Source organism: Brevundimonas sp. LPMIX5 (assembly GCF_003576505.1).
In the GTDB taxonomy this organism is placed as follows: Bacteria; Pseudomonadota; Alphaproteobacteria; order Caulobacterales; family Caulobacteraceae; genus Brevundimonas; species Brevundimonas naejangsanensis.
The window spans coordinates 1-46,889 of record NZ_QWTZ01000007.1 but is presented as its reverse complement, the minus strand read 5'-3'; the positions used below and the strand labels follow the sequence as shown (position 1 = coordinate 46,889).

Below are 46,889 nucleotides of genomic sequence, written 5' to 3'. Positions count from 1 at the left end.
GAATCTACTTCAGCACGAAATCCGCCACCGCCTCGACCACGCCGGGCGCCAGCGGCAGGGCGGGGTCCATATAGGTCGCGATATTGGCGGCGCGTTCGACGGGCGCGACCTTCAGGACGTGGTTCACGCCGTCCCAGATCGCCAGCTCGGCGCGCGGCTGGGCGGTCTTCAGCGCTTCGGCGTCGGCGAGCGTCACCTGAATGTCCGTCGTGCCCTGACCGATAAAGAGCGGGCCGTCGTAGGCGGCCGCCAGCTTCGCCGGGTCCAGCGTCAGCCAGGAGATGAGGTAGGGCTGGACCGAGGGGCGGAACAGCGCGGCCAGCGACGCGGGCGGATTGGCGACCGTGCGGCCTGCTTCCAGTTCGGCGACGGCGGCGTAGGCTTCGGTCTTCAGCGGTTCGGGGAGGGCGTTCAGCTGTTCACGCAGCACGACGCCCGCCGGGCGACCGGCGCCGGACAGCAGCACCAGGCCGCAGACCTTATCGCCCTCTCCGTCGGGTTTGGCGGCGACAGAGGCCAAGGCGACCAGCGCGCCCTCGCTGTGGCCAATCAGCCAGGCGCAGGGGCGGCCCGTCTTCGCCGCCGCCTCGGCCGCCCACGTGCGGGCGTCCTCGGCATAGGTTGAGAAGCGCAGGTCGGCTTCGGAGGGACCAGCGGCGGCGCTCTCGCCGATGCCGCGCTTGTCGATGCGGACAGTGGCGACGCCGCGCTCGGCCAGGCCTTCGGCCAGCAGGCGATAGGTCGCGGCCTGAATGCCGAACTGCGGGCTGTTCCCGTCGCGATCGGTCGGCCCCGAGCCGGGTATGATGACGGCGGCGGCGCGCGTCTGGCCTTCGGGCGACAGCAGGGTTCCGTGCAGCGGCGCGGGGCTGGATGGCAGCTCGACCGGCGTCGAAACCGGTGAGAGCAGCAAGGCGGCGGCGAGGGTCAGCATGCTTGTCTCCGTCGTCGGATGGGCAGGGGTCAGAAAGGTTGTCGGTCGGGATCGGCGCGCCACACGCGCCAGCTTTCAAACACCGACCAGGCGGCGGCGATCAGAGCGCCGGTGATCAGGGCGCTGAACCCCAGGGGCTGGGGCGCGATCGGCGCAGCGATCAGGCCGACCAGGCCGAGGCCGAACATCAGCCGTCCGGCCAGGCGGTTGGAGCGTTCCCACGCCAGCTTGCTCTTATAGTTCCACGGGGTGCGCACCCCGACAGCCACATTGGGGCCGACGCGGCCGAGGAAGGCGCCGACCGCCAGCAACAGCAGAGCCGTCACGGCCATATGCGCACCCTGACTTGGCGGGGCCTTGCTGAACAGAGGAAAGGCGATCAGGCCGATGCAGCCCGCGAAGGCCAGCAGGCTGACCAACTGGGCGCTCTTGAGGCTGCGTCGGCGCGCGGGATCGGCCTGAGCCAGCCGCGCGTAAAGGCTGCATCCGCCGACGGTTGCGGCGGCGGCGACGCCGAGGCCGCCGATCATCCATGCGACCTGGCCACGCGGCGCCCAGCCGTCGGCTTCTCCCGCCAGGTTGAAATGGATGGGGATCGGCGTCGTCGGGCCTGCGGTTCCGACCCAGATGGCGAGGGAGGCGACGGCGCCGATCAGAATGATCGAGGCCAGATCCAGGGCGTCCAGTTTCACTCTAGTCATGACGGTCCTCCTCCTTTGTTTCGCCCGTCCCGCTCAGGTCCATCAGGAAGGCCAGGGCCTCCTCGACGGCTGAAATCTCCAGCCGATAGCGGATCGACTGGCCGTCGCGCTCGGTGCTGACCAGTTCAGCCTCCTTCAGCGCATTCAGATGGCCGGTGATGGTCGGCCAACTCATGTCGAAAGCGGCGGCGATGTCGCCGGACGCAAGCGGCCCCTTGCGCAGCATGGCGAGGATGCGCCGTCGCACCGGATGGGACAGGGCCTTGAACAGGCTGTTCATAGGTAGGAAGCTAATTAGGAAACATGCTAAATGCAACCGCCGTTCTTCCGGGTCGGCTGGTCTTCATCACGGCCACGGCCTATGGCTGAGGTCGGTTCAGAAGCTGCGAGTGTTCTCATGGAAATCCGCGATCAGATCGTTCTCATCACCGGCGGCGCGCGCGGCGTGGGCGCGGCGGCGGCGCGGGCCTTTGCGGGGCAGGGCGCGCGGGTGGCGATCAACTGGCGCAACAGCGGCGAGCGGGCCGAGGCGCTGGCGGCTGAACTGGGCGAGCGGGCGCTGGCCGTTCAGGCCGATGTGACGGACCGCGCAGGCGTCGACGCCATGGTCGCGAAGGTTGAGGCGCATTTCGGCGGGGCGGTCAGCACCGTGGTCAACAATGCGCTGGACTACAGTTTCAACGGCGACGCCCGCGCCCAGATGGCGGACATTCCGTGGGAAGACATGGAGCGTCAGTTCGCCACCGTGATCCGGGGCGCCCTGAACGTCATTCAGGCGACGGCGCCCGGCATGGGGGCGCAAGGCTTTGGCCGGGTGGTCAACATCGGCACGAACCTGTTCCAGAATCCGGTGGTGCCCTATCACGACTACACCGCAGCCAAGGCCGCCCTGCTCAGCCTGACGCGGACGGCGGCGGGCGATATGGGACCGTCGGGGGTCACCGTCAACATGATCTCGGGCGGCCTGCTGCGGACGACCGACGCCAGCGCTGCGACGCCTGAAGCCGTGTTCGACCTGATCGCCAGCATGACGCCGCTGCGGTCGGTGACGACGCCGGAAGAGTTCGCCGATGCGGCCCTCTTCTTCGCCTCGCCGTGGAGCCGGGCGGTGACGGGACAGAATCTGGTGGTCGACGGTGGGCTGGTGCGGGATTAAATCGGCCCGACAGTAAAGCCTCAAGGACGGACATCATGAGCGGCGTCATTCTGATTACCGGAGCCACCTCGGGCATCGGCCGGGCGGCGGCGCGCCGTTTTGCGGGGGCGGGCTGGAAGGTGATCGCTACCGGGCGCCGTCAGGAGCGTCTGGACGAACTGGTCGCCGAACTGGGCGCGGATCGGGTCTATGCGGCCCCCTTCGACATGCGGGACGAGGCCGCCATCGACGCGGCGCTGGACGCCCTGCCTGAAGGCTTTCGCGATATCGACGTGCTGATCAACAACGCCGGTCTGGCGCTGGGCACGGCGACGGCGCAAGAGGCTGACCTGGCCCAGTGGCGCCAGATGATCGACACCAACATCACCGGCCTGGTGATGCTGACGCACCGCCTGCTGCCGCGCCTGATTGAGCGCAAGGGGGCGATCCTGAACATCAGTTCGGTGGCGGCGACCTATCCCTATAAGGGCGGCAACGCCTATGGCGGGACCAAGGCCTTCGTGCGCCAGTTCTCGCTGGGGCTGCGCTCGGACCTGCACGGGACGGGGGTGCGCGTCACCTCCATCGAGCCGGGCATGGCCGAAACGGAGTTCACCCTGGTCCGCACCGGCGGCGATCAGGCGGCGTCGGACGCCCTGTATGGCGGCGCCCAGCCTATGACCGGCGAGGACATCGCCGAGACCCTGTTCTGGGTCGCCACCCTGCCGGCGCATCTGAACATCAATGCGCTGGAGCTGATGCCGGTCAGCCAGTCCTTCGCCGGTTTTCAGGTGGCGCGCGCCTAAGCGCCTTTTCGCCTTGCGCCGGGCCGCCAAGGGGGCCTCTCCTGCCCGCGCGGCGGCGGCAGGAGAGGCCGCGCATCAGGCGCGCGCGGCCTGGCTGCGGGCGGACGGAAGCCGCAGATAGGCCTCCAGCGAGTCATCGAACGCCTTCATCCACGGCACATGGTGACGCGCCGCCAGCGTGCCGGTCAGGACCGAGCGATAGCATTTGTCGCGATAGCCCATGATGTCGGCCTTCTTGTCCTTCTTCCACTGCAGGAAGATCCTGTTGATGTTGTCGATATCAAGATCAGGATAGTCGGTCTGGGCGATCAGGCGCTTGATGTATTCGCCCTGATACTCAAAGGCCTCTTCATCCGTGCGGATGGCGACCTCCTTCTCGCGCCACTGGTCGTTGGCGGCCTCCATGTCCGCGCGTGACGGCAGCTGGATCCGGTCCATGATGATGTCGCGCGTCAGCCAGGCCTGGGCGTCGAACATGTTGAAGCTGTACCAGAGGTCCTGCATCCCCAGGTAGAAGAGCTTCGGGTTCGGCGTGAAGGCCACGCCCTCATACAGGTTCAGCGGCCACAGACGGTTGCTGGTCTTCAGGCGCAGATCGTCCGGCAGGAACGGGAAGTGGTGCTTGTAGCCGGTGCACAGGATGATGGCGTCGACGTCGCGGCGCGTACCGTCGCTGAAGTGGGCGGTCTTGCCGTCCACGCGCGTCAGACAGGGCTTCTCCTCCCAGCCCTTGGGCCAGTCATAGCCCATCGGCTGACTGCGATAGCTGGTCGTGACCGACCGCGCGCCGTATTTGTAGCACTGCGAACCGATGTCCTCGGCCGAGTAGCTGGAGCCGATCAGCAGCACGTCCTTGCCCTTGAACTCGGCCGCGTCGCGGAAGTCGTGCGCGTGCAGGATACGGCCGGGGAACAGGTCAAAGCCCGGATAGGACGGCGCGTTCGGCGTCGAGAAGTGGCCGGTGGCGACGATCACATGGTCGAAAGTCTCTGACGTGCGGCGACCGGCGGAATAGTCCTTGGCTGTCACGGTGAACTGCACGGACGCCTTGTCGAAGACCACGTCCTTCACGGCGGTATTGAAGCGGATGTACTGGCGAATGTTCGCCTTCTTCACCCGACCCTGGATGTAGTCCCACAGGACTTCGCGCGGGGGATAGGAGGAGATGGTCTTCTTGAAATGCTCGTCGAAGGTGTAGTCGGCGAACTCGAGACACTCCTTGGGGCCGTTCGACCACAGATAGCGGTACATGCTGCCGTGAACCGGCTCGCCGTTCTCGTCCATGCCGGTGCGCCAAGTGTAGTTCCACATGCCGCCCCAGTCCTTCTGCTTCTCGAAGCAGACGATTTCAGGGATGTCGGCGCCCTCGTCACGGGCGGACTGGAAGGCGCGGAGCAAGGCCAGGCCCGACGGGCCGGCGCCGATGATGGCGATACGTTTTTGCTTGGGCATATTCACTTTGGGCTGATGGGTGACAGGCCCCGTCGCAGGCGGCTCTGCGGCCGCAAAAAATCGGGGCGAAAGAGGGCCGATCGCCAACATTCCCAATATACGGAGTGCGGACATTAAATCGGCGCGCGGAAATATCGCTTAGTCCGAATATCTTAGAGTTTATGCTTGCGGGCTGGAATGATTGCCTCTCCAGTTCTTTATTCGGCAGGCAACACAAGAACAAAAAACGTCACGACGAATATGAACATATATTCGTCGCCGCAATCTTATGTTGTCTCTATAATCGATCGATTATGACGTAATGCTCGATGAATCGCAAATTTAGCCCGGATATATCCGGGTTCGGTCCATGTGCGAGAAACGGTTACAGCGCGCCTTCAGAAACGTCGGCGGCTGCGCTGCGCAAGGGGGCATGACGGTGTCTGCTGCTGCGCTAAATTGGTTTGGCCAGGGGAGCGGGATGGTCGCTGGCGCCCGAAGCCGTAGTATGGGCCGCCATGTCGCGCGTCATCGCATTTGATGAGGGTCTCGCCTATATAGCGACCCTTCCGCCTTTCTTGATGCCTCCCAATAACGCCGATGCACCCAGCGTACAGACTGTCCGTGGCTCCCATGATGGACTGGACCGACCGCAACTGTCGGGCGTTTCACCGCGCGCTGAGCACGCGGGCCCTTCTGTATACGGAGATGGTGACGGCGCCGGCGGTGATCCACGGGGATCGTGACCGTCTGCTGGGCTTCGACGCGGTCGAGCATCCGGTGGCGCTTCAGTTGGGCGGCTCGGATCCGGCTCAGTTGGCCGAGGCGGCGAAGATCGGCGAGGCCTATGGCTATGATGAGATCAATCTCAACGTCGGCTGCCCGTCGGACCGGGTGCAGTCGGGCCGGTTCGGCGCCTGTCTGATGCGCGAGCCGGAGCTGGTGGCCGACTGCATGGCGGCGATCAAGGAAGCCGTCACCGTGCCCGCCACCGTCAAATGCCGCATCGGCGTCGATGATCAGGACCCGCAGGAAAGCCTGTTCGCCACGGTCGACGCCTCGGCGGCGGTGGGGATCACCCACTTTGTCGTCCATGCCCGCAAGGCCTGGCTGAAAGGCCTTTCGCCCAAGGAGAACCGGGACGTGCCGCCGCTGGACTACGCACTGGTGCGTCGGCTGAAGCGCGAGCGGCCGCATCTGACCATCTGCATCAACGGCGGGATCGGCGATCTGGATCAGGCCGAGGCGCATCTGAAGGCTGACGACGGGGTGCAACTGGACGGCGTCATGCTGGGCCGCGCCGCCTATCATGAGCCGGCCCTGCTGGGGCAGGTGGATCGACGCATTTTCGGCGAGGCGACGCCGGACGTGGACGTGTTCGAGGCGCTGGAACGGTATCGACCCTATATGGCCGCGCGGCTGGTCGAAGGCGCCAATCTGGCGAGCATGACCCGCCATATGCTGGGGCTGATGCACGGTCGGGCAGGGGCGCGCGCCTTCCGCCGCATCCTGACCGTCGAGGGGGTGAAATCCGGTGCGGGGCTGGAGGTGGTCGATCGCGCGGTCGAGGCCGTACGTGAGGCCGAGGCGCGCAAGGCCCGTCTGGGCGAGAACGAAGAAGCGGCCTGATCCCTTAGGCGTCACCCTATTTCTTTCGTCATCCTTGGGCTTGACCGGAGGACCCAGCGGCGCCGAAGGCGATCTTTGCTGCAGGCGCGGCGCGTGGAGTTTCGCCCTCCGGGCGCCGCTGGGTCCCCCGGTCGCCCCACGGGCGCCGGAGGATGACGAAAGGTAGGGGAAGGTTGGCGCAACTTCCGGGATGACGCTGGCCAAGGCTGCGGCTATGCCCAAGCCATGAGCGCCCTTCCCCTTTCCGAACTCGCCCTAATGCTCGCCGCGCTTGCTGGGGCTGGCGCGATCGCCGGAGTGATCGGCGGCCTGTTCGGCGTTGGCGGCGGGACGGTGCTTGTCCCAGCACTGTTTTACGCTTTTTCGGTGCTGGGCGTCGGGGGCGAGAGCAATCTGCACGTCGCCATCGGCACCTCGCTTTTGACCATCGTCGCCACCTCGCTGAGGTCCCTGGCCACGCACCGGGCGCACGGGGCGGTGGATGAGACGGTGTTGAAGACCTGGACGCCGTGGGTGGCGTTCGGCGGACTGGTCGGGGCGGCGATTGCGGGCTTCACCTCGATGGAGGGGCTGGCGGTCGTCTACGGCGCCTGCCTGCTGCTGGTCGCGGCGCAGATGGGGCTGATGCCCGAGCGGTTCACGCTCAGAAAAGACCTGCCGACGGGCTGGGGCCGTCGCGGCGTGGGGACAGGCATCGGCCTGTTGTCCGCCATGATGGGCGTGGGCGGGGGTAGTCTGGGCGGCATGACTATGACCCTGTGCGGGCGGCCGATTCATCAGGCGGTGGCGACCGCCTCGGGCTTCGGTCTGGCCATCGGGGCGGCGGCGGCGCTGGGCTTCGCCTTCTTCGGCTGGGATGCGCCGGGGCGGCCGCCGCTGTCGCTGGGTTATGTCAATGTGCCGGCGGCGGTGATCATGGGACTGCTGACGGCGCTGACCGCGCCCTATGGGGCGCGGCTGGCGCACCGGCTGGACCGCAAGATCCTGCGCCGGGCCTTCGCCGTCTATCTGTTGCTGACGGCGTTTTCGGTGGTGCTGAAGGCGCTGTGATCGCGACTAAGTAGATGCCCGCAGGCGGGCGCTAACACTTTGTCGAACAACGGCGGGTTAGGAGCGAGGCTGAACCTCCCTCTGTCTGAGCCGTGAGTCATGCTGCATAACCTGTCCGTACCCAAGAAGCTGATCCTGTCCTTCATGGCCGTGATCGGGGCTTGCGGGGCGGCGACCTTGATCGTCCTGTGGTGCGTGGCGTCCCTGCAGCGCGCCGACGCGGCGGACCTGACCTCGCGCGAGGTGTTGAAGGCGTCCGACCGCCTGCTGGCCGCCGCTGTCGAGCAGCAGAACGCCATGCGCGGCTATGTCCTGACCGGAGATCCGGCCGTGCTGGAACAGTACGAAGCGGGACGGCGCGACTTGCCTGTTCGCCTGGCCGATCTGGCGGCTTCTGACATCAAGGGCGTCTATGGGCAGGAGCAGGCGCAGATTCGCGCCGCCGCCGCCGCCTTTCAGGAGCAGGCTCAGGCGACTATGGCTGAGGCTCGCGATCCGGCCGCTCGCGGCGCGGCTCTGGCCCAGGTCGGACAGGTGGCCAAGCTGACCGATATCCGTACGGCCGTCGCCGCCATCCGCGCCAAGGAAGCCGCAGAGGCAGAGGTCGTCGGCCGGGCCAAATCCGGCGCCTTTGTTCAGGCCTATGTCTCCTTCGCTATCGGCGGGGTGCTGGCTCTGGCCATCGCCGTGGGCGCCGCCCTGTGGCTCATCGGCGCCCTCAGCCGCCCGGTCGAGGCGATGACCCGCGCCATGAGCCGCCTGGCCGATGGCGATCTGAATGTCGCCATCCCGGCGGTGGGGCGCCGCGACGAGATCGGTCGGATGGCCGACGCCGTCCTGACCTTCAAACAGAACGCTGAGGAGAAGGTGCGGCTGGAAGCCGAGGCCGAAACAGCGCGCCTCGCGTCGGAGATTGAGCGTCAGGAGCAGGCCGCCCGCGACGCCGAGGCCGCCCGCCAGCAGGCCCAGGTCGTCGACGGCGTGGCCAGGGGGCTTGAGCGTCTGTCGGGCGGCCAGTTGGCCTTCCGTCTCAACGACCCGTTCGCGCCGGAATATGAAGGCCTGCGCGCCGACTTCAACGCGGCGATGGACAAGCTGCAAGGCGTGATGCGGGTCATCGTTGAACGCGCCGCCGCCATCGGCGCCAGCGCCCGCGAGATTTCGCAAGCCTCCGACGACCTGTCGCGTCGCACTGAACAGCAGGCCGCCAGCCTGGAAGAGACGGCGGCGGCCCTTGAGCAGATCACCGCCACCGTGGCCCGTTCGGCCGAGGGCGCGATCGAGGCGGGGGGCGTAGTGCGCGGCGCCCGGTCCGAAGCCGTCGAAGGACAGGCCGTGGTCGGCCGCGCCATCGCCGCCATGGGCGCCATCGAGCAGTCGTCCAACCAGATCAGCGCCATCATCGGCGTGATCGATGAGATCGCCTTCCAGACCAATCTGCTGGCGCTGAACGCCGGTGTGGAGGCGGCGCGGGCAGGCGACGCCGGGCGCGGCTTTGCGGTCGTGGCGTCCGAGGTGCGGGCGCTGGCCCAGCGCTCGGCCTCGGCGGCCAAGGAAATCAAGACGCTGATTTCGGAATCCGGCCGTCAGGTCGGGGCGGGGGTGGCTCTGGTCGGCGATACCGGCCAGGCGCTGGAGCGGATCGCCGGTCAGATCGAACGCCTGACCCTGATCGCTGAAGAGATCGCCGCCTCGTCGCAGGAACAGTCCAGCGGCCTGCAACAGGTCAATATCGCCGTGACCCAGATGGATCAGGTCACGCAGCAGAACGCGGCCATGGTCGAACAGTCGACCGCCGCCAGCCATGCTCTGGCCTCCGACGCGGTCGAGCTGGACCGGATGATGGGGCAGTTTGCGTTGGATGATGCGCGCGATCTGGACGCACGCGGGCGGATGGAGGCCCTGGCGCGGGCGGTGGCTTAAGCGCTGGATTCTCCCTCCCCATGAAGGGGAGGAGAATCGTGTGCCTGTATTACGCCGCCGCCTTCAGCGTCACCGTATCCAGCGCCTGAATCAGGTCAGCCAGGACGTCGTCCTGATGCTCCAGTCCGACCGACAGGCGCAACAGCCCGTCGGTGATGCCTGCCGTCACGCGGGCTTCGGGCGTCATGGCGGCGTGGGTCATGGTGGCCGGGTGGGCGATCAGGCTTTCGACGCCGCCCAGAGATTCGGCGAGGGTGAAGATTTCCAGCTGCTCGATCACCTGGCGCACGGCTTCGGTCCCGCCGGTCAGCTCGAAGCTGAGCATGGCGCCCGGCCCGGACTGCTGGCGCGACGCCAGTGCATGGCCGGGGTGGCTGGTCAGGCCCGGATAGTGGACCGCCTTGACCGCGGGGTGCTGCTGCAGCGCTGCGGCCACGGCGCCCGCCGTCGCCTGCTGGCGCTCGATGCGGGTGAACAGGGTCCGAAGGCCGCGCAGGGTCTGATAGGCGTCGAACGGCGAGCCGGTGACGCCAAGGCAGTTGGCCCACCAGGCCAACTGTTCATGATCGGCCGGATCGGCCGCGACCACGGCGCCGCCGACCACGTCGGAATGGCCGTTGATGTATTTGGTGGTCGAGTGGACCACAATGTCGGCGCCCAGCTCCAACGGCCGTTGCAGGGCGGGCGACAGGAAGGTGTTGTCGCACACCACCTTGGCCCCCACGGCGTGGGCGCGGCGACAGACCTCGGCGATGTCGGTGACGCGCAGCAGGGGGTTGGACGGCGTCTCGACCAGCACCAGCTTGCAGCCGTCGGCCAGCGCCGTATCCAGCGCCGCGCTGTCGTTCTGATCGACGAAGGCGACGCGGAAGTGGCCCTTTTTCGCGCGGGCGGTCAGCAGGCGGTGGGTGCCGCCGTAGCAGTCGTGCGGCGCGATCAGCAGGTCGCCGGGTTCCAGCAGGCTGAGCGGCAGGTCGACCGCCGCCATGCCGGTGGCGGTGATGACGGCCCCGGCGCCGCCTTCCAACTCGGCCAGCGTCTCGGCCAGCACGTCGCGGGTCGGATTGCCCGAGCGCGAATAGTCGTATTTGCGCGGTTGGCCGAAGGCGGCGAAGGAATAGTTGGACGACAGATACAGAGCCGGCATGACCGCGCCGTGGGCCGTGTCCGTATCGACGCCCGAGCGGGCGGCGATGGTGCGGGGATCAGCGGGACGGGCGCGGCTCATTGGTCGATATCCTTCAATACGGAAGTCAGAATTTCAGCGACCAGTCTGTCTTCCTTCAGGAAGGCGTCGTGGCCGTAGACGGAAGCGTGTTGTTCGAAGCGCCAGAGGTTGGGCAGACGGTCGGCCAGCTCCCTCATGTCGTCGATGGGGCACAGGCGATCGGTGGTGAAGCCGACCAGGGTGACGGGGGCGCTGATCGCCTCGGGCTCGACGCGGTGGCGGTCGATGGAGTCGGACAGGGTCAGCCAGCGGGCGGGGGTGGTGCGGTCGCGATAGGCCCGCCCGCGCGCCGTCAGATAGTCGCACACCGGATAGGCCTGGCCCGCATGGCTTGGGGCCTCCGAATCGAAGCGGTCGCCGAACTCTTCCTGGGTGCGATAGGTGGTCATGGCCAGTTCGCGCGCCAGGCCGACGGCCTGATCGATGCGACCGGTCTCAAGGCCCAGTTGCAGGATGCGGCGCTGAATGCCGCGCCAGGCGGTGGCCAGCGGATGAGGGCGGTGGGCGGCGGACACCACCACCAGTTGCTCGGCCCAGTCAGGGAACAGCTCGCCGAAGGCCAGGGCGATCATGCCGCCGTAGGAACAGCCGATGAAGGCGGCGACCTTGTCCACGCCCAGATGGTCCAGCAGATGGGCCAGCAGCCGCGCCTGATCCTGGGTGGTGATGGTCAGCGGCGTCTTCGGCTCCGTCACGCCGTCGCCGAATTCCGGTGCGAAATCAAAGGCCAGGACGCGAAATCGGGTCAGATCGATCGGCGCGCGCACGCCAACGGCGCCGGACCACCAGCCCAGTCCCTTGGTCTCGGTGCGATGGACGTAACGGTCGGCGGAAATCCCGCCCGCGACCACGATCAGGGGGGCGCCCGGCTTGCCGTGCAGGCGGCCGATGACCTGTTTCTGGGTCAGGGTTCCGCCGAAATCGAGCTCGAAACCGTCCGGGATCGGAACCACGACGTCATGGGCGCCCTCGCGTTGCAGCAGTTTGGACGGGCGGCGTGGGGAAGCCGCCCGACAGGCGGGCTCTTCGGCGGGGGCGGCGGGGTCGATCAGGGCCAGGGTCATTGGTCTCGGTCACTCAGCAGATACGGCTCGCCAAGGAACCCATGCAGTGACAGACCTGTGGCGCGTCGCCTCGTCGACGCTCCACCCATCTCTCGCGGTCCATTCAGGCAAGCCCGAAGAACCCCGCAGGAGTTGGCACCGTTTCGGGCGGAACCCGATGGTTGCCCCGGCGTCAAAGGGCCTAATCCCTCAGCCGGTCTTGATGAGTGAGCTTACGGTGCGGTTGCGAAGAGCGCCGGTCAAGCGAAAAATTTCACCCCGTTTGGGCGAAAGCGCCCCAAGGTGATGGCCAAATGGGCCTGTTGGGGCGATGTCGAGAAAAATTATTTCGATGCGGGGTTGACGCAACGCGGCGCCCTGGCTCACCCTAAGGCACGATTTTCAACCGGACGCCGCCTGTGCCTTACCGCCTCGCCAACATGAAGACGACCATGATCGCCGCCTCGGCGACGGGTCTCTTCGCGTCCATGATTACCACCACCGGTACCACCACCATGCCCTTGCGGGCGGGGACCGGATGATGCGCGCCATTTAGGGCGAGACACGCAGAAAACCGATCACCCGCCCGGACCCCCGGGCGGGTTTTTTATTGCCTCAAATCCACTCTGACCCCGCCGATCTCTCTTAAAAATCCTCCCAGACCCAGCCTTCAGGAAACGTCCATGTCCGCCTCTCTCGCCCTCGTCGCCGATCAGCCCAAACCGGTCGAAGCCCTCGCCCCGGCCGCCGAAGTGGTGGTGCTGAAGTTCGGTTCGTCCGTTCTGCGCGACGCCTCTCAGGCCCCCGCCGTCGCCAGCGAAATCTACAGCCACGTCCGCTCCGGCCGTAAGGTGGTCGCTGTCGTCTCCGCCCTGGCCGGCCAGACCGACAAGCTGCTGTCCGAGGCGCGCAGCCTGGGCCTCGACCACGAGAACGAGCTTCTGCCCGCCTATGTCGTGCTGGGCGAGGAAAAGGCCGCCGCCCTGGTCGCCGTCGCCTGCGACCGTGTGGGGCTGGACGCCATCGGCCTGTCGGTGCGGGAACTGGGCATCGTCGCCGAAGGGCCCAGCCAGCACGCTCGCCCCGTCTGCCTGAAGGGCGATCAACTCCAGCGCGCTCTGGAGGCGCATGAGGTGGTGGTCGTTCCGGGATTCGGCGCGGTCCGGCCCAACGGCCGCGTCGCCCTGCTGGGCCGGGGCGGGTCCGACCTGACGGCGGTGGTGCTTGCGGCCGAGCTGGGGTTGAACCGCGTGCGTCTGGTCAAGGATGTGGACGGCCTTTACGACCGCGATCCGGCGGTCAGCGCGGGGACGCCCCTGCGCTATCGCCGCGCCTCATGGGAGACGGCGCGCCAGGTGGGCGGGGCCCTGGTCCAGCATGACGCCATCGACCTGGCTCAGGCCCGCGCGGTCGAGATCGAAGTGGCCGCCCTGGGCCGCGCCGAGGGTACGGTGGTCGGCGATCGCGGCGCCCCTCCGGGGCCGGTGCAGGCGGCGGCGGCGCTGAAGGTAGCCGTGGCCGGGTGCGGGGTCGTCGGCGGCGGCCTGCTCAGCCGCCTTCTGCCCGACAGCCGTTTTGAAGTCGTCGGCGTCCTGGTTCGTGATCCCAAGAAGCCGCGCGACGTGGCCGCCCCGGCTGAACTGTTCACCAATGACGTGGACGCCCTGCTGGCCAAGAAACCGGACCTGTTGCTGGAAGCCCTGTCCGAGGGCGAGGCGGGTCACGCCCTGATCCGCCGCGCGCTGGAGGCGGGCTGCGACGTGGTCAGCGCCAACAAACAGGCCGTGGCCCGCGATCCCAAAGGGCTGCAGGCCCTGGCAGACGCCAACGCTTGTCGGGTCGCCTGGTCGGCTTCGGTCGGCGGGGGCTCGCCGATGATCGAAACGCTGCGCGCCGCCCGCGCCGCCGGTCCGGTGGTCGGTTTCGAGGCGGTGCTGAACGGCACGGTCAACTTCATGCTGCAGCGTCTGGGCGAGGGGGCGACCTTCTCCGACGCCCTGGCCGACGCCCGCGCCGCCGGTTTCGCCGAGGAGGACCCGTCCTCGGACCTGGAAGGCTTCGACGCCGAGGCCAAGGTCAAACTGCTGTCGTTCGAGGCCTTCGGCCGTTCGCCCGAGGCCCTGCCGCGCGACGTGCTGGCCGCCGAAACCCCGCTGGGCGACGCGCCGGTGCGCCAGATCGGCGCCTGTTTCGACCGCGACGGCGAACTGAACGCCTATGTCCGCCTTGACGGCGAACTTCAGGACGCGCTCTTCCTGTCGCTGAACGGAGAGCGCAACGCCTTGAAAGTCTATGGTCAGGACGGCCGGGTGTGGACGTGCAAGGGGCGCGGCGCCGGGCGCTGGGCCACGACCGAGAGCGTTCTGGCCGATGTGGCCGACGTCATGCGCGCCCGGCGCGCCGCTGCGGAGCTTGTCTAGTCATGGCCGTCTTCACGCCCGTCACGCCGCAACAGGCCGACGACTATCTCATGCGCTACCCTCTCGGCGGGTTGGTCGAACTGACCCCGATCGCCGAGGGGGTCGAGAACACCAACTATCGTCTGGTGACGGATCAGGGGGCCTACGTCCTGACCCTGTTCGAGGGGCGGACCGAGGCCTCGGCCCTGCCGTTCTGCCTCGGTCTGACCGGGCGGCTGGCGGCGCAGGGCTTTCCTACGCCCGCGCCGGTGGCGGATCGCGAGGGCTTGGTGATCGGCCGGCTGAACAATCGCGCCGCCGCCATCGTCGAATGGACGCTGGGCGCCTGGAAGCGTCAGCCGACGGACAAGGATCAGTATCGCGCCGGTCAGGTTCTGGCCCTGCTGCATCTGGACGCCGCCGACTATGACGGGGTGCGCGAGAACCCGGTCGGGCCGCGCGCCTGGGCCGATCTGGCCGCGCGCTGCGACACGGTCGCGGCGGGCGAGGATCGCCGGATGCTGGAGCAGATGCAGCGCCTGCTGCCCGATCTGGCCCGACCGTGGAGCGACCCGTCGCTGCCGCGCGGCCCGATCCATGCCGACTACTTCCCCGATAACGTCCTGTTCGCGACGAACGAGCATGGGGCGACCGACGTGGGCGGCGTGATCGACTTCTATTTCGCCTGCGTCGACGTGCTGGCCTATGACCTGGCCATCGCGCTCAGCGCCTGGGGGTTCGACGCCGAGGGGCGGCCCATGCCGTCGGCCCTGCGCGCCTTCCAGAAGGGCTATGAGTCGGTGCGGCCCCTGTCGGACGCCGAGCGTCAGGCCCTGCCGGAACTCGGTGCGGCGGCGGCGGTGCGCTTCACCCTGACGCGCCTGCATGACCGCCTGTTCCACGACCCGGCCAATCTGGTCACGCCCAAGGATCCGACACCCTTCTTCCGGCGGCTGGACTACTGGAAGGTGGCCGAACCGGCCTGAAACCTGAGCGATCAAGGCGGCCTCTTCATGCGAAGGGGCCGCTTTTTCATTCCCGCCTGTGAAGCAGGACAAGGCGCCGCAACCGGGAACAAGCTTGGCGGCCCATGCGCTCCCTCTACATCTCAGAATGGAGGACAGCATGACCGCAGCCGACAAGAACCGCGCCCTGGACCGTAATGAGACGGAGTGGGTCGAGATGAGCCGTGCGGCGGCGCACCTGACCGATGCTCAACTGACTGACCTTCTGCGACGACTGCGCGAGCGGCGCGACCGCGCCCAACGCATGATCCGCACCCGCACCCGTCAGGCCAGCCGCGAGGGACAGGCCAATATCGACACGGGCGCGCGTGAAAAGAAGGCGCAACTGGCCGAGGCGATCGAGCGCGCAGCTGAGGAACAGAAGCGTCGCCGGGCATCGACCTCAGCAACCCGCAATCTGAAGGCCGCCGTCGCGCGCAAGGCCGAACAGACGCATGACGGCATCCCTGACAACCGCACGGCCCACACCGACCCCGCCGACACCCCCAACGACAAGATCGCTCCATCCGGCGCTCTTCACGCCGAAGGGATGAGGGCCGCCATCAGCCGCTCGACCGGCGACCGTTGAGCCAGAGTCTTTAGAGAGGGAGCGTCAGCTCGCCTTCGCAAACCCCTTCACCGCCGTCAGCGCCGCCTCGGGCGTGTTCTCGATCACCGTCAGGCGTTCGGGGCGGTCGCCCAGTGCGCGGATGACGGGGGCCGGTTCCGGCTCGACGCCGATGACGTCAGAGACGAAGGCGCCGAACTTGGACGGATGGGCGGTGGACAGGGCGACGATCGGCGCGCCGTTGCGGTCCAGGCGGCGCGCGGCGGCCAGGGCGACCGCCGTGTGCGGACAGACGACGCGGTCCCAGGCGGCGTGGGCGTGGGCGATCTCGGCCTTGGTCGTAGCCTCATCGACCGAGATAGCCGACACCTCGGCGCGCAGGGCCGCCAGCAGGTCGGCGGGCAGGGTGACAGAGCCTTCGCGCGCAAAGGTTTCGAACACGGCGCGGGTCGCCTCGGCGTCGCGGCCGGAGGCTTCATAGACCAGACGTTCAAAGTTTGACGGCGCCTGCACGTCCATCGACACGCTGCCGCTCTCGACCGCCGGGCGGCGGGCGTAGACGCCGTCGTTGATGGCGCGGGCCAGGGCGTCGTTCTGGTTGACGGCGGCGACGAAACCGGCGGCGGGCAGGCCCATCTTCCTGGCGGCGATCCCGGCGAAGGCGTCGCCGAAATTGCCGGTCGGCACCACGAAGGTCGCCGCCTGGCCCAGCTGGGCCGTGGCCGAGACGTAATAGGGAATCTGGCCCGCCAGTCGGCCCCAGTTGATCGAGTTGACCGAGGACAGGCGGCCTTGTTCGCGTAAGCGTTCCTCGGCCAGCAGCCCCTTCACCAGACGCTGGCAGTCGTCGAAGTCGCCGCGCACGGCCAGGTTCAGGACGTTGTCGGCCTCGACTGTCGTCATCTGCTTGCGCTGCACCGGCGACACGCGGTCCAGCGGGTGCAGGACGATCAGCTTGATGCGTTCGGCGCCCGCGAAGGCGCGCACGGCGGCGGCGCCGGTGTCGCCGCTGGTGGCGGTCAGCAGGGTCAGGGTCTCGCCCGTCGCGGCCAGGGCCTCGTCCGACAGGGCGGCGACCAGCTGCATCGCCAGATCCTTGAACGCCGCCGTCGGGCCGTGGAACAGCTCAAGTACGAACAGGCCCGGCTCCAGCTCGACCAGCGGCGTCACCAGCGGATGGTCGAAGCCCTTGGTCAGACGGTCCAACGCACGATCCAGCGCGCCCGCAGGCAGGTCGTCGCCGATAAAGGGCGCCATCGCCGCCTTGGCGATCTCGGCGTAGCTGCGTCCCGGCCGGGTGGCGTCGACCGGCAGGGCGGGCCAGGCCTGCGGCATGTAGAGGCCGCCGTCCGGCGCGATTCCGCGCAGCAGGGCGTCCGAAAAACGGGTCGGAGCGGCGTCGCCGCGCGTCGAGATGTAGCGGTCAGCTGAATTCGTCATATCGGGGTCGTTTCTAGCCGCCGTTGGTCGCTTCGTCATGATTATTTTGCGTATGCGAAGGGAAAGTTCGCCAGATGACGCAACAACCTGGTTGCGACTAGGCGATCAGCGCGCCTTGCCCCGTCGCGATCGCTATCTCGAGGGAAAAGGGCTGGCGTCGGAGCCCCGCCCGGTTCATGTCAGGCCGATGAACCGCCGCTCCCTTTTCATTCGCGCCGGAGCCGCCGTCGCCGCCGTCGGCGGCGGATTGTGGCTCAAGGATCATGTGCTGTGGCGACGTCCCGGCGTGACCTTCGGCGCCGACGGAAGCAGCGGCTGGCTTCAGTTCGTCGCGCCCCGGACCCTGTTGCCGACCGTGCCGGTACAGCTGGCGGGGCGCGAACTGACGGCGCTGATCGACAGCGGCGCCCAGTATTCGGTGATCGACCGGCGGCTGGTGGCCGAGCTGGGGCTGGATCGTTTCTTCGACATGCCGCTGATCGCCTATGGGGTGGATGGGCGCGCCCAGATGGGCCGAGGCGTGACGCTGGATCTGACGTTCGGCGAGGCGCGCATCGACCGCCTGCGTGCAGGAATTCTGGACCTCGGGCCTCTGTCGGAAGAGGAGGGGCTGGGGGCGCCGCTGATCCTAGGGCAGGACCTGCTGATGCAGGCGGGGCTGGAGATGGACCTGCGACGACGGCGGTTGCGTCTGTTCCGCAAGGCGCAGACGGAGCTGTCGCCGGCCTATCGCGCCATGCCCGTGCGGCGGGCCGGTACGTCCCTGATCGCCGATACGGTCGTGGAGGGCGTCAGGGTGCAGGCCGTGCTTGATACCGGCTCTTCCGCCCTTCTGGCCGTGAGCGAAGGCGTCGCGCAGTCGGCGGGCCTGCTGGACGGCCGCCCGGAACGGGAAGGGTCAAGCATCGTTCTGGGCGGGGTGGCCAGGGCGCGTCTGGTTGAGGCGAAGAGCGTGGCTTTGGGGTCGGAAACCTGGCGCGACGTGACGATAGCGGTCTACGCCGATCGGGCGCTGCCCAACTACCCGGACGCCCTGTTGGGCATGGAGGCGTTCGCAGGGCGCGATATTATTCTCAACCTTGGCGACGGACAGCTGCACCTCGCGCCGTTGATGGATGTGACCATTGTTTAGCTTTGACGGGTTTGCGCAGGCAGAATCCGTTTCGTCCACGGCCTGAAGGGGGATAAGCGGCCCGCATGAGCGCCCCGCCGTCCATGATGTCCGTATCGCCAGGTCAAAGGCTGGAAAGCCTGGACCTGCTGCGCGGCTTCGCCCTGTGCGGCATCCTGCTGGTCAATATCATGATGATGGGCGGCGCCTGGGACCAGTATCATCCGGACCTGCCGCCGACGCTGGCCAATCCGGACTGGTCGGCGTGGATCATCCAGCATCTGTTCGTGCAGGGGTCGATGCGGGGTCTGTTCACCCTGCTGTTCGGCGCCGGCATGCTGCTGATCACCCTGCGCGGCGAAGACGGACGCGGGACGATTCAGGCGGCGGACGTGTACTTTCGACGTTGCATCGCCCTGCTGGCGCTGGGCGTGTTCAACGCCACGGCCCTGCTGTTTCCGGGGGACATTCTCTATGTCTATGGCCTGTCGGGATTTCTGCTGTTTGTTTTCCGCATGGCCCGCCCGCGCACTCTGATCGCCCTGTCGGCGGCGCTTCTGCTGCTGTTGACGGCTGAGTCGGCCGTGGTCGGCGCCTATCAGACGATTGAAGCGCGCCGCGGGGCCGAACTGGCGTTGCAGGTTGAGGCCGGAGCGTCCCTGTCGGCCGAAGACGCCGAGGCCCTGAAGGCGCATAGCCGCGCCCAGGAGGCGCAGAGCCTGTCGCCGGAGGCTGTCGCCGAAGAAGTCGCCGTGCGCACCGGCGGCGTCGCAGGCCTGCTGAAGTGGAGCGTGCGGACTTGGCTGGACTATGCGGCGTCCAGCTACACCATCACCCTGGTCATTGAATCGGTCGCCTTCATGCTGTTGGGCATGGCGCTGTTCAAGCTGGGCGTGCTGGGCGGGGCGCGTTCGCTGGGTTTCTATCTGGCGCTGACGGCTTGTGGTTATGGCGTGGGGCTGGCGGTCAACGGCGGGCAGGCGGTGGTGCTGTGGCTGAGCCAGTTTTCGTCCGAGTCCTGGGCGACGCAGAGCAGCTATGAACTGGGCCGATGCGCCATGACCCTGGGTCACGTCGGCCTGCTGCTCTCATTGTGGAAGATGAACGCCCTGGGGTTTGTCGGGCGGGCGTTGCGCAATCTGGGACGGATGGCCCTGACCAACTATCTGGGACAGTCGGCGATCGCGGCCCTGTTGTTCTATGGCCTGAACCTGTGGGGCAGGCTGGACTGGTGGGGCCTGTGGGGCGTCGCGCTCGGCATCTGGGTGGTTCAGATGACGTTCAGCGCGCTGTGGCTGCGCGCCTTCAACATGGGACCGCTGGAGTGGGCCCTGCGGTGGTTCGCCTATGGGCGGCCTTCGCAGCTGAAGCGCGCGAAGGCCGCCTGATCCGCTCGGTTTAAAGCTGGGAGAAGGTGTCGCAGGCGGCCGGATCGCCGGTCTGATAGCCGCGCTGCAGCCACTCGACCCGCTGGGCCGAGGAGCCGTGGGTGAAGCTTTCGGGCGAGACGCGCCCGCCGCCGCGCCGCTGCAGGGTATCGTCGCCGATGGCCTGGGCCGTCTTCATGCCCTCTTCCAGATCGCCCGGCTCCAGCGCCACCTCGCCGTTCGACACGGCGGCGGCGTTGCTGGCCCAGACCCCGGCGTAACAGTCGGCCTGAAGCTCCAGCGCGACGGAATAGCGGTTGCCCTCGGCCTGTGACCGCGCCGCCTGCTGGGCGCGCTGCACCTGCTGGCTGGCGCCGGTCAGGGTCTGGACGTGGTGGCCGAACTCATGCGCGATAACATAGGCCTTGGCGAAGTCGGCGCCGGACGCGCCCAGTTTGCTCTCCATCTCGCGCCAGAAGCTGAGGTCCAGATAGACCTTCTGATCCGCCGGACAGTAGAACGGCCCCATCGCCGCCTGGCCATAGCCGCAGCCGGTCTGGGTGCCCTGTTCGTAAAGGACGGTGGTGGGCGCGGTGTAGCCCTTCAGCTTGGTCTTCCACACGTCGTTGATGTTGGAGCCGACGACCTCGACGAACTGGCCGTCCTGATCCTCGGGGGAGCCCATCTGGCCCTGCTGTTCGGCCTGACCGGCGCCGCCGAATTGGCTGGCCAGCTGTTGGGTGGTGTTGGGGTCGATGCCGAAGACGAAATAGCCGATCGCCGCCAGCACCAGCACGCCGATGCCGCCGCCCGCGACCGCGCCGCCGCCCATGCCGCGCCGATCCTCAACCCCGCCGCCGCGCCGTCCGCCCTGCCAACGCATCTGCTGCTCTCCGCTGTGCTGTCTGTTCCGAAGCTAGGCTGAAACGCAGGGGCAGGTGAAGAGATGCAAATGTAACGCGTCGTGGGCTGCGACGGGCGTTAGTGCGGCGGTCGGTTCAGCCAGGCGTCGATCTCGGCCACGCCGGGAGCATTCTGATCGGCAGGAGCGGGCCGAGGCGTCGGTCGCGGCGCATAGGGCGTCGAAGGAGGCGCAGCGGGCGCAGGCGCGCGTGCGGCTTCAAGCTGGCGAACCGTGCGCTCCGTCTGCAGCCTCATGCGGGCGGCGTCGGCCTCGCGCTGGTCGGCCTGAAGACGCAGCCGCTCCATCGCCTGATTATGCTGTTCGGCGCGCGCGACGTTGGGATCGTATCCGGCAGGCGGCGGACCGGGCCAGCCCGGCCAGGTCTGGGCGCTAGCCGTCAGCGGAACGGCGACGAACAGCAGGATCAGGAACGCCAGACGCTTCATGTCGATAAAGATGGGCGCCCGACGCCCCGCCGCCAAGCGGGGCGGTTCTGCGATGTCAGATCGAGAAGCTGACGCCGCAGCCGCAGCTGGAGGCGGCGTTGGGGTTGCGAATCACAAACTGGGCGCCCGCCAGTTCGTCCACGAAGGCCACTTCGGAATCCTTCAGGAAGGGTACGGACACCGGGTCGATGACCACGGCCTGACCGTCGCGGCGCACCACCAGATCGTCCGCCTCGGGGCCGTCGACCAGCTCAAAGCGATACTGAAAGCCCGAGCAGCCCCCGCCGTCGACGGCGACACGCAGCAGCACCGGCTTGCCCTCAGCCTCGGACAGCCTGGCCAAGCGGCGCGCGCCGCTTTCAGACAAGGTGATGCCTTCGGGCGAACGGGGCGCGATCGACAGCGACAGGTCGCGGGCTGATTCTGTAGATTGGACGGTGCTCACAGCCCTCTATATGAGGGTCTGACAGGCGTTCGCAAAGGCCTGTCGCCATCACGAAGTCCTGCCGCCTCCCCAAAAGGCCTGACGATTTGAGCCAGACCCGCGCTTCCTACGCCGAAAACCACGCCGCCAGTCGCGGTCGTCATGTCTTCGAGCCCGCCAGCCGCACCCGCACCGCCTTCGCCCGCGACCGCGACCGCATCATCCACGCCACCGCCTTCCGACGCCTGAAGGAGAAGACGCAGGTCTTTGTGGCGCATGAGGGCGACCACTATCGCACCCGGCTGACGCACAGTCTTGAGGTGGCGCAGATCGCCCGATCGCTGGCCCACGCCCTGCGGTTGGACGACGATCTGGCCGAGACGGTCGCCCTGGCCCACGATCTGGGACACCCGCCGTTCAGCCATGCGGGCGAGGACGAACTGCACGAACAGATGAAGGCGTTCGGCGGCTTCGACCACAACGTCCAGAGCTTCCGCGTCGTGACCGAGCTGGAAACCCGCTATCCCGGCTTCACCGGCCTGAACCTGAGCTGGGAGACGGTCGAGGGCGTGGTCAAGCACAACGGTCCGGTGGCGCATCTGCTGTCGGACCCGGCGTGGAAGGCGGTCGCCGCCTATGCGCCGGGCGGGGCGGCCGACTGGGACCTGCGGCTTGGCACCTTCGCCTCGCTGGAGGCCCAGTGCGCGGCCATCGCCGATGACATCGCCTATAACAACCACGACGTGGACGACGGGGTGCAGGCGGGGCTGTTCAGCCTGTCCGACCTGTCCGACGTGCCCCTGATCGGACGCTGCATCGCCAGCGCGCGCGGCGACTGGCCCGATATCGACGAGCGGATGCTGCGACTGGAGGCCGTGCGCCGGATGATCGGCGTCATGGTCGATGACGTCCTGGTCGAGACCGAGGCCCGTCTGGCCAGACACAAGATCGAGACAGTCGAGGACGTGCGTAACGCGCCCGAGACTCTGGTGCAGTTCTCATCTGGCATGATGGCGGAGCTGGCCGTTCTGCGCCGCTTCCTGTTCGAGCGGATGTATCGCCATTATCGCGTCAACCGCACCCGCAGTCAGGCGCGCCGTGTGCTGGCCCAGCTGTTCCAGCTGTTCATGGCCGAGCCGGAGGTGATGCCGCCGGAATGGCAGGCATCGGCCCTGACCGATGACCAGAACGCACGGGCGCGGGCGGTGTGCGATTACATCGCCGGTATGACAGATCGTTACGCTATCGAGGTCCACAGGAAGCTGTTCAGCCTCGACCTCGCCCTCGATCTGTGATTCGAGAAGGGCTTCACGGCGCGTTAGACTGAGCGCCGACGCGCGCCGATTCGCGCGCGTGTCCCACGACCACCAAGGCGCGACCCATGTCCTACGACGACGATCACCGAGGCAATCCTAACGCGGGGCACAACGCTGGCCGCGACCGGGGCGCCTATACCCCGCCGACCGACGACGACCTGCCTTTCACGCGCGGCGGCTATGACCCTCGCCGGGCCCCGGCCGCCAAGTCGCCGCCCATCACCCTGATCATCAGCGCCATCGTCCTGCTGCTGCTGATCGTGGCCGTGGTGGTCTTCTATCGTTCGGGCGTGCGCTCCTCGACGGACGCGCCGCCCGCCGTCGGAACCCCGGTCGAGAGCATGAAGGTCGAGGCGCCGCTGGACGCCCAGCCGATAGACCCGGAAGCCGACATCCGCGTCTATCGCGACGGCGGCGAGCCGAGCGACGCCGCGCCGACCTTCACCCCCGGTCCGGAAGAAGTCCTGCCGCGCCCGGCGCCGACGGCCCCGGCTACGCCGGTCGAGTCCTCGACCCCGCCGCCCGCCGCGCCCGCCCCGGCGACCAAGGCTCCTGCCGCGCCTGCGCTCGTAACGCCCGCTCCGGCGACGAAGGCCCCGGCCCCCGCACCCGCTCCGGCCGCGACGGGCGGATCGTCCGGCGTGCAGATCGGCGCCTTCTCCTCGACCGCCATCGCCGACCGCGAATACGCCGCCGTCGCCGCCCGCTTCGGCCAGTACGCCTCGGGCGCCGAGAAGCGCGTTCAGGAAGTCACCGCCGCCAACGGCTCTACCCTGTACCGCACCACCTTCACCGGCATGAGCCGTGACCGCGCCGTCGCCTTCTGCAATGCGCTGAAGGCTGCGGGCCGCGACTGCATCGTCCGCTAAGGGGCGAGCGCACATGACCTCCGCCGCCATCTACGGCTGTTCCGGCCACAGGCTGACGGCGGAGGAACGCGCGTTCTACGCCGAGGCCAAGCCCTGGGGCTTCATCCTGTTCCGCCGCAATGTTGACAGCCTCGAGCAGGTCAAGGCGCTGGTCTCCGAACTGCGCGACAGCGTGGGCCGAGACGACGCCCCGGTTCTGATCGATCAGGAGGGCGGCCGGGTGCAGCGCCTCGGCCCGCCGCATTGGCCGAAGTATCCGCCCGGCGCCGCCTATCTGAAGGCGACCAACGACCCGGCGGCGGCGCGTGAACTGGTGCGTCTGGGCGCGCGGCTGATCGCTCATGACCTGCGCGAACTGGGCATCACGGTCGACTGCGTGCCGGTGCTGGACGTGCCGGTGCCGGGCGCCCACGACATTATCGGCGACCGCGCCTATGCGCAGGACCCGGCGACCGTGACCCAGCTGGGCCGGGCCGCTGCCGAGGGCCTGCTGGCGGGCGGCGTCCTGCCGATCATCAAGCATATCCCTGGCCACGGCCGCGCCTTCTCGGATAGCCACCACGACCTGCCGGTGGTCGAGACGGCGATCGAGGAACTGGACGCCTGGGACTTCGCCCCGTTCAAGGCGCTGTCGGACATGCCGATGGCGATGACGGCGCACGTGGTCTTCACCGCCGTCGACGCCAAACGCCCGGCCACCACCTCGAAGAAGGCGATCCGCCTGATGCGCGAGCGGCTGGGCTTCTCCGGCCTGATCCTGTCCGACGACCTGTCGATGCAGGCCCTGTCGGGAACCCTGACCGAGCGGGCGGAACAGTCGCTGAAGGCGGGCTGCGACGTGGTGCTCCACTGCAACGGCGACCTGAAGGAGATGGCCGCCGTCGCCGACGGAACGAAGAAGCTGAAAGGCGAGGCCAAGCGCCGCGCCGAGGCCGCGCTGAACCGCATCGTCCGCGCGCCCGAGCCGCTGGATGTCGCCGAGGGCCGGGCCCGGCTGGAGGCGGCGCTGAACGGCCGCTTCGACGCCGCCAAGGGGCCGGACGTCGGCGAGGCGCAAGGGTGATCGCCGGGGAGGGCGCATGAGCGAGGCCTTCCAGCCGAATCTCGACTTCACCGCCGTCGAACAGGTCGAGGCGCAGGAGGCCTTCGTCGTCGATTTGGAGGGCTATGAAGGCCCGCTGCACGTCCTTCTGGCCCTGGCGCGGACGCAGAAGGTGGACCTGCTGAAGCTGTCCATCACCCGTCTGGCCGAACAGTATCTGGCCTTTGTGCATGAGGCGCGGCGGCGGAATTTCGCGCTGGCGGCCGACTATCTCGTGATGGCGTCGTGGCTGGCCTATCTGAAGTCGCGCCTGCTGATCCCGCGCAATGAAAAGGACAAGCCGGAGGAGCCTCCGGCCGAGGAGATCGCCGCCGCCCTGGCCTTCCGCCTGCAGAAGCTTGAGGCCATGCGCACAGCGGTGGAGGCCATCACCGGCCGCCCGCAGTTGAAGAGCGACATCTTCACGCGCGGCGACCCGCAGGCGACGGTCATCATCCCCTCTGATCGGGTGGACGCCAGCCTCTATGAGCTGATGAGCGCCTATGTCGCCCAGCGCCGCCGCGAGGAGCGCCGCAAATACGCCCCCGGCCAGCGGGTCGAGGCCTTCCAATTGGAGGCCGCGCGCGACTGGCTGCGCGAGATCATGCCGCGCCTGGCCGAGTGGACGCCGTTGGAGCGTGTGGCGCCGCAGAAGCCGGAGGGGCAGGAAGGCCCCAGTCAGGCCAGCTATACCGCCTCCACCCTGTCAGCCAGTCTGGAGCTGGTGAAGGAGGGCGGCATGGACATCCGGCAGGAGCGGCCTTTCGACGCGGTGTGGCTGAAGAGGCGCGGCTTGGGCCAGCCGCTGGAGCTGACGCCGTGACCCTCGACTTCACCCCCGACCACCTCGAGATCGAACGCCGGGTCGAGGCCCTGCTGTTCGCCGCCGCCGCGCCCTTGTCGCTGGCCGAGATCGCGCGCCGCTTGCCCGAGGACGCCGACGTCGGCGGGGCGCTGACCGCGCTTCAGGGGCGCTATCAGGGCCGGGGGGTCGAGCTGGACTGCGTGGCCGAGCGCTGGCGCTTCCGCACCGCCCCTGACCTCGGCTTCCTGATGACCGAGGAACGCGAGGAGCCGCGCCGGCTGTCCAAGGCCGCGCTCGAGACCCTGGCCATCATCGCCTATCACCAGCCCTGCACCCGCGCCGAGATCGAGAGCGTGCGCGGCGTCTCCCTGTCCAAAGGCACGCTGGACCTGTTGCTGGAGATGGACTTCGTGCGCCTGCGCGGCCGACGCCGTACGCCTGGACGGCCGGTGACCTACGCGACGACCGACCGCTTCCTGGAGCATTTCAGCCTGGCCAGTCTGTATGACCTGCCGGGCGTGCAGGAGATGAAGGCGGCGGGCCTGCTGGACCTGTCCATGCCGGTCGGTTTCGAGGTGCCGGACCCCTCGCGCGCAGGCGACGACGAGGGCGAGGATCTGCTGACCGGTCTGGACGACGCGGCGCCCGAATTCGCCCAGGATTTCATCAGCGAGGACGAAGAGTCGCAACCTTAGCCGGGACGGATCGTCGCGCTCGCAAGAAACCGCGCAAACTCATGGACTTAAGTCCAATGGAGGCCGCCTTGACCTGAAGGCCTCCCGCCTATAGGTTCCGCGCCGAAATTCAGACCCGATCCGGCCTTGCGCCGGGCGCTGACCCAACAGGCCCATGTCCCCGACGAAGGAATCGCGCGAAGAGGCGATCAAACGCCTCCACAGAAGCGCATCCGCGCTGGAGGCGAAGGTTCAGGCGGACAAGTCCGTCGAGGTCGCTGCGCAGAAGGTGGTCGGCCAGGCCTATCGCATCATCGCCGAACTGCTGGGCGGGGTGCTGATCGGTCTTGCACTTGGTTTTGGCGTCGACCGGCTGTTCGGGACGACGCCGATTGGCGTTGTAGGCGGGGTCCTTCTGGGCTTCGCCTTATCGGTTTATATGGCGCGCCGCACAGCCAACCGGCTGATGGCGCAAGCCAAGGCGGCGGGTTTGCCCCAACAGGGCGAACCTATCGTCGAGGCTGACGAAGAAAACAGGGAACGATAGGCTTAATGGCCGGTCCGATTGAACAATTTGAGGTCAAGCCGCTCGTAGAGTTCGGCACGGTCAATGTTCCCGTCCTGGGCGAACAGGTGATCGCGATCACCAATTCGCACGTGGCCATGACCATCGCCTTCGTCGGCGTGGTGGGCTTCCTGTCGCTGGCGACCTCGGGCGCCAAGGTAGTGCCGGGGCGGATGCAGGCGGCGGGCGAGAGCCTGTTCGGCATGGTCGACAACCTGGCCAACTCCATCATCGGTCACGAAGGCCGCAAATACTTCCCCTTCGCCTTCACCATGTTCCTGATGGTTCTGTCGATGAACCTGCTGGGCATGTTCCTGACCTTCACCGCCACCTCGCAACTGGCCGTGACCGTCACCCTGGGTCTGATCGCCTTCCTGACGGTTGTCGTGGTCGGTCTGGTCAAGAACGGCGTCGGCTTCCTCAAGCTGTTCTGGCCCGCCGGCGCGCCGCTGCTGCTGCGCCCGTTTGTGGGCCTGATCGAGCTGGTCTCCTTCCTGCTGCGTCCGATCACCCTGGCCCTGCGTCTGTTCGGCAACATGCTGGGCGGCCACGTGGCGCTGAAGATCTTCGCCCAGTTCGTCGTTCAGCTGGGCGCGGCGGCCATCGTCACCGGCGGTCTGGCCTATGCCCTCATTCCCGTCGCGGCCCTGTCGCTGGGCATGACGGTCGCGATGACGGCGCTCGAGTTCCTGGTGGCCTTCCTTCAGGCCTTCGTTTTCACCGTTCTGACCTGCATCTACCTCAACGATGTGGTCAACCTGGGCGATGGCCACTAAGGCTTGAGTTCAGTTCGTAACCCTACCCTCCAACGCTCCAAGAAATTAGGAAATCATCATGGACGCTGAAGCCGCTAAGTACATCGGCGCTGGTCTGGCCACCCTCGGCATGATCGGCTCGGCCCTGGCCGTCGGCAACATCTTCGGCAACTTCCTGGCCGGCGCTCTGCGCAACCCGGCTGCTGCCGCCTCGCAGGTCGGCAACCTGTTCGTCGGCGCGGCTCTGGCCGAAGCCCTGGGCATCCTGGCCTTCGTGCTGGGCGTCCTGATGATCTTCGGCTGATCCCAGCCCACGATCTCTCAGAATTGGCGGCGCGCGGGCCAGACCTGCGCGCCGCTGTCCTGATCTAGTGAAGACGGTTCATGGCCAGCACACCCACACTTGACGTTCAGACCCCGGCGCCGGGCGACCTCCATGCGGAGACGCAGGCGACGGCCGAGCATGCCTCGGGCGGTCTGCCCCAGTTCGAATTCCAGCACTGGGCCGGCCAGATCGGCTATCTGCTGATCCTGTTCGTCGTTCTGTACGTGCTGGTGGCCAAGGTCTTCGCCCCGCGCCTGCGCAAGGTGATGGACGAACGCGCCGACACGATCGACACCGCGATCGCCGCCGCCCGCTCGGTCCAGACCGAAGCGGCCGCTCAAGCCGAGGCCGCCCGCGCCGAGGTCGAGAAGGCCCGCGCCGACGCCCGCGCGACCGCTGTCGCCGCCAAGCAGCGCGTCACCGAAGAATTCAACGCCCGCCTGGCCGCCGATGAAGCCGTGGTCAACGCGCGCATCGCCGAGGCCGAAGGCGCCATCGCCAAGACCCGCGACGCCGCCATGACGAACGTGTCGACCATCGCCTCGGCCGCGGCGGGCGCCATGCTCGAGCGTCTGACCGGCAAGGCCGCGACCGACGCCGAACTGGCCGCCGCCATCAAGGGAGCCGCCTGATATGCCCGCCTTCCTGACCGGCCATTTCTATGATTTCGCCAACCCTGAGCTGTGGGTCGCCGTCGGCCTGCTGATCTTCATCGCCATCGTGGTGATGGCGGGCGTGCCCAAGCTGGTCGCCACCAGTCTGGACGCCAAGGCCGCCAAGATCCAGGGCGACCTGGACGAGGCCGCCCGCCTGCGCGCCGAAGCCGAAGCCATGCTGGCCCAGATCCGTCAGGAGAAGGCCGAGGCCGAGGCTCAGGCCGCCGATCTGCTGGCCACGGCTGAAGCCGACGCTAAGCGTCTGGAAGCCGAAGCCAAGGCGCGCATCGAAGAATCCACCGCTCGCCGTCAGGCTCTGGCCGAGCGCCGGATCGCCCAGGCCGAGGCCGAGGCCACGCAAGAGGTCAAGGCCGCGGCCGCCGACCTGGCCGCCAAGGCCGCTCAACAGATCCTGGCCGCCCGCATCGCTGGCGCCAAGACCGATCCGCTGCTGGACCAGGCCATCGGCCAGATCGGCGGCAAGCTGAACTGATCGCCGACGGCGTTTTTAGTCAGCCCGAAAAACATCAGGCCCCGCCGGCGACGGCGGGGCCTTTTGCTGTTCAAGATCCGGTTGTCGGGATCGAGGACGGTTCAGACTGTCGGTTAATGGGCCGGAGCGGCTCCGATCGGCGCGGCGCCGCGCTTCTCACGTTCGACCAGCCGGGCGTAGACATTGCCCAGGACGCCGCCGAAGACCATGTGCAGCGCCAGCATCCAGCCGAAGGTTCCAAATCCGGACGAGCCGGTGAAGGTCCGGTAGTCGCCGCCCATGGTGATGACCAGCATCATCGCTACCCAGGCGGCGACAGCGAAGACGATGCCCTTGGTGATCGGCGTGGCCGTCGGCAGTCGCGGATAGACGACGCCAAACAGAGACCCCAGCACAAAGGTGCCCATGACCAGGTGGATGGCCCACCCCGCCGCCATATTGCCCGGCATGCCGAACATCCGGGCTACGACCCCCGGAAAGGGATCGAACAGGTGGTTGAGGAACAGATTGGCGAGCTCAAGCACGGAAACCACGACGGTAGCAATGAAACCGGCGATGATTCCCTTTTTTACGCGTGACATCATGTGAACAGCGCCTCCCAACGCCTATCAACCTCGTGACTACGCAAGGGGGAGCATACGCCGTTCAGGGGCGCTCGGGGGTGAACCCGGTTCACATTCCTGTGTTCGCCTTAGCTTGGCCTTTATTGCCGGAAGGCGCGCCAGCCGCGGCGCAGGCGGCGACGAAAGCGCGCCAGCGGGCGTCGACGGCGGCGCAGCACCATCTTCTCGGCGCGCAGGGTCTGTTGCCAGAAGACGGGGGCAATTTCGGGCTTCTTCCGCATCAGGCGGCGGAAGGGATAGACCCATTTGGGCCGGGCGCGCTGGGCGCGGATGAACTGGCGCTTGGCCCACCAGGAGTTGCGCAGGACGATCACCAGACCGAGGGCGATGACGGGCACGCCGCCGGGGCCGGGCAGGGGCGCGATCAATACGCCCAGCAGGATGACGAAGAAGCCCACACCCATAAGCGCCAGACGGCGCATGCGCCGCGCCAGCCCCGGACGGGGCGGCGGCGGGCTCAGAGAGGGCAGGACCAGGGTCACGGGGCGGCGTCTCGATCAAGATGGCGGCCAGGGAAGGCCGATAATCAGTAAACGCATGAGACAAGGCCGAAAGGCGGCGTCGCCATGACGCTTTCGTAAGTCGGCCCAGAAATGCAGAACGCCGTGTCCCGAAAGACACGGCGTTCGCTGAAGTCAGGCTTGCAGAGCCGATCAACCGGCGCGGTTTGAGCCTTCCGGCGCGGCCCAGCGCAGACGCGGCGAGCGCGCGGCGCGGGTCTCGTCCAGACGCCGCAGGGGCGCATGGAAGGGGGCGCCCTTGAAGCGGTCGACGTCTCCAGCTTTCGCTGCGCCCGCCAGCAGGCGCATGGCCTCGATGAAGCGGTCCAGTTCGGCCTTGGATTCCGTCTCGGTCGGCTCGATCAGCATGGCGCCGTGGACGACCAGCGGGAAATACATGGTCATCGGGTGGAAGCCCTCGTCGATCATCGCCTTGGCGAAGTCGAGCGTGGTGACGTCCGTGCCCTTCAGCCATTCGTCGTCGAACAGGGCTTCGTGCATGCAGGGTCCTTCGGGGAAGGCCGGGCTCATCAGGTCCTCAAGACGGGCCTTGATGTAGTTGGCGTTCAGGACGGCGTCCTCAGCCACCTGACGCAGGCCGTCGGAGCCGTGGGACATCATGTAGCTGAGGGCGCGGACATACATGCCCATCTGCCCCTGGAAGGCGCACAGGCGGCCGAAGGCCTGTTCGGCCTCGTCTTCCTCGCGCTCGACCAGCTTGTAGCCATCACCGGTGTTCACGACCCAAGGGGCGGGGGCGAAGGGGGCCAGGGCCTCCGACAGCACGACCGGACCGGCGCCCGGACCGCCGCCGCCGTGCGGCGTCGAGAAGGTCTTGTGCAGGTTGATGTGCATGGCGTCGACGCCCAGGTCGCCCGGGCGCACCCGGCCGACGATGGCGTTGAAGTTGGCGCCGTCGCAGTAGAAGTAGGCGCCCGCCTCATGGGTCAGGCGGCTGATCTCCAGAATGTCGCGCTCGAACAGGCCGCAGGTGTTCGGGTTGGTGACCATGATGGCCGCCACGTCCGGGCCCAGCTTCGACGCCAGATCGGCCACGTCGACGCGACCGTCGTCGGTCTGGGCTACTTCCACGACCGAATAGCCGACGAAGGCGGCCGTGGCCGGGTTGGTGCCGTGGGCCGAAGTGGGGACCAGCACCTTGCGGCGCTGTTCGTGCTCGCCCTTGGCCTGGTGGGCGGCGCGGATGGCCATCAGGCCGCACAGCTCGCCGTGGGCGCCCGCCTTGGGCGACAGGGCGACCGCAGGCATGCCCGTCAGCGTCGTCAGCCAGTGGGCCAGTTGGTCCATCAGCTCCAGCGCGCCCTGCACCGTCGACTGCGGCTGTAGCGGGTGGATGTCGGAGAAGCCGGGCAGGCGCGCCATCTTCTCGTTCAAGCGCGGGTTGTGCTTCATCGTGCACGAGCCCAGCGGATAGACGGCCAGGTCGATGGCGTGGTTCTTCTGGCTCAGGCGCACATAGTGGCGCATGGCCTCGGGCTCGGACAGGCCGGGCAGGCCGATCGGATCCTTGCGGACCAGGTCGCCCAGGTCAGAGCCATCCGTTGCGGGCTTCGGCAGGTCGACCCCGGTCTTGCCCCAGCCTTCGCCTTCAAAGATCAGCGGCTCGTCCTGCAGCAGGCCGCGCCCGCCGGTCAGGGTGGCAGGCTTGTAGGACGCGTCCGAGGCGGCGTTCGGGGCGGTCGGACGGCCGACAGTGTTCATCGTGCTCATGATTCCAATCTCCCTCAGGCGGCCAGAACCTTGGCGAGCGCACCCGCCAGGATCTTGATGTCGGCGTCCAGCGTCGTCTCGGTGGCGGCGACCAGCAGCACGTCGTCGAGGCCCGCATCCGGGTTCAGGCGGCTGTAGGGCACGCCGCACAGGACGCCGTTGTCGGCCATCGTCTGCACCACGTCAGCGGCGTTCTTCGGCAGCTTGACCGCGAACTCGTTGAAGAAGCGCGGGGTCAGGATTTCGACGCCCGGAATGGCGGCGAGCGCGTCGCGCGTGGCGACCGCCTTCTCGTGGTTCAGCAGAGCCAACTGGCGCAGCCCCGTCTCGCCCAGCAGGCTCATGTGAATGCTGAACGCCAGGCAGCACAGGCCCGAGTTCGTGCAGATGTTCGAGGTCGCCTTGTCGCGGCGGATGTGCTGCTCGCGCGTGGACAGCGTCAGGACGAAGCCGCGCTTGCCCTCGGCGTCCACGGTCTCGCCGCAGTAGCGGCCGGGCGTCTGGCGCAGCAGCTTCTCGCGCGTGGCGAACAGGCCGATGTAGGGGCCGCCGAAGTTCAGGGCGTTGCCGATCGACTGGCCTTCGGCCGCGACGATGTCGGCGCCCATTTCGCCGGGCGACTTCAACAGGCCCATCGACACGGCTTCCGTCACCACGACGATCAGCAGGGCGCCCGCAGCCTGGGCGGCCTCGGCGATCTTCGTCACGTCGGTGGCGGTGCCGAAGACGTTGGGGGTCTGGACGACGACGCAGGCCGTGTCCTTGTCGATGGCGGCGATGACGGCGTCTTCGGCGTCAACGGCGGGCGTCAGGGCCTGGGTCTCGACGCCGACGGCGTGGACCACGGTCTCGGTCGCCTTGACGTAGTGGGGGTGGACGCCGCCCGAGATGACGGCCTTGTTGCGGCGGGTCACGCGGGTGGCCATCAGCACGCCTTCGGCCATGGCGGTCGAGCCGTCATAAAGCGAGGCGTTGGCGACTTCCATGCCGGTCAGGTTCGCGACCTGGGTCTGGAACTCGTACAGGTACTGCAGGGTGCCTTGTGCGATTTCCGGCTGATAGGGGGTGTAGCTGGTCAGGAACTCCGACCGCTGGATCACGTGGTCCACCGTGGCCGGGATGTGGTGCTTATAGGCCCCCGCGCCGCAGAAGAAGGGCACGGTCGAGGCCGTGGCGTTCTTGCCCGCCATGGCCGAGAGGGCGCGTTCGACCTCCAGCTCGCCCGCCACGCGGGGCAGATCGACCAAGCCGTCGCGGCGCGCGGCCTGCGGCACGTCGATGAACAGGTCGTCGATGGATTTGGCGCCGATGGCGGCCAGCATGGCCTCACGGTCGTCGGGCGTCAGGGGGAGGTAGCGCATTACAGGTCCTCGGCGGCATCCCGGAGGTCGCGGGGCGCGACGCTCCGGGAGCGCTTCAAGCGGCGGGAAATCCGGCGACCCCGGACCGGCGCGCCGCGCCGTCCAGGACGACAGCGGAACTTACAGGGTGGTCAGGTAGGCGTCGTAGGCGGCGCGGTCCATCAGGCCGTCCAGCACCGAGGCGTCGGACACCTTGATCTTGGCGAACCAGCCTTCGCCCTCGGCGTCGGCGTTGACGGTTTCCGGGGCGGTCGCCAGCACGGCGTTGCCTTCGATCACTTCGCCCGCGATCGGGGCGTAGACGTCAGAGGCGGCCTTGACCGATTCCACGACGGCGAAGCTGTCGCCGACCGAGACGGTTTTGCCGGCTTCCGGCGTCTCGACGAACACCACGTCGCCCAGGGCGTCAGCGGCGTGCTTGGAGATGCCGACCGTGGCGACGTCGCCGTCGAGGCGAACCCACTCGTGATCCTTGGTGAACTTCATCTTGGTCTTCCTCATAGAGCCTGTGGTCCAGGCTTTGTTTCAAGGCGTCTTCCTCGGCCCTGCGCCGAGGAGCGGAAGGAAGGCGTTAGGCCTTCGGCTTCCGGTAGTAGCGGGTCGGCACGAAGGGCGTGGCGACGACTTCGGCGGCGGCCGGACGGCCGCGCACCAGAACCTTCAGTTCCGCGCCCAGCTCGGCGAAGGCGGGCGGCACATAGCCCATGGCGATGTTGCGCCCCTGCGACGGGGAGGGGCCGCCCGAAGTGACCTTGCCGATGACGGCGCCGTCCATGTCGGCGATCTCGGCGCCTTCTCGGGCAGGGGCGCCTTCCTTGACGTGCAGGCCGACCCGGACGCGCGCCGGGCCGTCGGCCAGTTGTTTGAGGATGACGTCGGCCCCGGCGAAGTCCGCGCGTTCCTTGCGCGACTTGGACAGGGCGAAGGTCAGCCCCGCCTCGACCGGAGTGGTTGCGGCGTCGATATCGTGGCCGTGCAGCGGCAGACCGGCTTCCAGACGCAAGGAGTCGCGCGCGCCCAGACCGACCGGCTTCACCCGCTCGTCCGACAGCAGCAGGTTCCACACGCGCTCTGCGGCGGCGCTGGGCAGGGAAATCTCATAGCCGTCCTCGCCGGTGTAGCCCGAGCGCGAGACGATGCAGTCTTCGTCGAAGAGGCGGATGGCGCGGCAATCCATGAAGCCCATGTCGGCCAGCTCAGCCGAATGGGCGGCCATGACGGCGGCGGCTTCCGGCCCCTGGATGGCCAGCAGGGCGCGGTCCAGCACCTCAAGCTTCGCATCGCCCGACAGATTGGCTTTCAGGAAAGCGAAGTCGGCGTCCTTATTGCCCGCGTTGACAACGATGTAGAGGCCGTCCTCGAACGGCTTGCCCGCCATCAGGTCGTCCATCACGCCGCCCTGTTCGTTCAGCAGCAGAGTGTATTTCTGCTTGCCGGGCTTCACGATTTCATAGTCGCCGGGGACGAGGCGTTCGAACTGCGCAATCGCGTCGGCGCCGGTGATGCGCGCCTGACCCATGTGGGAGACGTCGAACAGGCCGACGTGCTCGCGGGTCCAGCGGTGCTCGGCCAGCACGCCTTCATACTGGACCGGCATATCATAGCCGCCGAAGCCGACCATGCGGGCGCCCAGCGCGCGATGCGCGGCGTTGAGGGGGGTAGTCTTAAGGGCCTGATCGCTCATGGCGTCGCCTCCGGGTCGCAGGTTGCGGCGATAGCTTCGCCGTCGTTGCGCCCCCGCTGTCTTCGAAGCCTGAGAGATTCCGACCGTTCCTGAAAAGGTTCGGCCTTGCTCCGTCGGCGCGCGTCGGGACCCTCCGTCCTTCAGCGACTTTCCAGCGTCCGTGCGCTTTCGCGGTCCTTTTGCCTGAGCGTTTCCGGGGCGGTTGCGCCTTCGGCTCCGGGCGCCGCGAACGGCCCCGGTCTCTCCCGCGAGAGCGTTCGACCTAAGGCCGTGAATCCGGCGCGAAGTCAAGCGGCGCCGGACTTGCCGCCGTCGATCCTAAGGGCCATGAGGGGCGGAACCCCGCTTCGCCCACAGGATTTCAAGGACGTCATGACCGCCCGCACCGATCTCGCCGCCCACCTCGCCTCCCTCGACCTGCCGCAGGGACTGGTCGCGACACTGACGACGGCGGCCGCCGCCTGCGTCGAGATCCGTCAGGTGGTGGCGGGCGGCGCCCTGGTCGGGGCGCTGGGCGCGTCGGGCGCCGTCAATGTGCAGGACGAAGAGCAGAAGAAGCTGGACGTCATCGCCGACGACCTGCTGACCGAGGCCCTGCTGGCCTGTCCCGCCGTGGCGGGCGTGGCGTCCGAGGAAAAGGACACGATGCAGCCCTCGGCCAATGCGGCGGGCGAGTATCTGGTGCTGTTCGACCCGCTGGACGGCTCGTCCAACATCGACATCAATGCGCCGGTCGGCACCATCGTCTCGGTGCTGAAATCGCCTTCGGCCCAGCCGACCGAGGCCGACTTCCTGCAATCGGGGCGACATCAGGTCGCGGCGCTCTACGCCGTCTATGCCGGTCAGGCCATGCTGGTGCTGACCACGGGCAAGGGCGTGGCGGGCTTCACCCTGGCGCCGGACGGCCGCTGGCTGATGACGCATGAGGACGTGCGTATTCCCGCCAATACGAAAGAGTTCGCCATCAACATGTCGAACCAGCGCCACTGGGCCGAGAGCGTCCAGCGCTATGTCGACGGCTGCCTGAAGGGCGCGGACGGCCCGCGCGGCAAGAACTTCAACATGCGCTGGGTCGCCGCCATGGTGGCCGACGTGCACCGCATCCTGATGCGCGGCGGCGTCTTCCTCTATCCGTGGGACAAGCGCGAGCCGAACAAGCCGGGCAAGCTGCGCCTGATGTATGAGGGCAACCCCATGTCCTTCCTGGTCGAGCAGGCGGGCGGCAAGTCCACTACCGACGGCAGGCAGGCCATCATGGACGTGACCCCGACCGAACTGCACCAGCGGGTGCCGGTCGTGCTCGGCTCGGCCAACGAAGTCGACCAGATCGCGGCGGCCTGACGCCATGGAGATCGACGCTTCTGACGCCCTGCTGGTCATCGACGCCCAGAACGACTTCTGCGAGGGCGGCGCCCTGGCGGTGCAGGGCGGGGCGGCGATCATGCCCCTGATCAACCAACTGGCCGAACGGTTCGCGACCGTCATCGCCACCCAGGACTGGCACACGCCGGACCAGATCAGCTTCGCTTCCAACCACGCAGGCGCGGCGCCCTTCACGCAGATCGAGGTCGCCTACGGTCCGCAGATGCTGTGGCCGGATCACTGCGTGCAGGGGACGCCGGGGGCGGACTTTCACCCCGACGTCGCGCCTGCGGTGAACAAGGCGCTGGCCGTGGTCCGCAAGGGCTATAATCCGGCGGTGGATTCCTATTCCGGCTTCTATGAGAACGACCACAGGACGGCGACGGGTCTGGCGGGCCTGCTGCGCGATCTGGGCGTGAAGCGCGTCTTCCTGTGCGGTCTGGCCTATGACTACTGCGTCCGCTTCACCGCCGAAGACGCGGTGAACGAAGGCTTTGAGGCCGTGGTCATCGAAGACGCCTGCCGCGCCATCGCCCCGGACACGGCGGCGGCGGCTAGGGCCAGCTTTATCGCGCTGAAGGTGGCGGAGATCGAAGCCGCGTCGCTGGTCGGCTGACGGCTCTTTTTCTTTCGTCATCCTCCGGCAAGCCGCGTAGCGGCGCAGACCGGGGGACCCAGCGGCGCCGAAGGCGATCCTTGCAACGTACGCGGCGTGTGGCTGTTTCGCGCTCACGCGCGCCGCTGGGTCCCCCGGTCTCGCTCCGCTCGCCGGAGGATGACGAAAGGGAACAAGCGTTCGCTACTCATAGAAGTCCGCCTCGTCGGGGATGCGGGTGAAGGCGATCTTGGCGCCGATGTAGTCGGGTAGGCCCGCTTTGGGGCCGATGCTGACCGTGTCCTTGCCATAGCGTTTGTTCAGCGCATCCAGCGCCTGCGACAGGCGCAGGGACGGCGCGTCGCCGCCCTGATCCGGGCCGATGTCGAACAGGTCGGCCTCGAAAGCGTCGCGCGCCGTCAGGCCGTGGACGCCGACGCCGACATAGCTCAACCGCCCGGCCTCCAGTTCCGGCTCGACCCGGCGCCACAGCGCGTCCAGCGCAGCCAGCAGGGCGAAGGTGTCTTGCGTCGGGGTGACGGCGCGGTTCAGGCCCGTGGTGTCCCAGCCGCGCTTGGTCCCCTTCGGGCCCATGTCGAGATGCAGGCTGATGCCTGCGCCCGTCAGCCCCATCCGTCGCAGCCGCGCCCCGCATTTGACCATCAGGCGCCGCGCCACCGCCCGAGCCTTGTCCGGGTTGCGCATGGCCTGCGCCAGCACATGGCTGTGGCTGATGGAGGCGGGGGGCTTTTCCGGCGTTGGCTCGCTGTCGAGGCCGTGCAGGCCGCGCCAGATGCGCTCGCCCTCGATGCTGTTCCAGACCGCGCGCGCCTCCTTGGCGGTCATGTTCCATAGACCCGCCGTGTCCGTGACGCCCGCCGCGGCCAGCCTTTGCTGCATGCGCGAGCCGACACCCGGATACTGCGACAGCGGCAGGTGCAGGACGGCGCCGGGCAGTTCATAGGCGCGCAATATGGTCAGCCCGGCGGGCTTCTTCATGCCGCAGGCCGTCTTGGCCAGAAACCGTGAAGGCGCCAGCCCGATGGAGGACCGCAGGCACTCGCCCACATTCTCCATGATCCCCGCCTGGAATGCGCCGGGCCAGGGCGACGGCGTTCGCCTCGCGCCGCTCCGGCCCGATCAACTGGCACGAGCATTCGTCAATGGAGCCGACCTTCCACACCGGCACGTGGCGGTCGATCTCGGCCATGATCTGTTTGTGGACCTGAACATAGAGGTCGGGCCGCGCCTCGGCGACGATCAGGCCGGGGCACAGGCGGCGCGCCTCGGCCACCTGCATCCCGGTGCGGACGCCGAAGGCCTTGCTCTCATAGCTGGCGGCGATGGCGCCGGTGTATTCGCTGATCGCCGGGCGGACGATGACCGGCTTGCCGCGCCAGTTGGGGTTCTGCTGCTGCTCGACGCTGGCGAAGAAGGCGTTCAGGTCGATGAACAGCCAGCGCAGCCCGGCGGCGTCTTCATCAGGCTTTCGGCCGGGGTGCTCCATGTGGTGAACATATCAGGAACATTTGTGGCTCGATAGTGAGGTCTGGCGCGGCCCGCCTCCTTCGTTCGACATCCCCCGGTCTGCGCCGCTTGCGCGGCTTGCCGGAGGATGACGGAAGGAAGGGTCTCAGTTCGCCGCCGCGTAGGCATCGACCTCGGCGATCCTCGCGGCCTTGTCGGCGTCGTTCAGGAAGCTGCCTTCGAAACTGTTCTTCGCCAGTTGCGTCACCTGCTCCCGCGTCAGGCCGACCGCCTCGGCCAACTGGATATAGTTGGCGTTCACATAGCCGCCGAAATAGGAGGGGTCGTCCGAGTTCAGGGTGACGTGCAGGCCCCGGCGCAGCATTTCCGGGACCGGGTGGTCCCTCAGATCCTTGACTACGCACAGCTTCAGGTTCGACAGGGGGCAGACCGTCAGGGTCATCTGCTCGGCGACCAGACGGGCGATCAGGGCCTCGTCCTCCATCGAGCGGTTGCCGTGGTCCATGCGGTCGATGTGCAGCAGGTCCAGCGCCTCGCGCACGTATTCGGGCGGACCTTCCTCGCCCGCATGGGCGCACAGCTTCAGACCCAGTTCGCGCGCGGCGGCGAAGACGTGCTGAAACTTTGACGGCGGGTGGCCGACCTCGGACGAATCCAGCCCGACGCCGATGAAGTGGTGCAGATAGGGCTTGGCCATCTCCAGCGTGGCGAAGGCTTCGTCCTCGCTGAGGTGGCGCAGGAAGCTGAGGATCAGGCCGCTGGTGACGCCCAACTCCGCCTTGGCCCGGTCCATGCCCGCGATCAGGCCCTCGACCACCACGGCGAAGGGCACGCCCCGGTCGGTGTGGGTCTGGGGATCGAAGAAAATCTCGGCGTGGCGCACGTTGTCGGCGGCGGCGCGCTGGAAATAGGCGCAGGCCAGATCCTCGAAATCCTGACGGGTCAGCAGCACGGCGGCGCCCGCGTAATAGATGTCGAGGAAGTCCTGCAGATTCGAGAAGTCGTAGGCCGCGCGCACGGCCTCGACGCTGTCGTAGGGGATGGCGACGCCGTTGCGCTGCGCCAGTTCGAACATCAGTTCCGGCTCGAGCGAGCCTTCGATGTGCAGGTGCAGTTCGGCCTTGGGCAGGCCGGCGATGAAGGCGTCGAGGGACATGAGGGGAGGCTCCTTGGCGGTCGCCTCCCCCTTATCACATTACATCCGCTCGGGCGTCTCGATGCCCAGCAGGCGAAGCGCCGTCTCCAACTGGTGCAGGGTCGCGGCGGCCAGGGCCAGACGCGAGCCCTTGGTCGCTTCGTCCGGCGCGACGAGGATCGGGCAGGCGGCGTAGAACTTCGAGAAGCTCTGGGCCAGCCGATAGGCGTGTTCGGCGATCAGGTTGGGCGAGCGCTTGTCATAGGCGTCGGCCGTGGCCGCGTCGAAGGCGTCCAGCGTCAGGGCCAGATCGCGTTCGGCGGCTTCCTTGATGATGATGGGGGCGAAGGCCACGCCCTGTTCCGCCGCCTTGCGCAGCAGGGATTTCACCCGCACGGCCTGATACAGCAGATAGGGGCCGGTCTTGCCCTCGAAGCTCATGAAGCGGTCGAGGTCGAAGACGTAGCTGGTCGTGCGGTTGTTCGACAGGTCCGAGAACTTCAGCGCGGCCACCGCCACCTTGTGGGCGATATCCTCGAACTCTTCGGCGGGCAGGTCGTCGCCCAACCTGGCCTCGTGCAGACGCTCGCGCGCCTTGTCGGTCGCCTGATCGATCAGGTCGCGCAGCTTCAGGACGCCGCCCGCGCGGGTCTTGAACGGCTTGCCGTCGGCGCCGTTCATGGTGCCGAAGCCGAGGTGTTCCAGCGACTTCTCAGGCGCGTATCCGGCCAGATAGGCGGCGCGGAAGACCTGTTCGAAATGCTCGGCCTGACGCTCGTCCACGACGTAGAGGATCAGGTCCGGGCCGATCGATTTCTTGCGGTCCAGGATCGTCGCAAGGTCGGTCGTGCCGTACATGGCCGAACCTTCCGAGCTGATGACCAGCAGGGGCGGGGGCGACGGCGCCTCGATCACCGAGCCGTCGGCCAGCTTCTTCTTGCGGGTCTCGCCGTCGCGGGCGACGTGAACCACCTGGGCGCCGTCGTCCTCGACCAGCAGACCCTTGGCCTTCAGGTCGGCGATCATCTCCTCCATCAGGGGATCGGCGTCGCTCTCGCCGTTCCACAGGTCGAAGTCGACCGACAGGTCGTCATATTCGCGCTTCAGCGCCTCGCGGCTGACGGCGACGAAGTGCTGCCACAGGGCGCGATAGCCGGGGCGACCGCCCTGTAGTTCGGCGGTCGCCTTGCGGGCGCGGTCGCGGAAGGCGGGGTCTTCCTTGGCCTTGCCCGCCGCCAGCGGATACAGGCGGTCCAGGTCGGCCAGAGTCACCGGCGTCTGCGCCGGGAAGGGGCCGTCGCCCTCGGCCATGAAGGCGTCCGCGAGCCCTTCGTCGCCGCAGGCGGTGATCAGCAGGCCCATCTGGAAGCCCCAGTCGCCGAAGTGGGCGTCGCCGACTACTTCGTCGCCGCGCAGGCGAAACAGCCGCTTCAGGCTCTCGCCGATGATGGCGCTGCGCAAATGGCCGACGTGCATGGGCTTGGCCACGTTTGGGCCGCCGTAGTCGATGACGACCTTGCGCGGTTCGACGCGCGAGGCGCCGGCCAGTTCTTCGTCCGCCGCGACCTCGGCTGCGCGCTGCGCCAGAGCCGCATTCGACAGCGTCATGTTGATGAAGCCGGGCCCGGCGACCTCGACCGACGACAGGCGCGGATCGGCGGCCAGACGCTCGGCCACCCTGGCGGCCAGTTCGCGCGGATTGGCTTTCAGCGCCTTGGCGGCGGCCAGGGCGCCGTTCGACTGGAAGTCGGCCAGATCGGGACGGTCGGAGGCGGTGACGCGGGCCAGGGCCTTGTCCACGCCTTCGGCGGCGAAGGCGGACCCGACCGCTTCGCTAAGAGAAGTCTTGAGGTCGGTCATGTCTTAGTCGGTCTGTTGGCCCGCAGTCGGGCGGAAACGGCTGCCGGATCGGTTGAACTCGGCGTTTTCGGGCGTGATCTCAAAGCCGATCAGGACCTCGAAGTGGCCGCCGCTGGTGGTGGCCTCGGCGCGCGGGATGACGATGGTCTGGCTGGCCTCGGCCTGGGTGCGGTCGGCGCCGCCGAAGGTCACCGGCAGGTCGAAATATTCCTTGGCCAGAACGGCGGAGTTCCGCTCGGTCACGGCGATCCAGTAGCGATAGGTGCGGGCGTCGCCCTGCGCCTGCGGACCCTTGCCCAGGCTGAACAGCAGATTCATGTCCAGACGGATCGGATCGTTTTCGCGATAGGTGCAGTCGGAATTGACGCCTTCGATCTCGCCGGTGAAGCCGACGCCGCTGGCCGAGGGACGCTCATAGTCCGCCAGTTCGACATAGCGGGCCGCGTCGTAGAGAATCTTCACATAGGGGCAGGGACCGGCGTTGGCGCGGCGGCTGAGCGGAGCGAAACGCATCGGGCGCGACGGCGCCTTTTCAGCCTTCTGTCCGCCCTGTTGGCCGCCTTGTGGGCGCCCGCTCTGGGCCTCGGCGGCGTGGGGGATCAGCGCGGCCGTAAGAGAAAGGGCGGCGAGGGCGGTCAGGACGCGACGCATCAGGAGCTTTCCGGCAGTCGATGAAGGCGGGCCGATCAGACGCCCGAACGGGCCACGCTGGGTGGTGATAGCGGCTAAAGCGAGGCGCGGCAAACGGCGCGCGGACTTCCGGTGGCGATCCGGCGCGCAAAGTCCTAAGTTCGCGGCCATGAACGCGCCTGTACCGCCCTCACAGTTTCAACGACGCCCCCTGATCGTCCGCATGGCGACGCCGCGCGGCTTCTGCGCCGGGGTGGACCGGGCGATCCAGATCGTGGAGCGCGCCATCGAGAAATACGGCGCCCCCGTCTATGTGCGCCACGAGATCGTCCACAACCGCCATGTCGTCGATCGGCTGAAAGGGCTGGGCGCCGTCTTCGTCAAGGAACTGGATGAGTGCCCGGACGACCGGCCGGTCGTTTTCTCGGCGCACGGCGTGCCCAAGTCGGTGCCCGCCACAGCCCGCTCGCGCGAGATGCTGTTTCTGGACGCGACCTGCCCGCTGGTGTCCAAGGTCCACGTCGAGGCCGAGCGCAATTTCGCTGCAGGCCGCCACGTCATCCTGATCGGCCACGCGGGCCACCCCGAGGTCGTCGGCACGATGGGCCAACTTCCCGCCGGGGCGATCAGTCTGGTGGAGACGGTCGAGGATGCGGAAAACTTCCAGCGTCCCGGCGATCAGCCGCTGGCCTACGCCACCCAGACGACGCTGTCCGTTGACGACACCGCCGAGATTCTGGCGGCGCTGAAGCGGCGCTTCCCCGAACTGCCCGACCCGCACAAGGAAGACATCTGCTACGCCACCACCAACCGTCAGGAGGCGGTCAAGCGGCTGGGCGACGGTTGCGGCCTGGTGCTGGTGGTGGGGTCCAAGAACTCCTCCAACTCGGCGCGGCTGGTGGATGTGGCGCTTAAGGCGGGCGCAGGCGACGCGCGTTTGGTCGATGACGCGGGCGATCTGGACTGGAGCTGGTTCGACGGGGTCGAGACGATCGGCGTGACCGCCGGGGCCTCGGCGCCCGAGCCGCTGGTGCAGGGGGTGATCGACGCCCTGCGGACTCGCTTCGACGTCACCGTGACCGAGGACGACGGCGCCCGCGAGACCGTGACCTTCAAACTGCCGCGCGCCCTGACGACCTGATCCAAACAGTAAAAAGGCGCGTCCGTCGAACGAACGCGCCTTTAATCTCTCGGACGGCTTGGGGCCGCTTACAGGCCCGGCAGCTTGAAGCGGGTGTCGCGACGCGGGGCGATGGTGATGCCCTCGCGGCCGCCGGTCAGGGCTTCCAGACGGGCGTGTTCGCTGGAGGCGTCGATGGTCTTGGCGCCCTCCGGCGTCTGGGTCACCGTCGCAGCCTGGCTGGACGGATCGTTCTTGCGCCAGAACATCAGGCGATTGGCCCAGCTTTCTTCCTTGTGCGCCAGGTTGCCGAACTCGTCATCGACGACATAGCGGGCCAAGGGGTCGGCGCGGTCGGCGCCGGCCTCGGCGGCCAGGACCTGTTCGCCCGGCGTGCGGGTCACCGCCTGGCGCTGACCCAGCAGGATCTGGCGCGCGGCGCTTTCGGGGGCCAGTTCCTGCGGACGCGGGGCGCCCGGCGTCGGCGGGGTCAGGCCGTATTCGGGCGGCACCACCAGGGGGGCGCTGGCCACGGTGACGAATTCGTCCGGCACGACCTTGGACAGGCCGATGCTCTGCTTCATCGATCCGCAGGCGCTCAGGCTGAGGGCCGCGCCGGCGGCCAGGGTCGCGATCAGGACGGGACGGATACGCATGGGTCGTTCGGCTCCGGGAGGCGCGCCCGTCGGGGCGCTGGCTCGGGTCGATAAGTTAAGAGGGTGTGATTACGACTTTTCGTGGGCCGCGCCAACAGTCGTGCGACGCTCGGACAGGAAGCTGTCCAGGATCAGCAGCATAACCCCGATGGTGATGCCGCTGTCGGCCACATTGAAAATCCACGGGAACAGGCCCGTGCCCGAAAAGTCGAGGAAGTCGACCACGCCGCCGAAGCGGATGCGGTCGATGACGTTGCCGACGGCGCCGCCCATGACCAGGCCGATGGCCGCGACCAGCAGGCGGCGATTCGCCCGTGTCGCCCACCAGGCCAGCAGGCCCGCCACCACGACCGAAAAGATGCTCAGGATCCAGCGCCCCGCGCCGCCGCCGAACAGGCCGAAGCTGACGCCCGTGTTCAGCACATAGGTCAGGTTGAAGACCGGCGGCGCGACCTCGGCGATGCGATAGCCGTCGGGGATGTGGGAGATATGGGCGGCGTCGATGGCCCCCAGCACCCAGGCCTTGGTCAGTTGGTCCAGGATGATGACGGCCAGGGCGATGCCGTAGGCGCCCAGCGCGAGACGGGAAATCGCGAGACGGGAAATCTTCATGTCCAGCCGGTTAGCAGGAAGACGTGCGGCGGCGAAGAGGGAAAGCGCAGACGGACCGATCGTCGGCCACGGCCTTTCCCCCCGGTTTTCACTCGCTATAAGCGGGGCATGACCCAGCCTCATCCGTTGCCCCGCCTGTCCGCCGTCGCCGATGACTACGATATCCTGCTCTGCGACGTCTGGGGCGTGATCCACAACGGACGCGAGAGCTGGGCCGCCGCCTGTGAGGCCCTGACCAAGTTCAACGAGAAGGGCGGCCATGTCGTCCTGATCTCGAACTCGCCGCGCCCGTCTTCGGACGTGGTGGCGCAACTGGACGGTCTGGGCGTGCCGCGCAGCGCCTGGAAGGCTTTTGTCACCTCGGGCGACGCCACCCGGATGGAGCTGGCGCGCCGCGCGCCCGGCCCGGCCTGGATCATCGGCCCGGATCGCGACTTCGCCCTGTATGAAGGTCTGGATCTGACCAGCGCCCACGGCGCCGAGGACGCCGCCTTCATCTCCGTCACCGGCCCCTATGACGACACGACCGAAACGCCCGAGGACTATCGCGAGCGTCTGATCCCGGCGGCTGAACGCAGACTGGAGCTGATCTGCGCCAACCCCGATCGCGTGGTCCAGCGCGGGGATACGATCATCTATTGCGGCGGCGCCATCGCCGATCTGTATGAGTCGATGGGCGGACGGGTGATCATGGCGGGCAAGCCGTTCGCGCCCATCTACGCCCTGGCGCTGAAGGAGGCGGAAGGCCTGCTGGGCCGCGCCGTCGACCGTTCACGTGTGCTGTGCATCGGCGACGGCGTGGTGACCGATGTCCTGGGCGCCGCCGAGCAGGCGCTGGACTGCCTGTTCATCGCACAGGGCATTCACGGCGATGCGGCCAAGGCGGCCGACGGTTCCCTGGATCCGGCGCGCGCCGCCGAACTGCTTCGCGCCGAGACGACCTTCGCTCGCTACGCCGCGCTGGAACTGACCTGGTAAGTCTCGCCATTTCGTCGCACCTGCCTTAAAGGCCGCACATGGTTGATCTGGTCCAAGCGCACCCGTCGGGCGGCTATATCCTCGACGAACTCCACGTCGGCATGGCCGCAGAGAAGACGGTTCACGTCACCGAAGAGCGGATTCGTCTGTTCGCCGAGGCGTCCGACGACTTCAATCCGGTGCATCTGGATGAAGCCTTCGCCGCCAAGACGGCCTATCGCGGCCGCATCGCCCACGGCCTGCTGTCGGCGGCCTTCGGCTCGGCGGTGGTGGGCACCATCCTGCCGGGCGCGGGGTCGATCTACATCTCCCAGACCCTGTCGTTCCATTTCCCGGTACGGATCGGCGATATGGTGCGCATTCAGATCACGGTCATCGAGCTGGACCATGAAGGCGCCCGCGCCCAGCTGAAATGCGAGGGCTTTGTCGAGGACAAGCTGATCATGGACGGCGTCGCCGTCGTGCGCGTGCCGCGTCGCCGCAAGCCTTCGGCGCGCTGAAGGCCGCCTGAAGTGGTCGAAGTCATTCGCGACTGGCGCGGTCTTACGGACGCTCAGAAGGGGGCGGCCGTCGCCGTCGGCGCCTTCGACGGCGTGCATCGCGGCCATCAGGCGGTCATCGCCTCGGCGCGCCAGGCGGCCGACCGGCTGGGCGTTCCCCTGGCCGTGGTCAGCTTCGATCCCCATCCGCGCCGTCTGTTCCAGCCCGAGGCCGCGCCCTTCCGCCTGATGACGCCGGACCAGATGGCGCGCGCCCTGGCGCCGCTGGGCGTCGACCGCCTGTATCTGCTGCCGTTCGACCGTGAGATGGCGGGCATGACGGACGAGGAATTCGCCAGACGCGTCCTGTCCGAAGGCCTCGGCATCGCCCACGCCGCCGTCGGCTTCGACTTCACCTTCGGCAAGGGCCGTTCCGGCTCGCCCGCCTTGCTTCAAGCCTATGGCGAGACGCTGGGATTCACCGTCTCCGTCACCGATCGCATCGACGACGCCTCAGGGCTCAAGCTGTCGTCCAGCGCCGTGCGCGAGGCGTTGAAGGCCGGCGACATGGACCGCGCCGCCGCCATTCTGGGCCGCCCCTTCGCCATTCAGGGCGAGGTGATCCACGGCGACAAGCGCGGCCGCACCATCGGCGTGCCGACGGCCAATGTGGCGATGGGCGACTACATGCGCCCGGCCTATGGGGTCTATGCAACGCGCACCCGTCTGCCGGACGGGCGGGTCATCAACGGCGTCGCCAATCTGGGCGTGCGCCCGATGTTCGAGATCGAACAGCCTTTGCTGGAAGTCTGGTTGTTGGACTTCAATGAGAGCCTCTACGGCAAGGTGCTGGAGACCGAACTGATCGCCTTCCTGCGCGGCGAGATGAAGTTCGACGGCCTGGACGCGCTCAAGGTTCAGATTGAGGCCGACGCAGAGGCGGCGAGGGTGGTGCTGGCTCTCTGAGACCCTCTCCCGGCGGGAGAGGGCTTG

49 protein-coding genes and 2 riboswitches are annotated in these 46,889 nt (G+C 67.7%); of the genes, 26 read left to right on the top strand and 23 right to left on the bottom strand.

What is annotated here, in order from left to right; translation table 11 throughout:
- Window positions 1-4: 4 nt before the first annotated feature.
- The 3 genes from D1604_RS09065 to D1604_RS09055 are packed head-to-tail and all read right to left on the bottom strand — an operon-like array spanning window position 5 to window position 1,915.
- Window positions 5-934, bottom strand: a complete 930-nt coding sequence (locus D1604_RS09065; protein ID WP_119413032.1) for an alpha/beta hydrolase — start codon at window positions 932-934, stop codon at window positions 5-7.
- A gap of 29 nt (window positions 935-963) precedes the next feature.
- Entirely contained in the window at window positions 964-1,635 is a 672-nt protein-coding gene (locus D1604_RS09060; protein ID WP_119413031.1) for an SdpI family protein, read from the bottom strand.
- Window positions 1,628-1,915 (bottom strand): metalloregulator ArsR/SmtB family transcription factor, encoded by a 288-nt coding sequence (locus tag D1604_RS09055; RefSeq protein ID WP_119413030.1) that lies wholly within the window; start codon window positions 1,913-1,915, stop codon window positions 1,628-1,630. Before D1604_RS09055 ends, D1604_RS09060 begins: the two co-directional genes overlap by 8 nt.
- 117 nt (window positions 1,916-2,032) lie before the next feature.
- Between D1604_RS09055 and D1604_RS09050 the strand changes: the two genes are divergently transcribed.
- Together D1604_RS09050 and D1604_RS09045 are read left to right on the top strand one after the other, a co-directional pair.
- Window positions 2,033-2,791, top strand: a complete 759-nt coding sequence (locus tag D1604_RS09050; protein ID WP_119413029.1) for a 3-oxoacyl-ACP reductase — start codon at window positions 2,033-2,035, stop codon at window positions 2,789-2,791.
- A gap of 35 nt (window positions 2,792-2,826) precedes the next feature.
- Window positions 2,827-3,576: an SDR family NAD(P)-dependent oxidoreductase gene (locus tag D1604_RS09045; protein WP_119413028.1), complete on the top strand. Its 750-nt coding sequence runs from the start codon at window positions 2,827-2,829 to the stop codon at window positions 3,574-3,576.
- A gap of 75 nt (window positions 3,577-3,651) precedes the next feature.
- On the opposite strand, the gene D1604_RS09040 is transcribed toward D1604_RS09045, so the two are convergent.
- Window positions 3,652-5,028, bottom strand: coding sequence for a flavin-containing monooxygenase (locus D1604_RS09040; protein ID WP_119413027.1), 1,377 nt, complete (start codon window positions 5,026-5,028; stop codon window positions 3,652-3,654).
- Window positions 5,029-5,607: 579 nt separating this feature from the next.
- On the opposite strand from D1604_RS09040, the gene dusA reads away from it, so the two are divergent.
- From dusA to D1604_RS09025, 3 genes are all read left to right on the top strand, one after another.
- Complete coding sequence (gene dusA / locus D1604_RS09035) at window positions 5,608-6,636, top strand: tRNA dihydrouridine(20/20a) synthase DusA (RefSeq protein ID WP_119413026.1); 1,029 nt, start codon at window positions 5,608-5,610, stop codon at window positions 6,634-6,636.
- Window positions 6,637-6,861: 225 nt separating this feature from the next.
- A complete protein-coding gene (locus D1604_RS09030; RefSeq protein WP_024353417.1) occupies window positions 6,862-7,686 on the top strand; it encodes a sulfite exporter TauE/SafE family protein in 825 nt (274 codons plus the stop codon).
- Window positions 7,687-7,785: 99 nt separating this feature from the next.
- Entirely contained in the window at window positions 7,786-9,609 is a 1,824-nt protein-coding gene (locus D1604_RS09025) for a methyl-accepting chemotaxis protein (RefSeq protein ID WP_119413025.1), read from the top strand.
- 49 nt (window positions 9,610-9,658) lie between these two features.
- Here D1604_RS09025 and metB read toward each other — a convergent pair whose 3' ends face one another.
- Window positions 9,659-10,837, bottom strand: coding sequence for a cystathionine gamma-synthase (metB, locus tag D1604_RS09020; RefSeq protein ID WP_119413024.1), 1,179 nt, complete (start codon window positions 10,835-10,837; stop codon window positions 9,659-9,661).
- Window positions 10,834-11,901 carry a homoserine O-succinyltransferase MetX gene (metX, locus tag D1604_RS09015; protein WP_119413023.1) on the bottom strand — a complete coding sequence of 356 codons (1,068 nt, stop codon included), beginning with the start codon at window positions 11,899-11,901 and terminating at the stop codon, window positions 10,834-10,836. Before metX ends, metB begins: the two co-directional genes overlap by 4 nt.
- Before the next feature lie 82 nt (window positions 11,902-11,983).
- Window positions 11,984-12,110: riboswitch (SAM riboswitch) on the bottom strand.
- Window positions 12,111-12,563: 453 nt separating this feature from the next.
- Between metX and D1604_RS09010 the strand changes: the two genes are divergently transcribed.
- From D1604_RS09010 to D1604_RS09000, 3 genes are all read left to right on the top strand, one after another.
- Window positions 12,564-14,300 carry an amino acid kinase family protein gene (locus D1604_RS09010; RefSeq protein WP_119413022.1) on the top strand — a complete coding sequence of 579 codons (1,737 nt, stop codon included), beginning with the start codon at window positions 12,564-12,566 and terminating at the stop codon, window positions 14,298-14,300.
- Window positions 14,301-14,302: 2 nt separating this feature from the next.
- Window positions 14,303-15,265: a homoserine kinase gene (locus D1604_RS09005; protein WP_119413021.1), complete on the top strand. Its 963-nt coding sequence runs from the start codon at window positions 14,303-14,305 to the stop codon at window positions 15,263-15,265.
- A 139-nt stretch (window positions 15,266-15,404) separates the two neighbouring features.
- Window positions 15,405-15,872, top strand: a complete 468-nt coding sequence (locus tag D1604_RS09000) for a hypothetical protein (protein ID WP_233552002.1) — start codon at window positions 15,405-15,407, stop codon at window positions 15,870-15,872.
- Between the two features lie 24 nt (window positions 15,873-15,896).
- Here D1604_RS09000 and thrC read toward each other — a convergent pair whose 3' ends face one another.
- Entirely contained in the window at window positions 15,897-17,291 is a 1,395-nt protein-coding gene (gene thrC / locus D1604_RS08995) for a threonine synthase (RefSeq protein ID WP_119413019.1), read from the bottom strand.
- A 187-nt stretch (window positions 17,292-17,478) separates the two neighbouring features.
- On the opposite strand from thrC, the gene D1604_RS08990 reads away from it, so the two are divergent.
- A complete protein-coding gene (locus D1604_RS08990; protein WP_119413018.1) occupies window positions 17,479-18,423 on the top strand; it encodes an aspartyl protease family protein in 945 nt (314 codons plus the stop codon).
- A 65-nt stretch (window positions 18,424-18,488) separates the two neighbouring features.
- A complete protein-coding gene (locus tag D1604_RS08985) occupies window positions 18,489-19,790 on the top strand; it encodes a DUF418 domain-containing protein (RefSeq protein WP_119413017.1) in 1,302 nt (433 codons plus the stop codon).
- 10 nt (window positions 19,791-19,800) lie between these two features.
- On the opposite strand, the gene ypfJ is transcribed toward D1604_RS08985, so the two are convergent.
- The 3 genes from ypfJ to erpA all read right to left on the bottom strand — a co-directional run bounded on the left by ypfJ (window position 19,801) and on the right by erpA (window position 21,516).
- Window positions 19,801-20,652, bottom strand: coding sequence for a KPN_02809 family neutral zinc metallopeptidase (gene ypfJ, locus D1604_RS08980; protein ID WP_119413016.1), 852 nt, complete (start codon window positions 20,650-20,652; stop codon window positions 19,801-19,803).
- A gap of 98 nt (window positions 20,653-20,750) precedes the next feature.
- Window positions 20,751-21,155 carry a hypothetical protein gene (locus D1604_RS08975; protein ID WP_233552000.1) on the bottom strand — a complete coding sequence of 135 codons (405 nt, stop codon included), beginning with the start codon at window positions 21,153-21,155 and terminating at the stop codon, window positions 20,751-20,753.
- Between the two features lie 19 nt (window positions 21,156-21,174).
- Window positions 21,175-21,516, bottom strand: coding sequence for an iron-sulfur cluster insertion protein ErpA (gene erpA, locus D1604_RS08970; RefSeq protein ID WP_233552006.1), 342 nt, complete (start codon window positions 21,514-21,516; stop codon window positions 21,175-21,177).
- Between the two features lie 134 nt (window positions 21,517-21,650).
- Here erpA and D1604_RS08965 point away from each other — a divergent pair, with 134 nt between their 5' ends.
- The 10 genes from D1604_RS08965 to D1604_RS08920 all read left to right on the top strand — a co-directional run bounded on the left by D1604_RS08965 (window position 21,651) and on the right by D1604_RS08920 (window position 29,082).
- Window positions 21,651-22,838 carry a deoxyguanosinetriphosphate triphosphohydrolase gene (locus tag D1604_RS08965; RefSeq protein ID WP_119413015.1) on the top strand — a complete coding sequence of 396 codons (1,188 nt, stop codon included), beginning with the start codon at window positions 21,651-21,653 and terminating at the stop codon, window positions 22,836-22,838.
- An 86-nt stretch (window positions 22,839-22,924) separates the two neighbouring features.
- Entirely contained in the window at window positions 22,925-23,728 is an 804-nt protein-coding gene (locus D1604_RS08960) for an SPOR domain-containing protein (protein WP_119413014.1), read from the top strand.
- Between the two features lie 13 nt (window positions 23,729-23,741).
- Window positions 23,742-24,791 carry a beta-N-acetylhexosaminidase gene (nagZ, locus tag D1604_RS08955; protein WP_119413013.1) on the top strand — a complete coding sequence of 350 codons (1,050 nt, stop codon included), beginning with the start codon at window positions 23,742-23,744 and terminating at the stop codon, window positions 24,789-24,791.
- A 16-nt stretch (window positions 24,792-24,807) separates the two neighbouring features.
- Window positions 24,808-25,632, top strand: coding sequence for a segregation and condensation protein A (locus D1604_RS08950; protein WP_119413012.1), 825 nt, complete (start codon window positions 24,808-24,810; stop codon window positions 25,630-25,632).
- Complete coding sequence (gene scpB, locus D1604_RS08945) at window positions 25,629-26,309, top strand: SMC-Scp complex subunit ScpB (RefSeq protein ID WP_119413011.1); 681 nt, start codon at window positions 25,629-25,631, stop codon at window positions 26,307-26,309. Before D1604_RS08950 ends, scpB begins: the two co-directional genes overlap by 4 nt.
- 154 nt (window positions 26,310-26,463) lie before the next feature.
- Window positions 26,464-26,835, top strand: coding sequence for an AtpZ/AtpI family protein (locus D1604_RS08940; RefSeq protein WP_119413010.1), 372 nt, complete (start codon window positions 26,464-26,466; stop codon window positions 26,833-26,835).
- Window positions 26,836-26,840: 5 nt separating this feature from the next.
- A complete protein-coding gene (locus tag D1604_RS08935; RefSeq protein WP_003168986.1) occupies window positions 26,841-27,629 on the top strand; it encodes a F0F1 ATP synthase subunit A in 789 nt (262 codons plus the stop codon).
- 58 nt (window positions 27,630-27,687) lie between these two features.
- The gene (locus tag D1604_RS08930) at window positions 27,688-27,912 is read left to right on the top strand and encodes a F0F1 ATP synthase subunit C (RefSeq protein ID WP_003168985.1); all 225 of its coding nucleotides are present in this window, start codon (window positions 27,688-27,690) and stop codon (window positions 27,910-27,912) included.
- 80 nt (window positions 27,913-27,992) lie between these two features.
- Window positions 27,993-28,565: a F0F1 ATP synthase subunit B family protein gene (locus tag D1604_RS08925; protein ID WP_119413009.1), complete on the top strand. Its 573-nt coding sequence runs from the start codon at window positions 27,993-27,995 to the stop codon at window positions 28,563-28,565.
- 1 nt (window position 28,566) lies between these two features.
- Window positions 28,567-29,082, top strand: coding sequence for a F0F1 ATP synthase subunit B (locus D1604_RS08920; protein WP_024353396.1), 516 nt, complete (start codon window positions 28,567-28,569; stop codon window positions 29,080-29,082).
- Between the two features lie 113 nt (window positions 29,083-29,195).
- Here D1604_RS08920 and D1604_RS08915 read toward each other — a convergent pair whose 3' ends face one another.
- From D1604_RS08915 to gcvT, 6 genes are all read right to left on the bottom strand, one after another.
- Window positions 29,196-29,666, bottom strand: a complete 471-nt coding sequence (locus tag D1604_RS08915; RefSeq protein WP_024353395.1) for a DUF6789 family protein — start codon at window positions 29,664-29,666, stop codon at window positions 29,196-29,198.
- 119 nt (window positions 29,667-29,785) lie between these two features.
- Window positions 29,786-30,187: a PGPGW domain-containing protein gene (locus tag D1604_RS08910; RefSeq protein ID WP_024353394.1), complete on the bottom strand. Its 402-nt coding sequence runs from the start codon at window positions 30,185-30,187 to the stop codon at window positions 29,786-29,788.
- A 171-nt stretch (window positions 30,188-30,358) separates the two neighbouring features.
- Window positions 30,359-31,936: an aminomethyl-transferring glycine dehydrogenase subunit GcvPB gene (gene gcvPB, locus D1604_RS08905; protein WP_199683739.1), complete on the bottom strand. Its 1,578-nt coding sequence runs from the start codon at window positions 31,934-31,936 to the stop codon at window positions 30,359-30,361.
- Between the two features lie 14 nt (window positions 31,937-31,950).
- Window positions 31,951-33,297, bottom strand: a complete 1,347-nt coding sequence (gene gcvPA, locus D1604_RS08900) for an aminomethyl-transferring glycine dehydrogenase subunit GcvPA (RefSeq protein WP_119413007.1) — start codon at window positions 33,295-33,297, stop codon at window positions 31,951-31,953.
- Between the two features lie 120 nt (window positions 33,298-33,417).
- A complete protein-coding gene (gcvH, locus tag D1604_RS08895) occupies window positions 33,418-33,783 on the bottom strand; it encodes a glycine cleavage system protein GcvH (RefSeq protein WP_024353391.1) in 366 nt (121 codons plus the stop codon).
- Between the two features lie 85 nt (window positions 33,784-33,868).
- Window positions 33,869-34,981 carry a glycine cleavage system aminomethyltransferase GcvT gene (gene gcvT / locus D1604_RS08890; protein WP_119413006.1) on the bottom strand — a complete coding sequence of 371 codons (1,113 nt, stop codon included), beginning with the start codon at window positions 34,979-34,981 and terminating at the stop codon, window positions 33,869-33,871.
- Between the two features lie 161 nt (window positions 34,982-35,142).
- A riboswitch (glycine riboswitch) is annotated at window positions 35,143-35,239 on the bottom strand.
- A gap of 114 nt (window positions 35,240-35,353) precedes the next feature.
- Between gcvT and D1604_RS08885 the strand changes: the two genes are divergently transcribed.
- Window positions 35,354-36,322, top strand: coding sequence for a class 1 fructose-bisphosphatase (locus tag D1604_RS08885; protein ID WP_119413005.1), 969 nt, complete (start codon window positions 35,354-35,356; stop codon window positions 36,320-36,322).
- A gap of 4 nt (window positions 36,323-36,326) precedes the next feature.
- The gene (gene pncA / locus D1604_RS08880; protein ID WP_119413004.1) at window positions 36,327-36,959 is read left to right on the top strand and encodes a bifunctional nicotinamidase/pyrazinamidase; all 633 of its coding nucleotides are present in this window, start codon (window positions 36,327-36,329) and stop codon (window positions 36,957-36,959) included.
- Window positions 36,960-37,142: 183 nt separating this feature from the next.
- Here the strand turns inward: pncA and D1604_RS15930 are convergent, their stop codons facing one another.
- The 5 genes from D1604_RS15930 to D1604_RS08860 form a co-directional block, all read right to left on the bottom strand.
- Window positions 37,143-37,937 (bottom strand): DinB/UmuC family translesion DNA polymerase, encoded by a 795-nt coding sequence (locus tag D1604_RS15930; RefSeq protein ID WP_233551997.1) that lies wholly within the window; start codon window positions 37,935-37,937, stop codon window positions 37,143-37,145.
- Window positions 37,897-38,445, bottom strand: a complete 549-nt coding sequence (locus tag D1604_RS15925; RefSeq protein ID WP_233551995.1) for a DNA polymerase Y family protein — start codon at window positions 38,443-38,445, stop codon at window positions 37,897-37,899. The genes D1604_RS15930 and D1604_RS15925 overlap by 41 nt, the downstream gene beginning before the upstream one ends.
- 126 nt (window positions 38,446-38,571) lie before the next feature.
- Entirely contained in the window at window positions 38,572-39,582 is a 1,011-nt protein-coding gene (locus tag D1604_RS08870; RefSeq protein ID WP_119413003.1) for an adenosine deaminase, read from the bottom strand.
- A 39-nt stretch (window positions 39,583-39,621) separates the two neighbouring features.
- Complete coding sequence (argS, locus tag D1604_RS08865; RefSeq protein ID WP_119413002.1) at window positions 39,622-41,421, bottom strand: arginine--tRNA ligase; 1,800 nt, start codon at window positions 41,419-41,421, stop codon at window positions 39,622-39,624.
- 3 nt (window positions 41,422-41,424) lie between these two features.
- A complete protein-coding gene (locus tag D1604_RS08860; RefSeq protein ID WP_024353384.1) occupies window positions 41,425-42,072 on the bottom strand; it encodes a hypothetical protein in 648 nt (215 codons plus the stop codon).
- 148 nt (window positions 42,073-42,220) lie between these two features.
- Between D1604_RS08860 and ispH the strand changes: the two genes are divergently transcribed.
- Window positions 42,221-43,192, top strand: a complete 972-nt coding sequence (gene ispH, locus D1604_RS08855; protein ID WP_119413001.1) for a 4-hydroxy-3-methylbut-2-enyl diphosphate reductase — start codon at window positions 42,221-42,223, stop codon at window positions 43,190-43,192.
- A 68-nt stretch (window positions 43,193-43,260) separates the two neighbouring features.
- On the opposite strand, the gene D1604_RS08850 is transcribed toward ispH, so the two are convergent.
- Together D1604_RS08850 and lspA are read right to left on the bottom strand one after the other, a co-directional pair.
- The gene (locus D1604_RS08850) at window positions 43,261-43,827 is read right to left on the bottom strand and encodes a DUF3035 domain-containing protein (protein ID WP_024353382.1); all 567 of its coding nucleotides are present in this window, start codon (window positions 43,825-43,827) and stop codon (window positions 43,261-43,263) included.
- 69 nt (window positions 43,828-43,896) lie between these two features.
- A complete protein-coding gene (gene lspA, locus D1604_RS08845) occupies window positions 43,897-44,439 on the bottom strand; it encodes a signal peptidase II (RefSeq protein ID WP_119413000.1) in 543 nt (180 codons plus the stop codon).
- A 108-nt stretch (window positions 44,440-44,547) separates the two neighbouring features.
- Here lspA and D1604_RS08840 point away from each other — a divergent pair, with 108 nt between their 5' ends.
- Genes D1604_RS08840 through D1604_RS08830 form a run of 3 tightly spaced genes read left to right on the top strand, consistent with a single transcriptional unit; the run spans window position 44,548 to window position 46,862 of the window.
- The gene (locus D1604_RS08840) at window positions 44,548-45,417 is read left to right on the top strand and encodes a TIGR01459 family HAD-type hydrolase (RefSeq protein ID WP_119412999.1); all 870 of its coding nucleotides are present in this window, start codon (window positions 44,548-44,550) and stop codon (window positions 45,415-45,417) included.
- Window positions 45,418-45,455: 38 nt separating this feature from the next.
- Window positions 45,456-45,917: a MaoC family dehydratase gene (locus D1604_RS08835; RefSeq protein WP_029673216.1), complete on the top strand. Its 462-nt coding sequence runs from the start codon at window positions 45,456-45,458 to the stop codon at window positions 45,915-45,917.
- 12 nt (window positions 45,918-45,929) lie between these two features.
- Window positions 45,930-46,862: a bifunctional riboflavin kinase/FAD synthetase gene (locus D1604_RS08830; RefSeq protein ID WP_119412998.1), complete on the top strand. Its 933-nt coding sequence runs from the start codon at window positions 45,930-45,932 to the stop codon at window positions 46,860-46,862.
- The last annotated feature ends 27 nt before the right edge of the window (window positions 46,863-46,889 follow it).

Excerpts from the sequence above, each read along its gene's own strand:
- D1604_RS08990 (WP_119413018.1), top strand. The coding sequence starts at position 17,479 with ATGAACCGCCGCTCCCTTTTCATTCGCGCCGGAGCCGCCGTCGCCGCC.
- D1604_RS08925 (WP_119413009.1), top strand. The coding sequence starts at position 27,993 with ATGGCCAGCACACCCACACTTGACGTTCAGACCCCGGCGCCGGGCGAC.
- D1604_RS09060 (WP_119413031.1), bottom strand. The coding sequence starts at position 1,635 with ATGACTAGAGTGAAACTGGACGCCCTGGATCTGGCCTCGATCATTCTG.
- D1604_RS08985 (WP_119413017.1), top strand. The coding sequence starts at position 18,489 with ATGAGCGCCCCGCCGTCCATGATGTCCGTATCGCCAGGTCAAAGGCTG.
- D1604_RS09010 (WP_119413022.1), top strand. The coding sequence starts at position 12,564 with ATGTCCGCCTCTCTCGCCCTCGTCGCCGATCAGCCCAAACCGGTCGAA.
- ypfJ (WP_119413016.1), bottom strand. The coding sequence starts at position 20,652 with ATGCGTTGGCAGGGCGGACGGCGCGGCGGCGGGGTTGAGGATCGGCGC.
- gcvT (WP_119413006.1), bottom strand. The coding sequence starts at position 34,981 with ATGAGCGATCAGGCCCTTAAGACTACCCCCCTCAACGCCGCGCATCGC.
- D1604_RS09045 (WP_119413028.1), top strand. The coding sequence starts at position 2,827 with ATGAGCGGCGTCATTCTGATTACCGGAGCCACCTCGGGCATCGGCCGG.
- D1604_RS08935 (WP_003168986.1), top strand. The coding sequence starts at position 26,841 with ATGGCCGGTCCGATTGAACAATTTGAGGTCAAGCCGCTCGTAGAGTTC.
- D1604_RS15925 (WP_233551995.1), bottom strand. The coding sequence starts at position 38,445 with ATGGAGCACCCCGGCCGAAAGCCTGATGAAGACGCCGCCGGGCTGCGC.
- D1604_RS08930 (WP_003168985.1), top strand. The coding sequence starts at position 27,688 with ATGGACGCTGAAGCCGCTAAGTACATCGGCGCTGGTCTGGCCACCCTC.
- gcvPB (WP_199683739.1), bottom strand. The coding sequence starts at position 31,936 with ATGAGCACGATGAACACTGTCGGCCGTCCGACCGCCCCGAACGCCGCC.
- D1604_RS08850 (WP_024353382.1), bottom strand. The coding sequence starts at position 43,827 with ATGCGTATCCGTCCCGTCCTGATCGCGACCCTGGCCGCCGGCGCGGCC.
- metX (WP_119413023.1), bottom strand. The coding sequence starts at position 11,901 with ATGACCCTGGCCCTGATCGACCCCGCCGCCCCCGCCGAAGAGCCCGCC.
- D1604_RS08860 (WP_024353384.1), bottom strand. The coding sequence starts at position 42,072 with ATGCGTCGCGTCCTGACCGCCCTCGCCGCCCTTTCTCTTACGGCCGCG.
- D1604_RS09065 (WP_119413032.1), bottom strand. The coding sequence starts at position 934 with ATGCTGACCCTCGCCGCCGCCTTGCTGCTCTCACCGGTTTCGACGCCG.
- D1604_RS08920 (WP_024353396.1), top strand. The coding sequence starts at position 28,567 with ATGCCCGCCTTCCTGACCGGCCATTTCTATGATTTCGCCAACCCTGAG.
- D1604_RS09030 (WP_024353417.1), top strand. The coding sequence starts at position 6,862 with ATGAGCGCCCTTCCCCTTTCCGAACTCGCCCTAATGCTCGCCGCGCTT.
- D1604_RS09050 (WP_119413029.1), top strand. The coding sequence starts at position 2,033 with ATGGAAATCCGCGATCAGATCGTTCTCATCACCGGCGGCGCGCGCGGC.
- D1604_RS08885 (WP_119413005.1), top strand. The coding sequence starts at position 35,354 with ATGACCGCCCGCACCGATCTCGCCGCCCACCTCGCCTCCCTCGACCTG.
- gcvPA (WP_119413007.1), bottom strand. The coding sequence starts at position 33,297 with ATGCGCTACCTCCCCCTGACGCCCGACGACCGTGAGGCCATGCTGGCC.
- D1604_RS15930 (WP_233551997.1), bottom strand. The coding sequence starts at position 37,937 with ATGAAGAAGCCCGCCGGGCTGACCATATTGCGCGCCTATGAACTGCCC.
- pncA (WP_119413004.1), top strand. The coding sequence starts at position 36,327 with ATGGAGATCGACGCTTCTGACGCCCTGCTGGTCATCGACGCCCAGAAC.
- D1604_RS09000 (WP_233552002.1), top strand. The coding sequence starts at position 15,405 with ATGACCGCAGCCGACAAGAACCGCGCCCTGGACCGTAATGAGACGGAG.
- nagZ (WP_119413013.1), top strand. The coding sequence starts at position 23,742 with ATGACCTCCGCCGCCATCTACGGCTGTTCCGGCCACAGGCTGACGGCG.
- lspA (WP_119413000.1), bottom strand. The coding sequence starts at position 44,439 with ATGAAGATTTCCCGTCTCGCGATTTCCCGTCTCGCGCTGGGCGCCTAC.
- argS (WP_119413002.1), bottom strand. The coding sequence starts at position 41,421 with ATGACCGACCTCAAGACTTCTCTTAGCGAAGCGGTCGGGTCCGCCTTC.
- thrC (WP_119413019.1), bottom strand. The coding sequence starts at position 17,291 with ATGACGAATTCAGCTGACCGCTACATCTCGACGCGCGGCGACGCCGCT.
- D1604_RS08870 (WP_119413003.1), bottom strand. The coding sequence starts at position 39,582 with ATGTCCCTCGACGCCTTCATCGCCGGCCTGCCCAAGGCCGAACTGCAC.
- D1604_RS08950 (WP_119413012.1), top strand. The coding sequence starts at position 24,808 with ATGAGCGAGGCCTTCCAGCCGAATCTCGACTTCACCGCCGTCGAACAG.
- ispH (WP_119413001.1), top strand. The coding sequence starts at position 42,221 with ATGAACGCGCCTGTACCGCCCTCACAGTTTCAACGACGCCCCCTGATC.
- D1604_RS08960 (WP_119413014.1), top strand. The coding sequence starts at position 22,925 with ATGTCCTACGACGACGATCACCGAGGCAATCCTAACGCGGGGCACAAC.
- D1604_RS08835 (WP_029673216.1), top strand. The coding sequence starts at position 45,456 with ATGGTTGATCTGGTCCAAGCGCACCCGTCGGGCGGCTATATCCTCGAC.
- D1604_RS09055 (WP_119413030.1), bottom strand. The coding sequence starts at position 1,915 with ATGAACAGCCTGTTCAAGGCCCTGTCCCATCCGGTGCGACGGCGCATC.
- gcvH (WP_024353391.1), bottom strand. The coding sequence starts at position 33,783 with ATGAAGTTCACCAAGGATCACGAGTGGGTTCGCCTCGACGGCGACGTC.
- D1604_RS08915 (WP_024353395.1), bottom strand. The coding sequence starts at position 29,666 with ATGATGTCACGCGTAAAAAAGGGAATCATCGCCGGTTTCATTGCTACC.
- D1604_RS08840 (WP_119412999.1), top strand. The coding sequence starts at position 44,548 with ATGACCCAGCCTCATCCGTTGCCCCGCCTGTCCGCCGTCGCCGATGAC.
- metB (WP_119413024.1), bottom strand. The coding sequence starts at position 10,837 with ATGAGCCGCGCCCGTCCCGCTGATCCCCGCACCATCGCCGCCCGCTCG.
- D1604_RS08940 (WP_119413010.1), top strand. The coding sequence starts at position 26,464 with ATGTCCCCGACGAAGGAATCGCGCGAAGAGGCGATCAAACGCCTCCAC.
- D1604_RS09025 (WP_119413025.1), top strand. The coding sequence starts at position 7,786 with ATGCTGCATAACCTGTCCGTACCCAAGAAGCTGATCCTGTCCTTCATG.
- D1604_RS09005 (WP_119413021.1), top strand. The coding sequence starts at position 14,303 with ATGGCCGTCTTCACGCCCGTCACGCCGCAACAGGCCGACGACTATCTC.
- D1604_RS09040 (WP_119413027.1), bottom strand. The coding sequence starts at position 5,028 with ATGCCCAAGCAAAAACGTATCGCCATCATCGGCGCCGGCCCGTCGGGC.
- dusA (WP_119413026.1), top strand. The coding sequence starts at position 5,608 with ATGCACCCAGCGTACAGACTGTCCGTGGCTCCCATGATGGACTGGACC.